Here is a 57671-nt window from a genome sequence, read left to right as displayed (position 1 = left end):
CATAGGCACAAAGAACTGCCCAGCTGGCACTTTTAAGACAGCCTGATCAATCAATTTAATTTCTGCAGGTCCAGCCTGCATGACTTTCTTCGCTTCATCAAAAGCCGCTTTCATTTCAGCTTCAGTCGCGGCATTTTGCGCATAAGCAAAATGGCTAAAGACTGCGAAAAAAAAGGCTGATACCCACTTTAAAAACTGCTTGGCGATCATTTTCATTCCCTGTGAATTTATATTTTTGATGTGCAATATGCCTTTGAGACATTTGCTGATCATTTATTGAGTAACTCGAATTTATGGATTTTGTGTATTTACACACACTTAGTTTCCATAAAGTTAAGCATGATGCCTTGAAAACTGCACTAAATCAAATCCATGCTTTGCTGTTAGAAGTTAAAATAGTGGCCTCAGCTAAAGCTCTCACCGTAAATAAACTGCCTGCATCTATTGATGTGACAGGCGCAGGCAAAATCATGACCATCCCCATCGTTAATCCAGCTACAAATCCAGAAAAACCTATGGAGATATTGCCTGCGGCAACCGTTGCAATAGCAGCACAGCATTTGCGCGACATCCTGCAACTGGCCTTTGAACATACTGATCAACATCAGGCTGTAGTCGTGTATGACCAGCGCTGCCCACTGGCAGTGGCGCTGACCAGCGCCTATCGCGCCTGCCTGCCCAATGCACGCTTTATCGATTTTGATGCAGAAACACCAGAACTGATTTTATCGACCTTGAATGCCTTGCAGGCGTCTGATCTGGCGGTATTGATACAATCCACCAATTTTCGCCTCGAAGCATACAGGCTGCGGGTGGAGTTATTCAAACGTGGTTTGAAGGTCATAGAACATCCCCACCTCGCACGCATGGAAGGTGATGAAAACCTGTATTACATAGAGTCACTGGCCTATGATGCCAACTACTATCGCGGTACCGGCAATGCGCTCAAACAAAAAATCGATAGCGCCAGCGGTGGTGTCGTCGATAGTGGCGGCGCTGAACTGGTCTTCAATGGTCGCTTTGAACCGGCCAAGCTCAATGTCGGCGACTATCGCCAGATGAATAATGTCGGCGGTCAATTCCCTATCGGTGAAGTGTTCACCGAATCAGTGGCGCTGGAAGATGTGTATGGCCAAATCCGCATCTTTGCCTTTGGCGACACGACATTTACCGTCAACCGCCCGGAACAGCCGATTACCCTGATCGTGGAAAAAGGTCAGGTCGTTGATACCATCAATTCCACGCCTGAATTTGATCAGGTACTGACCAATATTCGTGCTGACGACAGCGTAGTCTGGGTGCGCGAACTGGGTTTTGGAATGAACAAGGCCTTTTCCAAAGATAAGACGGTACGTGACATAGGCACTTATGAGCGCATGTGCGGTGTCCATTTATCCCTAGGTGCCAAGCATGGCAGCTATGCCAAGCCGCATATCAAGCGCGGTGAAGGCCGCCATCATGTCGATGTCTTCGCTGTTACCGAAGCGGTAAAGCTTGATGATGAAGTTGTCTACAGGAACGGTGCCTGGGTAGTTTGAGCCGCATTCATTGGCAAAATAACACAAAAACTCCCTTACTATCCCCCAGGATCAGGGCATAGCGGCTGCAATTTATGCATTCGCTGTTAGAATAATGCTCTTGTCCGTTCATAAAAAGTGCATCAACCATGACCCGTAAGCTGTTTGTTACCACTGCCCTGCCGTACGCTAATGCGCCCTTCCACCTTGGTCATATCATGGAATATATCCAGGCTGACATCTGGGTAAGGCATCAGCGAATGTCTGGTCACGAGGTACATTTCGTCGGCGCGGATGATGCACACGGTGCACCTATCATGATTGCGGCTGAAAAAGCCAATATCACTCCACAAGAATTTGTGGCGAAGATCGCTGCCGGACGCAAACAATACCTCGACGGCTTTCATATCAAATTTGATAACTGGCATTCAACCGATGGCGAAGAAAATCATCAGTTGTCTCAGGACATCTATCGCAAACTGAAATCTGCCGGTTTTATCACCAGCAAAACCATAGAACAGTTCTTTGACCCGGTCAAAAACATGTTCTTGCCTGACCGTTACATCAAGGGCGAATGTCCTAAATGCGGTGCCAAGGACCAGTATGGCGATTCCTGCGAAGTCTGCAGCGCCGTGTATGCACCGACAGAATTGAAGAATCCTTACTCTGTCCTGACCGGTGCGACACCGATCATGAAATCGTCTGAGCATTTCTTCTTCAAACTGTCGGATGAAAAGTGCGTAGAATTCTTGCGTGGCTGGGCTTTGAAAGACAACCGCCTGCAATCTGAAGTAGCGAATAAATGCAAAGAATGGCTGGAAGGCGAAGGCGGTCTTGGTGACTGGGACATCAGCCGCGATGCGCCTTATTTTGGTATCGAGATTCCTGATCAACCGGGCAAGTATTTTTATGTCTGGCTGGATGCGCCTGTGGGTTACCTCGCTTCGCTGAAAAATTACTTCGGTAAAATCGGCCGTGATTACGATGCATTCATGGCTGATCCGACGACTGAACAAATCCATTTCATCGGCAAGGACATCACTTATTTCCATACCCTGTTCTGGCCAGCGATGCTGAAGTTTTCTGGCTATAAAACACCGGATAATGTTTATGCGCATGGCTTTGTGAATATATCTGGCGAAAAAATGTCCAAGTCGCGCGGTACTGGCATTTCACCACTGCGCTATCTTGAGCTGGGCATGAATCCAGAATGGCTACGTTATTACTTCGCCGCCAAACTGAATGCCAAGGTTGAAGATCTGGACATGAATCCAGAAGATTTCGCATTACGTGTCAATTCTGACCTGATTGGCAAATACATCAATATCGCCAGTCGTGCTGCCGGCTTCATCACCAAGCGCTTCGACGGCGTGGTGGCGACTGACTGGGCAACAGCAGATGACGCTTTCCTCAATAATTTGCGCAATGTTGCGCCAGAAATTCAGGCCTTGTTTGAAGCACGTGAATACGGCAAAGCCTTGCGTGCAGCGATGGAACAGGCTGACCTGGTGAATGCCTATGTCGATTCCAACAAGCCCTGGGAACTGGCAAAAAAGGCCGAGAACGATGCAAAATTGCAGGAAGTCTGTAGCCGCTTGCTGGAAGCTTTCCGTATTTTGACTATCTTCCTGAAACCAGTCTTGCCGCAACTGGCAACACAGGTAGAAACGCAATTGAATATCGACCCACTGCAATGGGCAGATGTAGCGACACCATTACCACATCTGCATAAAATCAATCCTTACGCACATCTGATGCAAAGAATCGATGTGAAAATTTTTGATGAATTATTTGAAAAGCCAGATCAGGGTGTAGCGGCTGCTACTGAAACTGCATCCAGTGATATCGAACCACTGGCCGAAGAAATCAAGATCGACGACTTTGCCAAAGTCGATCTGCGCATCGCAAAGATCGTTAATTGCGAACATGTAGAGGGTTCAGACAAACTCTTGCGCCTGACGCTGGATGTGGGCGAAGGCCGCACCCGCAATGTGTTCTCAGGCATCAAGTCTGCTTACCAGCCAGAGCAGTTGATAGGCAAATTCACTGTCATGGTGGCTAACCTGGCACCACGCAAGATGAAGTTTGGCATGTCAGAAGGCATGATATTGGCAGCATCTGCTGCTGATGAAAAGGCTAACCCAGGTTTGTACATACTGGAAGCCTGGCCTGGTGCCCAACCTGGCATGCGTGTACGTTAATATCTTTTGTGCGTAGATACATTACCAGCGTATGAATATTGTTGTCCGTGAAGCGGCTATCGAAGATGCGCAACTCATCGCGCATCTGACGCGCACTTGCTGGACTGACAAGGTGGCCGCTACCTCCAGCGGCCACCATGAAAGCAGTGAGCGTGTCTGCAATGATTTGATGCAGGGTGGTGGTTTTGTCCTGTTGCTGGATGATGAACCGGTAGGTTCGGTGCGCTGGCTGCCGCTGGATACAGAAAATAATTGCTGGGAAATGCTGCGCATGGGGGTCTTGCCCGCTTTTCGGGGTGAGGCCCTGTCCCAGCATTTACTGGAAGCCGTCATTCATGCAGCGCAGACATCCGGCATAGAAGAATTACGCCTCGGTGTACGCAGTGACCAGCCCCGTCTGCTGGACTTGTATGCCGCCTTTGAATTTGAACTCGCGCCTGAGCTTGAATATTCCCACGCCAATCCTAATGAGCCTGCGCCCCATGTCATGCGGCGATTCTTAAGAAATTAAAGAAATCGGCATATCTGCTCTTATCTAATATATTTTAGGTATACTATTCTCAAGCTTTGTTAATCCAGACGAGTGATGATGTTTAAGCAATGACTTAAGTAATAACTTACGAAATAACTTAAGCCATACCGTCAAACTCGACCTGTATTTACGTCATCTTCGTATTAAACTTAGCCTCAATCCTGTCTATCCTGCTTTGGAAATCCATCCATGAACAGCCCTGTTAGCCCTTCTGCCATCACCTCTCCTATCCCTGCCCGCCTGGTGCAATTACGCGCTGCCATGCAGGTGCAAGGTCTGGATGCCTATATCGTGCCGTCCTCCGATCCGCATCTGTCTGAATATCTGCCTGACCGCTGGCAAGGGCGCAGCTATTTCTCGGGCTTTACCGGCTCGGTAGGCACGCTAATTGTTACAGCGGATTTTGCAGGTCTGTGGGTAGATAGCCGCTACTGGAGTTCGGCAGAAACAGAACTGGCACCAACTGGCATCAAGATGATGAAAATCGCATCTGCTGCAGCCACACTTTACATAGACTGGCTGGCCAGCAATTTGCAGCCCGGACAAACGGTGGGTGTAGATGGCGCAGTATTGGGTCTGGCAACTGCCAGGGCGCTGGAACATGCCTTACAAAGCAAGGACATCAGATTCGATACCCGCCATGATCTTTTGGATAAAGTGTGGGACGAGCGCCCCAGCCTGCCACAGGCTGCGATCTATGAACATGCAGCTCCGTATGCGGTAGTCGCCCGCGCCGATAAGCTGGCGATGTTACGCGAACAGATGCGTAGCCAAAACGCTGACTGGCATTTTATTTCTACTGTCGATGACCTGGCCTGGATTTTCAATTTGCGTGGCGCTGATGTCAGCTATAACCCTGTCTTTGTTGGTCATGCGCTGATCAGCCAGACTGAGGCGAAATTGTTTGTTTCAGCAGGCAAAGTTCCGACAGAATTGGCTGTGGTACTGGCCAAAGATGGCGTCAGCCTGGCAGACTATAGCGAAGCAGCCACTGCACTGGCGACTCTGCCAACAGATAGCAGCATCTTGATAGACCCGCGCAGAATCACTTATGGTTTCCGCCAAAGTATTCCAGGCGGAGTGAAAGTCATCGAAGCCATCAACCCTTCTGTCTTTGCCAAATCCCGCAAGACTGCAGAAGAAGCTCAATTCGTGCGCGAAGCCATGGAGCAGGATGGCGCAGCACTGTGTGAATTCTTCACCTGGCTGGAAGGTGCATTCGGCAAGCAGCGCATCACTGAGCTGACCATTGATGAAGAAATCTGCGCCGCACGTGCACGCCAGCCTCATTTTGTCTCACCGAGTTTTAATACCATCGCCGGCTTCAATGCCAACGGTGCCATGCCGCATTATCGTGCGACCAAGGAATCACACTCCGTCATTGAAGGTGATGGCCTGCTGCTCATCGACTCCGGTGGACAATACCTGAATGGTACGACGGACATCACCCGCGTTGTTCCTGTAGGCCAGGTATCAGAAGCGCAAAAACGTGACTTTACCCTGGTCTTGAAAGGCATGATCAATCTCTCGCAAATGCGCTACCCACGCGGAACCCTGTCACCCATGCTTGACACTGTAGCCCGCGCGCCTATCTGGGCTGACGGCGTTAACTATGGTCATGGCACTGGTCACGGCGTAGGCTATTTCCTGAATGTGCATGAAGGTCCGCAAAGCATTTCCCCTGCGATCGCAGAGGCACATATGGCGATGGAACCTGGCATGATCACCTCGAATGAGCCTGGGATCTATCGTCCAGGCAAATGGGGTGTGCGTATAGAAAATCTGTTGCTGAATGTGCCTGCCCTACAAACTGAATTTGGCGAGTACCTGGAATTTGAAACACTGACGCTCTGTCCCATAGATACACGCTGCATCACTGTAGACTTATTGCGTGAAGACGAAATCAAATGGCTCAATGATTACCATGCTACAGTCTTGCAACGCCTGTCGCCACGCGTCAGCGGTGCAGCACTGGAATGGCTGAAGGAAAGAACCCAGCCCCTGCCGCGTTCAGCTAACTAATCGGACTGGCGATATTCTTATTTGCCCACTACGCCGGCAGTGGGTAATCACCAAATTTAATGTGAAGAGACATCTAATGGAAGACAGCAAACTTTTGCAAGGCAGGGATTTTCATCGTATGGATTTGGCTGACTCAAATTTTAATGAAATAAATTTACGGGCCAGCAAATTTTTTAGCGTTGATCTGGAAGCATGCCGCTTCGCAAACTGTTCATTTAAAAACATCACTATAGAAAGCAGTGATGTTACCGGCATGAAGATTAATGATATTCCAGTCTCAGAGTTACTTCGCATCTTTCACGAAAACAAGAAATAAAAAAGCCGCTGATGCGGCTTTTTTTATCTTGAAAGATAGCTTTTATACGCTGACTGCCGAACACGGAAACTGCACGCAGAATTTACTACCCACATCCGGCGTAGATTCAATCAACAAATTCGCCTTGTGCCTGAGCAGCACATGCTTGACGATCGCCAGCCCCAAACCCGTGCCCTGGGTCTCGCGCGAACGACTTTTATCGACTCGGTAAAAACGTTCGGTCAGACGCGAGATATGTTCTGCACTAATTCCTATACCATCGTCCAGCACCGCAAATTTAGGGCCATTTGCAGTATCTATCCAGCTGATTTTGATGTGACCGTTCTCTGGCGTATAGCGGATCGCATTCGTGACCAGATTGGTCAACGCACTGCGAATTTCATCATTACTGCCGCGAATGTCGGGGCCAGTACATTCCAGCGTGATTTTATGTTTGCCGGCAGACAGGGCATGCGCCTCTTGCAATATCTGCTCCAGCAAACCAAGCATGCTGATACGCTCTGGTCGTGGCGGGTAATCAACAGACTCTAGCCTGGTCAGGGTCAGCATGTCTTCTACCAGACGCTGCATGCGCTCACCCTGCTCTGTCATCAGTTTCAGATGCATATTGCGGGTGTGGTTATCTAGGTCGTCCTGCATGGAAGCGATCTCCAGGAAGCCATTGATGACCGTTAATGGAGTACGCAATTCATGCGAGGCATTGGCGATGAAGTCACGCCGCATCATGTCTATGCGTTCTGATTCAGTCACATCATGCGTCACCAGAATCTGGCGGCGGTTTTCAAACGGAATGATGTGGGCGATCAACTTGCGGTCGCGGAATGACAGTGTCAACGGTGTCTCGTAGCGCCCGAGGATAATGTAATCCATGAACTCAGGGCTGCGCACCAGGTTGGTCACCCGCATGCCCTTGTCCTGCGCATGGCTCAGGCCCAGATGGCTTTCTGCTGCCGGGTTGCACCATTCCAGAAACAGCACGTCATCCATGATGACCACACCATCTGGCAGCAAGGTCATGGCCTGGCGAAAGCGCGCCAGCCATTCTGCCAGCTCAGCCTGGTTTTTTTCATCATCACGACGCAGCTTGTACAAGCGAGAAAATATATCAGTCCAGGCACCCCAGCCATCGGGCAAACGTGAACTATTCGGATTATCCAGCCAATCTGCCAGGCGCTGCAAATAAAATAGCTGTACGCAAAACAGGGTCACCATACCGATCAGGCCTAACACCAAACCTGTTACCGGGCCCCATATATACATAGCAGATGCGGCTCCCATGAGAACCAGGACGATGCGTACAAATGCAGAAATCCAGAAAATAAGGCGTGGAGACATAGTGGGTCCTGCGGGTTCTCAGTAATTGCTTGAAATGTAATACACAAATGTAATGATATAGGTTTTACTGATATCAGTGAGCAATGTTTGCAAGCTATTCCCAAACAGGAATGGCGCTGCCACACTGCATATAGCTTATGCAGTGTGCGATGCCGTAAATAGCATGGCTGGTGCCAGTTTATTTTTCAGACAGCATGTAGCCAACGCTACGCACGGTCTTGATCAGAGATTCTGCATTCTTCAAGACTTTGCGCAGACGCAGAACATGGACATCTACCGTCCGCTCTTCGATGACGACATGGTCGCCCCAGACTTTGTCAAGCAACTGGCTGCGTGAAAATACGCGTTCCGGATGCGCCATGAAGAATTTCAGCAGCTTGTATTCAGCATGGCCAATATCGACCTTATTGTCTTCTATCTTGACCGTGCAGCTGACAGGGTCAAGTACTACAGAGCCTGCCGTCAGGGCGGTCTGGGCATGCTCAGGGCTCTTGCGACGCAGCAGGGCCTTGATTCTGGCAGTCAGTTCACGTGGCGAAAAAGGCTTGGTGACATAATCGTCAGCACCATGGTCAAGACCAGCAATCTTGTCTTCTTCCATGCTCTTTGCGGTCAGCATGATGACGGGGATTTCATTGAACTGACGGTCTGAGCGTATCTTGGACAACAGACGCAAACCGCTCTGATCAGGCAACATCCAGTCCAGCAAAATCAATTGAGGTGTACGGCGCTGCAAATATTCCCAGGCTTCTGCTGTCGTGTTGACAGCAAAAGTGTTCCAGCCTGCAGCGCGCAGGGAAAAACTGACCAGTTCTACGATTGCCGGTTCATCTTCTACGATGAGTATTGTTGTGTCTGTAGCCATTATCAATAATTAGTTCTGTTGTTCCTGCTTGCTAGCCACATAATCTGAATGACGGATATCCTTGCCTTCAACGATATAAATCGTATGTTCAGCAATATTTTTTGCATGATCGCCGATACGTTCTATCGCCTTGGCTACCCACAATGCATCCAGGGACGATGATATCGTACTTGGATCTTCCATCATGAAAGTAATCAGGTTACGCATGATGGAACGGAAATCATTGTCAATCAGTGCATCCTGAGCAATCAATTGTACAGCCTTGCCACCGTCAAGACGGGCAAAGGCATCGAGAGACTGATGCAACATGTCTGCCACACTGCTGGCCAGTACACGCACGGTTTCATAGCCGCTGAACATCGGTACGCCACGTTTGCCAGTTGCTGCATCTCTGGAGATACGGGCAATTTTAGTTGATTCATCACCGATGCGTTCAAGATCAGTAATGACCTTGCCGGTTGCCATGACAGTGCGCAAGTCATTTGCTGCTGGCTGGCGTTTGACGATGAGGTGACTGCACATATCGTCTAGTGCCACTTCGAGGCGATTAACTTCGAGGTCAGACTGAATCACGGCTTCTGCCTGTACCGCATTACCGGTACGGAAGCAGGACATCGCATCATGAAAATGGCTTTCCACCAAGCCGCCCATCAGCAAGACCTTGGAGCGTATAGTCTCCAGATCCATATCGTATTGTTTTGAAGAGTGTTCGCCTGTCACAGGTTTCTCCTGAATTCGCAATTGCAAAATATAAACGCCAGCTCGCGCAATATAATCTATCCGTGCTCCCACGGATAAATCTGCGCAAGCATGGTACGTCTGTTAGCCGAAACGGCCAGTAATATAGTCTTGAGTTTCTTTCTTCACTGGGTTCATGAAGATATGATCAGTCTCACCGAACTCGACCAGTTCACCAAGATACATATAGGCAGTGTAATCAGAACAACGGGCTGCCTGCTGCATATTATGGGTGACGATGGCGATGGTATATTCCTCTTTCAGTTCATTGATCAGTTCTTCGATCTTGACTGTAGAGATAGGATCCAGCGCTGAGGTTGGCTCGTCCAGCAACAAGACTTCCGGTTTCACGGATACGCCACGCGCGATGCACAGACGTTGTTGCTGGCCACCTGACAAACTCAGACCACTCTTGTTGAGTTTGTCTTTAACCTCGGTCCAGATCGCGGCTTTTTTCAAGGCCCATTCAACGCGCTCATCCATCTCGCCCTTGGACAGGTTTTCATACAGACGCACACCGAAAGCGATGTTGTCATATACCGACATAGGGAAAGGTGTAGGTTTCTGGAACACCATGCCGACGCGGGCGCGCAGCAAGTTAATGTCCTGATCCGCATCCAGGATATTTTTGCCGTTATAGATGATATTGCCTTCAGCACGCTGGCCAGGATACAGGTCATACATGCGGTTCAGGGTACGCAACAAAGTCGATTTGCCGCAACCTGATGGACCGATGAAGGCAGTGACTTTTTTGTCGTAGATATTCAGATTGATATCGCGCAGGCTGCGTGTCGCACCATAAAAGAAATTCAGCCCGCCGATTTCGATTGCTTTTTTCTGTTGGTTGTCTTGAGTAGTAGTCATATCGAGGCCAGTATTAATGCTGTGTTTTTTGGTTAAACAAAGTACGCGACAAAATATTCAAACCGAGGACGCTGAAGGTGATCAACAATGCACCACCCCAGGCCAGCTCACGCCAGTTGTCGTAGGGACTCATCGCAAACTGATAAATCACCATCGGCAAGTTGGCCATAGGCTTGTTCATGTCGGCATTGAAGAACTGATTGCTCAGGGCGGTGTACAGCAAAGGTGCAGTCTCACCGGAGATACGTGCCACTGCCAGCAAAATACCTGTTACGACGCCTGCTTTGACGGCGCGCAAACGTATCAGCAAAGCCACTTTCCAGCGAGGTGCGCCCAGCGCAAATGCAGCTTCACGCAAACTCGTCGGCACCAGACCCAGCATATTATCGGTAGTACGGACAACCACTGGAATGGCAATCAGTGAAATGGCGATACTGCCAGCCCAGCCAGAGAAATGCTTGACGTGCGCAACATAGATTGCATACACGAACAAGCCTATCACGATGGACGGTGCAGAGAGCATGATGTCGGTCACAAAACGTGTGACGAAGCCAAACCAGCTTTTATCACCATACTCTGCCAGATAAATACCAGCCAGAATACCGATAGGTGTTGAGATCAGGGCGGCACTGACGACCATCACAAAGCTACCAAAGATCGCATTCATCAAACCGCCGCCATCACTGCCTGGGGCAGGCGTTGACTCTGTGAACATGGCTACATTGACGGCACTCAGTCCTTTTGTCATGAGGGTAAACAATATCCACATCAGGAAAAATATACCCAGTGCCATCGCAAATGACGACAAACCTATGCCCAGTTTATGCATCAGCAAACGGCGGCGATACACCGGGTTGCTGGCAGATTGCATTGTTAAGTTTTCCATTATTTGGCTCCTTCTTTTCTGGACAAGCCCAGCAACATCAGTTTGGCAGCCGACAAAACAATGAACGTGATGACAAACAGAATCAGGCCAAGCAAGAACAAGGAAGATGTGTGCAAGACTGTTTCTGCCTCTGCAAATTCATTTGCCAAAGTGGAAGCGATACTATTACCGGCGGCAAACAACGACCAGGACAGGTGATGCGAATTACCGATCATGAAGGTAATTGCCATGGTTTCGCCAAGTGCACGACCCAGACCCAGCATGACACCACCCACTACACCTATCTTTGTGTATGGCAGCACAATCTTACGGACTACTTCCCACTTGGTGCAACCCAGGCCATAAGCGGATTCCTTGAGTACCGGCGGCACCACTTCAAACACGTCACGCATGACTGAAGAAATGAAAGGGATAATCATGATTGCCAGGACGATACCGGCTGACAGCATGCCCATGCCTATCATGGGGCCGGAGAACAAAATACCTATCACCGGCAATTTACCCAGCGTTGCAGCCAGGGCCGGTTGCACATATTGCGAAAACAAGGGCGCAAATACAAACAAACCCCACATGCCATAAATAATACTTGGTACACCAGCCAGCAATTCAATTGCCGTACCCAGTGGACGCTTGAGCCAGTTAGGACAAATCTCGGTCAGGAACAGGGCAATACCAAAACTGACAGGAAAGGCAATCAACAGGGCGATGACCGATGTCACCAGTGTGCCGACGATGGCGATCATGCCGCCAAACTTGTCATTGACCGGGTCCCATTCTATGGTCCAGATGAATGACAGGCCAAATTCCTTCATCGCCGGAATCGAGCGCAGGAACAGAGAAATAATAATACCGACCAGCACCACCATCACAAGGGCGGCGAAAGTAAAGGTCAGTTTATGAAAAAAGAAATCTTGCCAACGCTGGCGGCGCATTACTGCAGCCATTTTCGCAAGGTCGATCTGACCGGCCTGCGGTAGTGCGTTATTAGCGGGTGGGATTGCAGTTGGTGCAGTCATGTTGACGGAGGACATTTGGGTAGTCATGGGTGTCTTTTCCACCGGAAGGCAATCCGGACAGTTCCGGATTGCCTCGATTTGTTTAGTTCAATGTCTGAACAGGGTCAAACTTTTTATTACCAGAGCGCTTTACCGGAAGCATCTTTGACTTTTGCTTTCCAGTTGTCTTCGATCAGTTTGACAACCGGTGCTGGCAAGGAAACATATTCCAGTTCAGCAGCCATTGCGCCACCGTTTTTGAATGCCCAGTCAAAGAATTTCAATACTTCTTTGCCTTTTTCAGCATCAGCCTGCGCTTTGTGCAACAGGATGAAAGAAGCACCAGTGATAGGCCAGGTGATTTTGCCAGGCTGGTTAGTCAATACCAGGTACATGCCTGGAGCTTTGCTCCAGTCAGCGCCAGCAGCAGCGGATTTGAAGTTTTCATCATCTGGTTCAGCGAACTGACCATCAGCATTTTTCAACAAGGTGTAAGTCATCTTGTTTTTCTTCACATAAGCGTATTCAACATAGCCGATGGAATTTCTGATTTGCTTGACACTGGACGCGACGCCTTCGTTACCTTTGCCACCTACACCGACTGGCCATTTAACGGCTGTGGAAGAACCAACAGCAGTTTTGAACTCAGGGCTGACTTTGGTCAGGTAATCTGTCCACAGGAAAGTAGTACCAGAGCCGTCAGAGCGGTGTACGACAGTGATATCTTCAGCAGGCAATTTCAAACCGGCATTGATGGCTGCGATTTCTGGTGCATTCCATTTAGTGATTTTGCCCATGTAGATGGCGGCCAGTACTTCACCTGTCATCTTCATTTTGCCTGGAGCGATACCGTCCAGATTAACTACAGGAACTACACCGCCGATGATGGCCGGGAATTGCACCAGGCCTTCAGTTTCCAGCTCTTCTGCCTTCAAAGGCATGTCGGATGCACCGAAATCGACAGTTTTTGCCTTGATTTGTTTGATACCACCACCGGAACCGATGGATTGATAGTTCAGACCGTTGCCACTGGCTTTTTTATAAGCTTCTGCCCATTTTGCATAAATTGGATATGGGAAAGTCGCGCCAGCGCCTGTAATGTCGGCAGCATGAGCAGCGCCAAATGTGACAGCGACGCCAATTGCAGCGATGAGAGTTTTGACAACACGTTTGATTTGCATGTTCACCTCAGAGTTAAATAACAGTATTCAGTACTACGAGGCGCACTGTACAAGCCAAATATGACAAGATTATGACGTGAAGCAAAGCCTGTGAAATAATTGCACTTGTTATCACTTTTTTGTCATAAACTTGTCATTTAAGACGTCTAGAATGCTTACGTATATATATGACGTCCTTTATGACATGCAAAAAACTATGCCAAATCAGGAAACACCCTCTTCAGCAACTGCGCCGGAAGACATGAAACAAGTTCCTGACACTGAAATCAAGGCACTTGCCAAGCAAGTCAAGCCGGTGGCGGTACCAGAATTGTCACGTTCGGTGATTTTCCTGGACCGGGAGATGTCACAAATTGCCTTCAACTGGCGTGTGCTGGCTCAGGCTGAGGACCGCAGCATCCCCTTGCTCGAACGTTTGAAATATTTATGCATCGTCGGCAGCAATCTCGATGAGTTCTTTGAAGTCAGGGTTGCCAGCCTGCTGGCGCAAAACACAATCGATGGTGAACTGGTACAACATCCTACCTTTCAGGCCATGCTCAAGCGCGTCAGCGATGAGTGCCATCAGCTAGCAAAAAGGCAATACGAATTACTGAATCAGGAGATTTTGCCCCAGCTCTCCAAAAAAGGCATACATTTGCTGCGCCATTCCGAGCGCAATGAAGCCCAGCGTGCCTGGGTGAAATCCTATTTTGAGCGTGAAGTCCGCCCCCTGCTGACACCAATCGGCCTGGACCCTGCCCATCCCTTCCCCCAGGTAGTCAACAAGAGTTTGAATTTCATTGTCTCGCTGGCGGGCAAGGATGCTTTTGGCCGCGGCACAGGGATTGCGATCGTCAAGGCACCGCGCGTTTTGCCACGCATCATCCGCCTGCCGGATGAATTATCGAACGATGGCATGGCGTTTTGCCTGCTGTCTTCAGTCATACACTCTCACATAGAAGACTTGTTCAATGGCCGCGAGGTGATCAATTATTCACAGTTCCGCGTCACCCGTGACAGCGACCTGTGGGTGGATGAAGAAGAAGTCAAGAATCTGCGACAGGCATTACAGGGTGAATTGCAAACCCGCCAGTTCGGTGCCGCAGTACGCCTGGAAGTGGCAAAGAACTGCCCCGAGGACTTGTCACGCTTCCTGCTCGAACAATTCAATCTCGACAGCGACCGTCTGTATCCGGTGGATGGCCCGGTCAACATGGTCAGGCTCGGTGAACTGGTCGATCATGTCAAGCAACCTAATCTGCGCTTCCCGCCGTTCTCGGCGAAGGCCATAGGCAAGTATGCGCATGCTGATATTTTCACTTTGCTGCGCAAGCAAGACATACTCTTGCATCACCCTTTCCAGCCTTTCCAGACCGTCATTGACTTCATACGCTCGGCGTCACAAGACCCCAGCGTAGTTGCGATCAAGCAGACTATCTATCGCACCGGTATGAATTCGGATTTGATGGAATCCCTGATCACGGCTGCAAGACTGGGCAAGGAAGTTACCGTCATCGTTGAATTGATGGCACGCTTTGATGAAGAAGCGAATATCAACTGGGCCGACAAATTGCAGCGCGCCGGTGCCCAGGTTGTGTACGGCGTGGTTGGCCTGAAGACCCATGCCAAACTGGCGCTGGTGATACGCCGCGAAGAAGGCGGCAATTTGCGCCATTATGCCCATCTGGGTACTGGCAATTACCATCCATCGACTACGCGTTTTTATACAGACTTTGGCTTGCTGACAGCCCACCCTGAGATGGCAGCAGAAGTCAATGAAGTGTTTATCCACCTGACTGGTTTGACCAAACCTAAAAAACTTGATTATCTGTGGCTGGCACCATTTGCCCTGCAACCGCAAATCATCAAAGCCATCCGCAATGAAGCACGCATAGCCCGTGAAGGCCGCCCTGCCCGCATCATCGCCAAGATGAATGCATTGCTGGATGAATCTGTCATCCGTGCACTATATGCTGCGTCGGCAGATGGCGTAAAAATTGACCTGATCATACGCGGCGCCTGCGCCTTGCGCCCGGGCGTACCTGGCTTGTCTGAAAATATCAAGGTGCGCTCCATCATAGGCCGCTTCCTCGAACATAGCCGTATCTATTACTTCCGTAATGATCTGGCGCATGATGTGTATCTTGCCAGTGCCGACTGGATGAACCGCAATCTGTTCCGTCGTATAGAAGTGGCCTTCCCTGTACTGGAAAAATCATTGAAAAAACGCGTTATTTCTGAAGGCCTGGAACCCTATCTGAAAGACAATGTGAATGCCTGGACACTGGATTCAGACGGACATTACGACCGCAAGAAATCCAGAGCCAAGCAAGTGCGTTTCTGTGCCCAGCAACATCTGATGCAAACTCTGGGCACCCTGGCTGATACGGATAATCAATAATGGAACTCATCCTCTGGCGTCATGCAGAAGCAGAACCAGCGACAGCTGAACTGACTGATGAATTCAGAAAACTGACAGGCAAGGGCAACAAGCAGGCAAGCAAAATTGCTTACTGGCTGGACAGTACTTTGCCTGAAACCTGCAGGATACTGGCCAGCCCCACCATACGCACCAGAGATACGGCCGAGGCCCTGATCGCCTGCGGCAGGAAATATAAAATCGTTCCCGAATTGGGGCCGGCAGCCACGGTTAGCGATGTACTGACCGCAGCCAATTGGCCAAACAGCCGTGAACCTGTACTCATCATCGGCCACCAACCTTATCTGGGGCAGGTCGCCGCTGAATTGTTGGGTCACCCTTTGCAAGAGTACAGCGTACGCAAAGGCAATGTCTGGTGGATCACGCAAAAGCAGCGCGAAAACGAGATTATGCAAACCTATCTGAAAGCCATCATGTCGCCTGACCTGGTGGTTAAATAAGCGTTCCTGAAATCCATTTAGCCACAGGTAAAAATACTGGCTCTCTGCAGCAAATGCCGCTTGCTGTTAGTATGTAGGGCCGTCTTTACCCATAAAGCACGATGAAACCCACGCACATCCTTGCCGCCCTGATTGCAGTCATCACCTGGGGCATCAATTTCGTAGTCATCAAAATCGGTTTGCAAGGATTGCCGCCTGTGCTGTTCACCGCATCGCGCTTTATCTTCTCTGCCCTGCCCCTGGTATTTTTTGTGTCATTTCCAAAGACATCGTGGAAATGGGTGGCTGCCTACGGCATGTTCCAGTTTGCTTTCCAGTTCACGCTTTTGTTTTGCGGTATCAAGCTCGGCTTCCCGGCGGGGCTGGCATCTCTGGTCATGCAATTGCAAGCATTCATCACCATGGGTCTGGCCGTTGTCATCATGGGTGAGAAACCGCAATTCGTGCAGGTACTGGGTGCATTGATTGCCTTGTCTGGCATGGCGCTGGTTGCCATGCATCTGGAAGCGCAGGCAACCATCATAGGATTCTTGCTGGTGGTCGCTGGTGCGGTGTGCTGGAGTATCGCCAATATCGTCACCAAGAAGATAGGTGTCGTCAATCCGCTGGCGATGGTGGTGTGGGGTTCGGCCATTGCCAGCCCGCCCCTGCTGCTCGCTTCTTACATGATGGAAGGTATGGATGCCTGGCAAGCCGCCTATGCGCAACTGAACTGGACATCTATCGGTGCAATTGCTTACCAGTCTTATCCGAATACCATAGTCGGTTTTGGCATCTGGTCATGGCTGATGCGTAAATACCCTGCCGCGACCATTGCACCATTTACTCTGCTGGTGCCAGTAGTCGGCATGCTGACCGCTTCTATCGTATTGAACGAGACTTTATTCTGGTGGAAAATCTGCGCTGGTCTGCTGGTGCTAGGTGGTCTGGCTTGCAACCAGTTTGGTTTGCGCATCTGGTCCTGGTTCAAACCGGCTGCAAGCACCTGAACTTAGCCAGCGACTGTTTCCAGTTCGGTCTCGTCCACATCAATATCTGCCGCAGCATCTGCCACATGCTCAGGGTGGCAGATGTCATGCCAGGTCACCAACCTGAGTTCGCCCTTGGCGTCTTCCACCAGGGCTGACAGGCTTTCTACCCAGTCGCCATCATTGCAGTACAAGATGCCGCCTATGTCGCGTATTTCTGGCTTGTGGATATGGCCGCAGATGATGCCATCCAGGCCTTTGCGGCGGGCCTCGTCTGCCAGTGCATCTTCAAACTGCGTGATATAGCTGACCGCGTTCTTAACCTTTTGCTTCAGATATTGTGACAGCGACCAATAAGGCATGCCAGCACGGGCGCGCCAGTTATTGAATATCTGGTTAAATTTCAGGATGACGGTATACAAGCTGTCACCTACATAGGCCAGCCATTTGGCGCAAGCGATGACGCCATCAAACCGGTCACCATGCAAGACCAGCATGCGCTTGCCTGCGGCCGTGGTGTGCACCAGCTCATCCCTGATTTTAATGCCGCCAAAATCAAGGTCAATGAACTGGCGTATCGACTCGTCATGGTTGCCAGGCACGAAGATGACATTCGTGCCTTTCTTGGCTTTTTTGAGTACAGTCTGCACCACATTATTATGGGTCTGGTCCCAGTACCAGCGGCGCTTGAGTTGCCAGCCGTCGATGATGTCACCGACCAGATACAGGGTATCTGAATCGGTGGCACGCAAGAATTGCAGCAACTTGGTCGCCTGGCAGCCGCTCGTTCCCAGATGCAAATCTGAAATCCAGATAGTGCGGAAACGCTGGGTTTCTTTCTTACCGGTTTTATACAATTTGCTATTCAGGAACTGATCGGCTGGTTTCATATTTATTGCTCCCCTGTGCCGTAATGGCGTGCGTAACGGTCATCCAGATTCGCCAGTGGCAACATGACGAATAAATCAGCGCTATGGAAATCAGGGTCCCAGGCAGGATCACCGCAAACCCAGGCACCGGCACGCAGATAGCCCTTCAGCAGTGGCGGAATACGTGCCTCAGTCGTGCTGCTGTCGATTTCATCGAGCGGGAAAGGTGTGTGTGGCGTGACGCGGTATTCGAGCGGAGAGAAATCTGCCGCAGACAGACCACGGTAAATCGCCGCAGCATTCTGGCCACCGTCGGTCAGGCTGATACTCGCGCAACCAATGAGGTGCGAGCAACGCTCACGGCGCATGTATGCAGCCAGGCCAGCCCACAGCAGCATGATGACGGCACCACTGCGGTAATCAGGGTGTATGCAGGCACGGCCAGCTTCTGCCACGCTATTGCGTATATGTTGCAGGCGGGATAGGTCAAATTCTGTTTCGGAATAATAGCGACCGAGCTGACGGGCAGCATTTGGCCCCAGTATGCGGTAAGTACCGACCACTTTCAGGGTTTTGGAGTCGCGCACGATCAGGTGATCGCAGTACTCATCAAACTCATCCTTATCCAGGCCATCAGGGTTGGACAAAGCAGACAGGCCCATGCTTTCTATAAAGACCTTATAGCGCAATCGCTGTACTTCTTTGACTTCTTTTGCCGTGGTAGCAAGGCTCAGATTGAGTTTGGAAAAACTGGGATTAGCATCGGCGGGTATCGTGAGTAATCGCATTCATCGTCCTTGTCATGTTGTTCGTTGATCCGACGAACGAAGAATAATCAAGGATTACTTCAGCAAGATGACAGCAAGATGTCGGTTTTATGACAAGTCTGAAAAACAACAATCCCCGTTTTGGCTGATCTCGAACAGATACCAGAACGGGGATAGTCTTGAAAAACTGCATGCCAGCAGAACAAAAGCGCATACCTAATACATAAAAGATACATACCGGGCGTATGCCCGGCATCATGTCCTGCTATTCACGCATTCCTGCAGCTGAATTATTTTTCTTTCTTTGGCCTGCCAGCCTTCAGCGGTGCCAGGCCAGCGATCAGTTTTTTGAGTGCTGGCACGTCGGTCTTGCTCAGCAAGGCAACGCCAATACGCAGTAACTGGCTCTTTTTAACTTCAACGCCAGCTTTCAGGCAGGCTTTCTTGACTGCACCAAGCGCCGCATATTCGCTTTCCGGCATGGTGAAACTGTCGCGCACCAGCTTGGCTTTTTTAACTTTTTCGACGACCACGTCGGCCACAGGTTTGGCTTCAGGCAGTCTGGCCGCCGGCTTGGCGCGCACAGCGGCTTTTACAGGCGCTTTTGCAGCGACTTTCACCTCGGCAGCAGGTTTGCTGACGACTTTCTTCCCGGCAGCCACAACAGCAGGCTTAACAGGCGTTTTTTTAAGGGCTACGACTTTTTTCTCTGCACCTGCGACTACAGTACTTACTTTTTTCGTTGCTGCGGTTACCATTCCAGCCTCCAGATTAGAAAACATGTAAACAATATAAACAATTTATTGTTGATATGCAAGGAAGAAGCATAGCCACTAGAAATGACAGGTTCATTACGGAAAATACCGCTTTAGGGAGGAATTTTCAGGCTCGTGAGATAATCCGCGCCAATTCGTTTCCAGTTTCCCGGCTTTTAAGCTTTATTTTTTATCATGAATACACGCAACTCCCTGCTCTTCCCCCTAGTTTTACTGCTTTCCCCTCTTGCCAGCCTTCCTGCCCATGCAGACATTCAGGGTTCAGGTTCTTCTGCAGCGGCTCCCCTTTACCAGAAATGGGCAGATGCTTATAGCAAAAACGCTGGTATTACTGTCACTTACCAGGCCAGCGGCTCGTCTGCCGGCATCAAGAAAATCAAAGAAAACAGTGTGGAATTTGGCGCCAGCGATGCCGCCATGAGCCAGGCTGACCTGAAAAAGGACAAACTCATACAGTTTCCCTCAGCTATTTCAGGCGTGGTACCGGTGATCAACCTGCCAGGCATCAAAAACGCCGAACTGCGCCTGACCGGCGAAGTCCTTGCGAATATTTTTTCCGGCGAAATTACGAACTGGAATGATGCCGCTATCACAGCGCTCAATCCGGGCTTGCGCTTGCCAAACAAGAATATCGAAGTCATCGTGCGCCAGGATGGTTCAGGCACGACTTACAATTTTTCTGATTACCTGGGCAAGGTCAGCAAAAACTGGCAGGCCAAGTATGGCAGGAATTTCACCATTCCCTGGAATAGCCGTTTGATACAAGTCAAGGGCAGCAGTAATATTGCCAGTACACTCAAAAAAACGGCATATGCCATCAGTTACATCGACTTCAATTATGTAACGCAAGAAAAACTCGACTACGCCCTGTTGCAAAATCGCGATGGCAAATTCATCGCCCCTTCTGCCGAAGCATTTTCTGCAGCCCTGTCAAACAGCAGTTGGAAAACCGATGCCAATTTTGAAGAAATGCTGACTGACAAACCAGGGCAAAAAACCTGGCCTATCAGCATGGGTACTTTTATCATCATGCAACAGCGTGCCAGGGATGCGCAGCAAACCACCGCCACCATGAAATTCTTTACCTGGGCCTTCATGCGCGGTGACCGCTTTGTCAACAGCGTCGATTTCGTGCGCCTGCCCGATAGTTTGCAAGCCAGGATATTCAAGGAAATGACGACCGTCACAGACAAGAACGGCAATATCCTGAACTGGAATCTGAGCACTGATCCTGGTTCAAAAAACTAAGAACCCTGGGAATATTTCAGTCCTTGCGCAACTTCTCTACCGCCTTTAATTCCGTTGCACGATCAACTGTCTGATTGGCATTGGCAAACATGCTGTTGGCGGGCAGCTTGATTTCTATGTCTGAAACTGCCCCAACCTTGATCGTGCCCTGACTAAGGCTGAGTGCCAGAACATGGCCACCTGCCTTGCGGTCATCAGAAAGATAATGCCAGTGATAACCCGGCACATTAAAGCCCTTGGCAAAACCGGGGCTGCGGAATGCAACCAGGGTGCCCCTGGTATTGCTGAAGTTAAACAGTGTCTGGGTCTTAGTCACTTCTGCCAACGGTTTATAAGGCTTGTCCTGCGGAGAGATGGCACGTGTAGTCAACTGTTTAAACTCTCCATCTACCCTGATTGCATAAAAAAGATTCTTATTGACCAGTCGTTCATCGAGCATGTCTTCCAGCTCTTTCATGCTGGTTTCTTTGCTGACTTCAAAGCGATTGTCTGCTTTGAAAGTGGTGACTACGGCAAAGGGGGTCAACTGCCCGCCACTGGCTTTGACGACACTGCCATCTGCCTTGAACTGGAACACATCGCCGTCAAGCACAATCATTTCACCATCAACGCGGTTGAAGGTACCTATGCCAAAATCGCCTTTTCGTTTCAGTTCGTCAACCGTCAGTTCACCTTCGTAAGCACCTGCGAGCAGTGCATCTATCGTGGCGTAATGAAATACTGTCCCCTGTTTTGGTACCTGGGTACAAGCCGACAGGGTAGCGACGACAAACAGGACTGCCAGTTTTTGAATTTTCATGATTCTCTACGCATTTAAGTTGATGAGGGTGATGTAGTAAAAGGCATATTGCCACTGATTGAGTATTAACTGCTTACTCCAGTGCTTCTGGTCTTGCTCTGGCCCTGGCGATCAGTAAAGCGGCAATCGTCAGCAGTATGGCAAAGCAAGTCGTTGCGCATAGCGCGAAACGAAACAGAAACGCCTCTTTTGCTGCGCTCGCGCTCCTCATGCCAGATGCGGCAAATGCAAGTGGCAAAGCGAGCAATAATGCAGTCAGGGCAGTGCTGGCAATTAAAATATACCGCCACTGATCACTCTCCCTGGGTTCGAGTATGACGATGTGCGGGAGTTTTCTCAGCCATTGCCAGTAACAATAAGCCAGTCCACCTACACCAATCAAGGTACTCAGATGCTGTACCAGATGAAAGACGCGGGTATGAAAACCGGCGATATCTACCGGTTCACGCAAGACGTCGAAGTAAGCGACCGCAAAACCACTGGCGTGGGTGAATGCATCCCAGACTATATGCGTCATCGCCCCCAGCAGTAAAGACAAGGATATCCAGATCACTTGCGACACATTCAAATTGCGCGACGGGGACAAATGCGCCTGCAATGCCTGCCTTTGCATCTGTGGCAGCAGATAAATAAAATGTGTTTGCATCAAACGCAAGAACATGAATACAGCCCAGCCTAAGGGCAGGCACACCAGCAGCAAACCCGGCCACTGGTGCGCCAGTGTCGCCAGGTCGAAAGCAAACACATAGTAGCCAAGATCTGGCGCAATACTGCCTATGACCAGGGCCATCAGATTGAAACGCTGCGGTGCCAGGCGGCGCAGGGGCAATATGGCGAGTGGATGGGCAAAGGTCCAGGGCATATTCAGCTAAAGTAAGTTCAGGTCATCCGGTCGTGCGTTTTAAAATCAAGCAGTGTTTTTTTTGCAGGGCAAATCAAAATCAACATGATAATGCTCATCATGCCTGATCCAGGCTTTTCCCTTCATGAATTTCAGGTGTTTTTGCAGATAAGGCCCACGCTTCGTGGCAAATAATTTTGCCTGATAAGGCGGGTCAATAATCACCAGTGCAAGTCCCCTGCCCTTGGCTTTTGCTGCAAGATCAAGCTGGTATAAATGCTCGGCCAGGGCGGCAAAGTCGATGCGGTAGTCACCAAAGCGCCCTTGTGTATCAAAATCAATATCGTAGCCATAGTTGTTATTCATATTCCCAGGCAAGGGCCGGGATATGCCTTGGACATCAAGCACGGGCACCATGAAATCGACAGACAGACCATTTTTATGGGTACGGTGAGGCCTCATGCGCCCACCTGTTTTCCAGCCGGTTTCACCATAGACAAAGACTTTGTCGCTGGCAGTTTGCTCAAGTTCTTGATAGGCCAGAGAAATAATTTCTGCAACGGTGGAATGTACATACGTGCGCCCCAGGCTGACGCCCAGGGCACTATACGCAGAAAAATTATTGCCTTTTTCTGGCAAACTGACGCCAGCTTCCAGCCTGCCATTGGCGACCGTTCCATAGCAGGTACTTTCTTTGGTCTGCACTTTTTCTTGTGCTTTTGCCTGCCCTGCTGTCAGTCCGGCACAAGACCATGCCAATACCAGGCCCAGGCCCAGCAGATGGCGACGGAGATGTGCGAAGGATTCCACCTTGATGCAGATACTTATTTTGGCTCAGTCGTCTGCGCAGGTGGCGTTGCGCTCACTGCAGGGGCCGGAACATTCACTACCGGCATTGCATTTCGCCAGTTTTCTGGCGTGCACATTTCCCATTTTGTATTGGTCACATAAAATAATGCTGCCTGCTTGTGTGACAGGACATGGAAGGATGGCTGCTGTATCGCCTTCACCGCACCATCAGCAATAAAATACTCGATAGAGAATCGTGGGTAAGCCATGACCAGGCCACCGACTGCGAATGAAACATCTTCAGGCTTGATGATCTCTGCTACTTTGCCTTCACTGGTGCCGGTGGTTACCTCCATCAGGCGCAGCCTGGTTTTTTCAAACAATTCACGCTCCGCCATGGACTCGCGCGCATTATTGAGTTTGCGCAAAATACCCAGGGGATTGGTACCTATATCGACCAGCGAGCCGATCTGGGAAAGCGAAGGATTATTGACAACTTCAACAATACTGCGCCAGCTCGACTTACCAGAGAATTGCAAAGTGATTGTGGAAGTCGGCTGGCTGGCGGCCAGCAAACCCTCTATCCAGGCATTGGCGTCTTTAGCCCAATGATATTTGGTGGCAGAAGCATAGCCACGGCAGCTATAGAAAGCCAGCGCATCCTGTTTGGAAACCGCACCCGTGAGTTTGTTATCAACAAACACCAGGCCACCAACATCACCATCTGTCATGGCAACATAGGCAATATTGCGCCCCTGAGCATCTTTCATCTCAAAGCGTTCCATGGCCGACTCTTGCGGCACGGTAGTAATTACATAACGTGCATCTGATTTTTGATCGACTGCCAGGCTCTTGATAGGTCCCGCAGTTTTAGTGGGTTGATCTACATTATTGGCGGCAAGGGCAGGATAAGAGATGCTGAAAGCAAGTGCTGGCAGCAGAGTGATGATTCTGAATCGCATATGATGAAAAAGATTTATAAAGAAGCAATCTTAACTGAAATTGCTGATCTATAACACTTTTCATGGGCAGGCGGATGGAGTCATTCGAGTATGTCGGCAGTATGGCAACGATTGCAGCCAATGCTAAAAGGCTACGGCTGCGGCTGCTGCCATACTCTACTTCGTGGTGGTGTCACTTCCAGTGCGACAAGTGATAGCTACAGGGGCGTCGGATAACACCGTGTCTGCCACTACCGGGCCAGAAAAATTCCAGCCCTTTCACTGACCTCACTACATCAGCGTTCACACCAGTGCTCGAGACACCACCACACGCCGCCAACATAACTGTAATAACAGGTCGCCAAGCGGGTGGCAGATTTCAAATCCATCTGCAAACAATGTCAATTAACACAAGTGTAAAAGCGGATGAAGCGCAAGAATGTTTAAAAATGTATGTGAATTGTCATCAAATTGTAATTTTCCACTCTATTCCATTGCAGCAGTACGGTAGCGATTAACTTCTGCTGGAGTAACTGGCTCGGCTTTATTGCCCCAGGCATTGCGCACATAGCTGAGTACCAGGGCGACTTCGCTGTCAGTGAGGGTATGGGCAAAAGGCGGCATGCCGTAAGGACGCGGATTATCTTTCGTGACTGGCGGGAAGCCACCAGACAAGACCATGCGTACCGGATTCGACAAGGCATGGCTGAGCACACCGGGATTAGATTTCAGTGCCGGATAAATATTGCTGACACCTTCTCCCTGCGCTCCATGGCAATCCATGCAATGGGTTTTATAAAGTGCTCCCCCTTGTTTCATGACTGCTTCCATGCGCTCCGCACTCAGCTCAGAACCTGCCATGAACTTGTCCAGGACATCCTTCTCAGCCACCTGCACGGTAGGTATGGCCTGCAGATAAGTGGCCATGGATTTGATATCAGCATCTGACAGATGCTGGGTACTACCGGCGACCACCTCAGCCATGGGGCCAGAGACGGCAGTATGCTGATTGACACCTGATTTCAGCAAGGCGATCAATTCTTGTGGTGACCATTTAGCCAGATTGACTTCTTTGCTATTGGTCAGTGCTGGTGCGTACCAACTAGTCAATTCGCCACCAGACAAATCTTTGACACCGGCATTCGCGCCCAGGCTGTTGCGGCTGCTATGGCAGGCGCTGCAATGCCCCAAGCCATTGACCAGGTAGGCACCGCGGTTCCATTCAGCAGACTTGCCCTTTTCTTCCTGATAGCTGGCGGGCCTGAAATAAGCAGCACGCCAGAAAGCCAGCAAAGCCCGTTGATCATAAGGGAAGCGCAGTTCATGCGCCTGGTTTTGCTTTTCCACCTTGGGCAAGGACATCAGATAGACATACATGGCGTCAGCATCTGCACGTGAGACCTGGGTGTAATTGGTATAGGGGAAGGATGGATATAACAGGCTGCCATCCCTGGATTTGCCATTGTGCAGGGCTTGCCAGAAATCATTTGCAGTCCAGCTGCCTATGCCGGTCTTTACATCAGGCGTGATATTCGGCGTCCTGAAGTTGCCAAAGTCAGTTTGCAACATGCGTCCACCGGCAAAGGCGGCTTCGCCACGTGTAGTGTGGCAGCCCATGCAATTACCAGCCTTGACCAGATATTCCCCCCTGAGCAGTTGATCTGCCGTATTTGTTTTGTCAGCAGCCGTGTTTGCAGTACTTTTGTCATCGACCAGATAATAGCCAAAGCCCGCTACCGCAACAATGCAGACCAGCAAGAACAGCAGGACGGACATGAGAATTTTTTTCATGATTTTTATGGAGATGATTGAGTCAAGCTGCCGCATTTCATCGGCAATAGTCCGTATTCTGTCGATTTCAATATGGGAGCAAGACTATCGCCAGGCACAGTCTGTGCTGCCAGCCAGCTTGATACCGCTGCAATATCCTCAGGCTTGAGTTTGCTGGCCACTTGTTGCATGCAGTCCGGCGCATGTGCTTTGCGACTACCGGTTTGCCATGCGCCCAATTGTGCAATCAGGTAATCACGCGGCAAGCCAACCAGGCCGGGTATGAAAGGTGCCAGACCTGTCATGCTCTTGCCATGACAAGAGACACAGGCCGGTAAATTGCGGGCTTTGTCACCCAGCATCACAAGCTGCCTGCCCTGTTCCAGCAGAACAGCATTTGCATCAGTGGCCTGTGGTGCGGCATAAGGCGGATGCTGGCTGGCAAAATAGTCTGCGATTTCTTTGAGGTAAGCGTCAGACATATGGGCCACCATATAGCGCATGGCGGGATAAGCACGCTTGCCTTCCCTGAAATTCAATAACTGGTTATACAAATAACCCGCCGGCTTGCCAGCGATACGCGGATAAAAGCCGTCAGTAGCTGCCCTGCCCTCAGCACCATGACAGGAAGTACAGGCTTTCAGCCTCTGCTCGAGAGTGTCAGGCACCATCAAAGTAGATTGGGCAGGCTGAACGGCTTGCGCCGCAGCGCTCAGTGGCAAGCCCAGCCACATGCAAAACAGGCTGGCTTTCAGGCGAAAAGTAAAGTGCATGGCGATAAAAACAAATAATGACACAAAGACGCTAGCTTAACAGTTTGTCCAACTTCTTTAAGAGCAAGCGCAAGAACATATGATCTACATCAAACATTGCCAAGCTATTCACTACTTGAAACCTCAAGCAAAAGTGCTGTAACAAGGGGCAAAGCCTGTAGATATCAGGCCCTTGGCCACTTGCCTGCTTACCGGCGCGGGCGAGGGATAAATTTTTCTGCAAAAGAAAGCAAAGTCTTGCTTGTCAAGAATGCCTAAGCCGAGGATAATTCTGCCCTTTCGTCTCTTTTGAGGCCCAGATTCAGCAAGATGACCTGGCCCGCTTTTACCAGCGGGCTTTTTTATCCGCGCCACGCCTGCCGTTGATCCTGTAGATGATGATCGCCAGCAGCTTTTTCGCCCTTGCTATTGCCTAACACCATTGACAAGCATTTGTTGTCGTATTCGAATTTGTTACATGAAAAACAGCTTAACTGACTCAAACACTTCTCCTACAACAAAAACAGGCTCAACGCTGACATTAGGTAAAAAACCGCAACTGCAACTGAACCGCCCCGCGCTCAGCGTAGCGCGCACGGCCACGGTGCAAACTGTACAGGTGGTAGTACCGGTGTCGAATCCAGAAGATTCGATAGAAGAAACACCGACACTGGTCTCAACACCGGTGACAGTGATTACCAAACGTCGTTCCAGATTACAGGCTGCGGTGGCCGATGGCAGCGATGCGCCTGAAGAAGTAGCAAACGCATCTACAGAAATGGATGCAATGACGGTTGATAGCGACGACAGTGGCAGCACAGCCCTGCCGGTAGCATTAGCTGACACAAATACTGAAACTGCTGCCGATGCTACGGAAAGTATCCATAAAACCGATGCAGCAAAAGATGCAACAGATACAGAAGCCGCCAAGCCGCGCGTAGTTGTGATCCGCAAGAGCGGCCCCAAGCTGGCAAAAAAATTGCTGCTGGCTGACCAGCCTGCGGCTGCCGCGCCGGTTGTCATTAAACGCGAAGCACGCATAGGCTCAGGCAAACTGGCACCACCTGCACCGGTAGTCACGCTCAAGCCTGTGGCGAATGCCAGTTCTGCTACGTCATTTACGCCTGCGGCCTCCACACCCTCTGCAACAACTGTTAAGGCGGCTATTACAGCTGCAGTGGCAGCGTCTGTTGTCTCTGCACCCGCTGCACCCGCTACTGCCGTCACCAGCATCAAGGACATCGACACATCGGCCTATGTCTTGCCAGCGATGCGCGAGCCTGCCAAGCGTGGCCGCAAGTCTTCTGAATTTCATTTTGAGAATGATGAAATCCAGGCATTGAATGCAGCAGAATCAGCAGAGATGAAGCGCGCAGCACGTGTCAAGGCCAAAAAGCCAACGCCTGCCAATGCAGCAAGCCAGGAAGCACAACTGGAACAATACCGCAAGCAACTGACCAAGCTGATCAACCTGGGCAAGGACCGTAGTTACCTGACCCACGCCGAGATCAATGATCACCTGCCTGACGACGTTGCCGACGCTGAAATGATACAAGGCGTTATCAGCACCCTCAATGACATGGGCATTGCCGTCTATGACGCCGCACCTGATGCTGCGATGATGCTGCTGACCGATAACGTCGCCAACAATGTCACTGAAGATGAGGCAGAAGCTGCGGCAGCCGCCGCACTGGCGACCGTTGATTCAGACTTTGGTCGTACCACTGACCCGGTACGCATGTATATGCGTGAAATGGGTGGCGTGGAATTGTTGACACGTTCGGGCGAAATCGAAATCGCCAAGCGCATAGAAGATGGCTTGAAAGACATGGTACAGGCGATTTCTGCCTGCCCTGGCACGATACAAGAGATGCTGGCGATTGCCGACAAAATCTCCAAAGATGAAATCCGTGTGGATGACATCATCGATGGCCTGCTGGACCCTGATGCATCTGACGCACCTGCCATAGAACTCAGCGACAATGATGATCTTGATGATCTGGATGACGACGATGATGCAGTAGCAGAAAATGCGAGCGGCATCAGTGACGAGCAATTGCAGCATATGAAAAATGTGGTCTTGCAAAAGTTCGCGATTGTTGGCATGCGCTTTGAGCAAATGCAGGTGGCCCGCGCTGCCGATGGTTATAAATCTCCGGCTTATCAGCAGGCACAGCTTGCCATCACACGTGAGCTGCAAGGCATGCGTTTCAGCGTCAAGACCGCAGAAAAACTGTGCGACTCTCTGCGCAAGCAAATGAAGACGCTGCGCCAGACTGAAAAGCAGATGCTGGAATTGATGGTCAATAAATGCGGCATGCCACGTACTTATTTTGTTGAGCATTTCCGCCAGAATGCGACTAATCCAGAATGGCTGAACAAAGAAATGAATGGCACATCCAGCTATGCCGCCATCCTGGGCCGCAATATTCATGCTGCCCGTGAATTGCAACAAAAGCTGATCGACCTGGAACACAATGTCAGCCTGCCTTTGTTTGACCTGCGTGAAATCAACAAGCAGATGGTAGCTGGTGAAAAACGTTCCAGCGAAGCCAAGGCAGCGATGACCGAGGCCAACTTGCGCCTGGTCATTTCCATCGCCAAGAAATATGTGAACCGTGGCCTGCAATTCCTGGACCTGATCCAGGAAGGCAATATCGGTTTGCTTAAGGCTGTGGATAAATTTGAATACCGTCGCGGCTACAAATTCTCTACCTATGCGACATGGTGGATCAGGCAGGCGATTGCCCGTGCGATTGCGGATCAGGCACGCACTATCCGTGTACCTGTGCACATGATAGAAACCATCAACAAGATGAACCGCGTACGTCGCCAGCTCTTGCAAACCACTGGCCTGGAGCCAGAGCCGGTAGCGATTGCTGAAAAAATGGGCCTGCCAGAAGGCAAGGTTAGGGAAATCCTGAAGATCGCCAAAGAACCAGTCTCGCTTGACGTACCTATTGGTGATGATGGCGATTCACAACTCGGTGACTTCATTGAAGACAGCATGACCTTGTCGCCGATGGCAGCAGCGATGCAGGCGTCAGTCCAAGAGAAGCTGAAAGAGGCACTGGATTCTTTAAGCCCACGTGAAGCCAAAGTCTTGCGCATGCGTTTTGGCCTGGAAACCAGTACCGAATTCACGCTGGAAGAAGTAGGTAAACAATTTGAAGTAACGCGCGAACGTATACGCCAGATTGAATCCAAGGCCATGAAAAAACTGCGCCACCCTGCCCGCGCTGATCACTTGAAGAGCCTGATGGAAAGTAATTAAGCCATCATCGCAACAAATCGAAAAAGCACTGCTTCCACAAGGTTGCAGTGCTTTTTTTATGGATTAGCTCAACAGGAAAGATAAAGCGAACTGCACTTGTTCGAGTCTGGAATGGTTACTTCCCTCAACCAGCAAGAAAGGGATTTCCCTCTCATCCAGCACATCCAATACTTCCTGATGTACGCGGTCACGCACATAGGCAGATTCACGCTGCAAGCCATCTGGCTGCCAGGGAAAATCTGGTGCAGTGACTATGCAAAAATCATATTGATGCGATAGTTCCAGTTCAGCCAGTTCAGCATCCGGCTCGCCAAAATAATGGCGGCTATAAATAGCTGTCATGATGGGGCCAGTGTCGCAGAACAGCCATTGCTTAGCCTGCTTCAATAGCTCTGCTTCGCGTTGCACCTGTGTCCTGGCGATGAGGATTTGCTCTTCTGCCTTAGGAACACGCTGATTCTGCTCAACGAATTCACGCAAATACTCGGGCACCCACAAGGTCTGGTAATGCGCGGCCAAAGCCTCGGCCAGTATGGATTTACCTGAGGACTCGGCCCCCAATATGACGACACGGTTTACTGAGGACATGTTTTACTCCAGGCACGCAGGCCCATGATGGCCATGATAACGAAAATTGCATACAGCAGCGCCGTCAGCATCAGGCCCTTATAGACATACAGGCCAACATACAGCACATCGACGAAGATCCAGACATGCCAGTTTTCCAGTTTTTTACGGCTGAGCAAAATCTGCCCCAGCAAGCTGCCTGCAGTCAAAAAACCGTCTGCATAAGGTACATCAGTATCGGTATAAGTCTTGAGAAACCAGGCCAGCACAACAAAAGCCAGCAAAGTCGCGCCCAAAGAACGCCATCTGCCTTGCATATTCAAGCGCGTGACTTGCAAACGCTCATGACTATTATCGCCACGCAGCCAGTTGAACCAACCCCAGACCGATACCAGGATAAAGACAAACTGCAAACCCATGTCTCCGTACAATCTGGTGTTAAAAAACACGGCTGCATACATGCCAGAGGACAGGATGGAAAACAGCCAGGCCCAGTGTATCTGCCGTATATTCAGGGCGACCGTAATGACGGACAAGGCAAAAGAAAGCAGCTCCAGCAAGGTGGTGGTGAAGCCGAATATAGGGATAGGATCATTCATGATGCAAAAGATAATTGGTTTGCCCGCATTATCAACGATAGGGCTACTTGTGTCATAGCTTATTGCACCAACAGGCGTCGCCAGCTGCTGCAGAAGTACATTCTCTTGATATTTAGATTGTGATAAGCAAGGCTTATCCGCTATATTCCTAAAAACTCAACATTCAACAAAAATCAGCTTTATGAAAAAACACTCAGGATTCACCTTACTGGAAATGATGATAGTCATCGGCGTCATTGCCATTCTGGCCGCCATGGCTGTTCCATCCTATATGTTCAAGGTCGTCAGGGAGCAATTGGAAGTCGGCATACAGTTTGCCGATATCGCGAAAAAGCCGGTCGCCGCCACCTGGCAAACTGAAAAGAAGTTTCCGACAGACAATATTGCAGCTGGCCTGCCAGTCGCCGATAAAATTGTCAGCAACCTCATCAGCTCAGTGGAGGTGCAAGACGGCGTGGTCAATATCACTTTTGGCAATAATGCCCACGGTGTACTAAAAGGCAAGGTACTGAGCCTGCGCCCGGCAGTGGTTGAAGATGCGCCCATCGTGCCAGTGGCATGGGTATGCGCCACAGGTACACCGCCAGAAAAAATGACGGTCAAAGGCATAGACAAGACCACAGTACCGCCAGCCAACCTGCCTTCATATTGCAGACCAAAGCAAGAGAGCAAGAAATAAGCAGTGTTGGCTGCTTGGCTTAAATACCAAGCCTCTGCATATAGACAAAGGGCACTTCATTACTGAAGTGCCCTTCTTGTTTTAATGCTGATGATGTCAGAACTTGTGTTCGAACATGACGCGGGCAGTCACGGTGGTAGGGGTAACATTGGTTTGTATTAAACCGTTATTGCCTGTAAAGCTGCCAATATTGATGTTGTCCTGATGCAGAAGATTACCCAGCGATACGCGCAGATTTGTCTTGGGATCAAACTTCCACAATGCATACACATCAAGTACGCGCTTGGGTACCGAATACGAACTCTGAGTATCAGAAATTTTCACCGGTCCACCGTCCTGGAAGCTGGCATTGCCACCTAAGGTTAAAGGTATCTTGTCCAGCTTGTAATCTATACCCAGATTAGCGCTGATAGGTGTTTGTGAATCCAACCGGTTGTTCGGCCCAGTCACACTACTGAGAGTGGACCAGTTGAAAGAGACATTCGCCCTGAAATCGATAGCCGGTGCACCTTCAACCATCGCACGCAAAGGGAATTTAGCCTCCAGCTCTATGCCCTTGGTCGTTGCCTGTCCATCATTGACAGGCATACTGACCCACCTGCCACTAACATCCTGAGACAAATCAGTGCGTGTAATATCATTGATCCTGCGGAAAAATACGCTGGCACTGAGCATGCCACCGCCAGGCAGATAATGTTCATAAGCCATATCGAGACCCCAGGCCAGTTCTGGCTTGAGATTAGGATTTCCCTGAGAATCTGGGCTGCCTTGAGTATTTTCGTTGGAGATAAAACGGCGCGGTATCAGGCGACCGGTGTCGGGTGCCTTGTAAGTGCGGGTGATACCCAGCCTGATCTGGTCATTCTTGCTGTCTGGCAGCTTGTACAAGGTTTGCAGTATCGGGCTCCAGACGCTGAATCTGTTATGTATGCTGTAAGGCGTATTATTCTTGTCCGTGTTATTAGCCTTGAAGTCACCACTACTGCGGGTGTCAATACCTTCCCAGCGCAAACCTCCATACACGGACCATTGCTTGGTGACATTCCATTCATCCTGAGCGAATACCGCCATGCGGGTCACATCGGCATTGAAGTTTTCGTCAAGATTGATCAACGGCAAAGTGTTACTGATATCAACTTGCGAACGTGTTTCACCACGCTTGCTATACGCGCCATCCCAGCCAAATACAAACGAGTGATCCTGAACAAATGGCGCACTGTATTTGCCGCTCATGGTCAAGCCCTTGTCAGTCGCTCCAGAAATGCTCTTGCGATCAAGTATTTGCGCGTTATCTTTGTTATAACCTGCAAACCCGACATCTGAACTGCGCTTGTTATAGTTCACACCCAGCTTGACATCCAGCTTGGCACTATCCGCCAACTTGTGTATCCAGTTCAGATTAGTGCGCAACATGGCAAAATCAGAGTGTATTTTTTGGAAATCACTCGCATACAATGGCAATACATCTTTTTCTTCGAGTGGTTTTGGCAAGATGCCAATAACAGTCGCTGCCCTCGCATCGCTGGAGTACCCATCAAAACGGTTCGCATTGACAAAGCTTTGCGTTGTCAACGTATCACCATTTTCAAAATTCCAATTTACCCTGGGTGAAAATCCCACGTTATTGAAAGTGCCCCAGCCCAGGTTGTAAGTATGTGTTTTTACATATGGATTGCCATTTGCATCTATACGAACCTCGTCCGAATACGAAGGGCGCTCATACTTCCCATGATTCAGATTACCGGAGATGGAATAAGACATGCGGCCAGCCTTGTCGGAGACTTGGTAATTGATGTTCTCACCAAACTTGCCGCCATCTTCAAACAAACCCAGCTTGAGTTCTTTTTGTGCTGTCTGCACAGACTTTTTCAAGACGATATTGATTGAACCCGCAATTGATGCGGTGCTGAGGTCGGCTGTCGCTGCGCGTATGACTTCTATGCGCTCTATCAGGTCAGGGGAGAGAGAATCCAGCGAAAAGCCAGGTGGGCTGGGTTCGCCATTGAGCATGATCTGGGTATAACCTGCGCCGAGGCCACGCATGCGGATATCGCCACCACGGCCCTGAACACCGCCGACAGTCACGCCTGGCAGGCGCTTAAGTACTTCGCTGACATTAGTATCGCCATAGCGCAGGATCTCTTCCTGAGTGACAACGATCTTGGTGGCAGTATCCTGACGACGTTCGTCATAGACGCGGTTACCCTGCACTTCTACTTTTTGTATCTTGGGTTCAAGGGCCTTGGAATCTGCTTTTTCAGCAGTTTCGGCTTTGGCAGGCGTCACCGGCGCATTAGTTTGCGCATAGGAAGACTGGCTGAAGGCGGCCATGATGGCCAGGGACAAAATAGTTGGGCGTAGGGCTAAACTGTGGGTTTGCATATAGATGTTATTGTGGCAATAGTCGTTAGAGAACAAACCTAAGACCATACCACACGGCGTCAAGTTCCGCGACGCAACAAATGTTTGCTCAAGTTATTGCTCATTAAAGTTTTTAAATAAGCAATACTCTTATCAATTCTTACAAATTATTTTTTGAAACATCAGCAACAGAGTCTTACACTTGAATTGTCAACGCAAACGCCCTGTCAAGCATTACAACTGGAGTACTAACAGGAGTACATCATGCGAAGAAACATTATTGGACTGGCTATCATACTTACAGGCGCGCTGGGTTTGTCTGGCTGTGTAGTAGCACCGGCACAACCCTATGGGTATGGATATGGTTATGGGCCACGGGTCTATGTCAGCCCTCCGCCCGTTGTGATACAAAGTGGCCCTTACTGGGGTGGCGGTGGCGGCAGGCACTGGCGTCGCTGGTAGGACGCAAGCTCTATTAATGAATTAATTAGTATTAATTCATTCAAAGACTGGTGCAATTGCCACAGGTGGCTGTTGCGCCAGTAACTGCCCTTTTTCTGGCGCGTCGGCAAAGCGTAAGGTCACGGTTTTATAGGCCTTGTTGTTTTCGTCAGGGAAGGCACTATTCTCTTGCCATGTCATTGCATGCACAGACATGTCCGCACCCCTGAGCCTGATACTTGCCTGAGCGGTATTCTTCAAGTAAGAAAATCTCACGCCGACACAGGATTTGCTCGCGGTTTTGGCATCACCCATATTTTTCAGATAAGTCAATGCCTGCTCGCACGCGAGACGCAATTCGGCAACTTCATAAATACCATCAGCCCTGGCAATAATTGATATCCGGCTTTGAAAACTGACCTGCCCGGAAGCCTGGTTCAATACCAGCTCGGCATTTTCATCATAGGCAGACTTCAACAAGGGAAAACTGGCGCGGCCAACTGCATCCAGTGGCAGACTCAAGCGCATGTTTTTACTGACGAGATGCAATTGCAAGGTATCTGGCAAAGGATTGCCATTTTTTGCGCTGACCTGGAAGTGGCTTTGGATCAGGTTCTTGGGTTTGCCATACTTCTCAAACTGTATCATCAGGCGGTAAGCGCTGCGATAGCTGATCCATTCAGTCTCGCCCTGGCTTTCTGCTACCTGTGCAGCCACAGGCTTCGTAACAGGTGTTGCGCTATTGGTTTGCGCAAAAGCCTGTACTGAAGCTAACTGCATCAGGACAAAAATGGAGGCGTACTTATTGATCATGCTTTAGTAAAATTAAAATCGAATTAAAATCGATATGCAAGGCCAGAATACACGGTGACGTAATTCTTCTTGCCTAGCCACAAACTGTCACTGTCGATATCAAACTGATGTACTCCGGTCACATGCGAAGTGATTATCCAGGATGAACTCAACTCCCAGTTCCAGTTCGCACCCAGATAAAAATTCCTGACATTGGCATTGGTGTGCACGATGTCCTTGCCTGATTTTGCGATCAATATCTGGCCGCCCGTACCGACAAAATTGTTTCCATCGCCGTTGACAAAGACAGGGTAACCATCTGCAAAATTAGGGTCAAACCTTGAGTTGGCGCCATCAAAATAGCGCCTGCTCCAGGCCAGGCCAGAAGAGAAAGCCAGCCCATGATGGGATGCTATCTTGTAATAAGTGCGTGCTTCTACATTCAGGTAAGTAGTCTTCTTGCCTGCGCCGGTACCGAATAATAATTTGGACCCAAGACGCAAATTGCTCATAGGGCGGAAGTTAAAAAAACCACCAACTTGAAAACTGCCATCTACATCACCAAACCCGGCCAACTTGCGCGCAGCTGAGGCACTGCAACCTCTTTGATATGACAGCAAAGGACCATACTCATAGCCGCTGGAGCGACTCAAATGCATGCCGAGATTGGTGTTACGCAAGAACACACCATTACTCCATTGCATTTGTACATTAGGCATGATGCGCGTGGTCTGTTCACCACCTACCTCACAACTGGGCTCTGAAACTACCCCAAGGCCGACATACATATCCGAACTACCGTCTGGCAACATGCTAGCTGCCGGGGTCTGGGCACAAGCAAGATTGGCGATGCAAAAAAGGGAGGCAAATAGTATAGATTTCATGCTGATCAATTGTAGTCGTGTGTATACCCGGTTTATCGCCAATATCTTCAATATCATCAAAATAGCGAAGCGGCATTACGGGCATAAGGGCGGAAGAAATCCGCATCATAGACACCTCTTTCCAATTTCGCAACATCAACGCCCATGCTCAAGGTTCTCTCGTATTTCCTGATATGACATCCACATACAGACGCACATAGTTTCTTGCCATCATCTCAGAAGTGAATATGGTCTGGTAGCGCTTTTGCGCCAATTGCCCCATCTGCGCTGCCAGCGCCGGCTTGTCCCATAAATCCGTCATGGCGGCCCTTAAGGCCAGCGCATCTTCAGGTGGCACCACCACTCCGGTTTCACCTGCAATATTGACATAACTGGTGCCCGTTCCTATCTCGCTAGATATCATGGGCTTGGCATACATTGCCCCTTCCAGCAGCGAAATGCCAAAAGCTTCTGAACGCAAGTGGGAGGGAAACACCACCCCATAGCAGAGACTGAGCAAAGCGACTTTATCTTCTTCTGGCAAAGCACCCAGGAAATGCACATTGTCTAATTTCAAATCCCTGGCTTGCTGCTTCAACGCAGCTTCTTCAGGCCCGTTACCAACAATCAGCACAGGCATATCGGTATCGGCGACTGCCTCCAGCAGAATATGCAAGCCCTTGTAATAGCGCAGCATGCCTACGAACAGGAAGAAGCGGCCAGCAAAACGCTGCTGCCATTTGGCTATCAATTCTGGCGATGGCTGCGGATAGATATCCTTGTCCAGTCCATAAGTAATCACCTCAGTCTTGTCGCGGTAGCGGTTCAGCACCGGGCTACTGGACAGGTAATTGGGCGAAGTGGCAACGATCCTGTCCACATCATTCAAAAACCAGTGGCGCAAAGGCTGATACACTTTTTCCAGGAATTTTTGTCTCACAATATCTGAATGATAGGTCACGATAGTTGGCTTTCTGATTCCGCAAAACAGATGCATCAAATCCATAAAAGGCCAGGGGAAGTGATAGTGAATAATGTCCGCACTATTCGCCAGTTCCCTGAATCGAGAAAGTGCCCGCCAGGAAAACCCGGTGGATGCAATTTCAAAACTCTGTATTACCCTGTGTACTTTATGCCCTTCCAGCTCCAGTTCCAGATCGCCGTGTTTGCGTGTCAGCGTCAGCACCTCAGCATCCACACCGAGACGGGCTGTTCCCACCGCCAGTTGCCGTATTACTTGCTCTATTCCCCCAAACGTATCGGGGTGATAAGTGCGGTAAAAATGCAATACTTTCATGGCGGGCCTTGGTCAGGGCAAAACAGAACGCAAACAATTCTGCGACATTGAGTAATGATAGAGAGCGGCAAGGTGCAAGTCTTCCCCAACTTGTCTGGCAAATGTCATCAATTTGTAAGCCCGGAATTTGAAGGATTTACTGGTGCAAGATGCTGCAAAACAGGTAAGGAAATAACAAATCTGGCGCCACCATATTGCCCTTCTTGCACCACTATTTTTCCGCCATGAGCAGCGATGGCTTTTTTGGCAATGGCCAGCCCCAGGCCAAAACCACCAGTGTTACGGTCACGGCTGCGGTCCAGCCTGAAAAAGGCTTCAAAAATACGCTCCCTTTCCTCCACAGGTATGCCGGGGCCATCATCTTCAAGCATGATTTCAAGACTGCCATCTGCATTCCTGCTGGCATGCAGCCAGATACGTGCAGTGGCGTATTTGGCTGCATTACGCAAGAGATTGCTGATTGCCCGCTTCAGCAAACGCTGGTCACCACAGTAGGTGCCCAGATCGACAGAGAAATCTGTATCGACCGTATGAACGTTCAGCACATGCTGCAAGCTGGCGACGCAACTGGAAAGACTAGCAGCGATATCGAATTCACTCCTGTTCAGGCTGGCATCGTGGTCCAGTTTGCCCAGGTCCAGCAACTCACTGACCAGCGCATTGAGCTCACTGATATCGGCTTCCATGGCTTGCATACGTGGTTCAAGCTGGGGATTCTTGGCGGCGTTTCTCAATAGTTCCAGTGCAAATTCCAGCCTGGCGATGGGTGTGCGCAATTCATGCGAGACTGAATGCAAGAGATTTTTTTGCGCATCCAGCAGGCTCTCTATACGGGCCGCCATCTGGTTCATGCGCTGTGCCAGCGGATGTATGCTGTCGCGCTCTTTGGTCTGTGCCCTGACCTTCAAATGACCCGCACCAAATTCATCGGCCACTTTTTCCAGCGCCTGCAAACCCCGCCAGTGTGAGCTGGACCAGACCGCAATCGGGATCAGCAGGCAGAGTGCCACGATGATGTAGCGCAGCGCCTCGGTCTTGAGAACGGGCGCAACATCAATCGGTAAATTCTGCGCATGGATGACTTCTTCATCACTGCCGACGTAACGCTCACCCTTCAGATCAACGCGGCGGTAAAAGGATTTGCTGGCGACATCAATCACTACTTCACCGCGCATCAGTTGCGCCTGCCTTGCCTGGGGTAACTTTGCCAGTACCGGCTGCAGAGGAATCAAATCCATCTGAGTGTGGGCAATTTCCCTTATTTTATTGAGGCGTGTCAGCCATTCATTCTGGCCGGCCTGATCGACATACCCGGTCAATAATAAAATCTGTCCTGATGCCTGCTGCTGCGCGACTTCTTCCAGCGGATCACCAAAGAAAATGGTGATGGACACATAGATGGCTATCGTAGCGACGCTGATGGACAGCATCACCAAAGCAAAAAAACGCAGGAACAGGCGATTCATCTGCTAGTCCCAGGCAGACGGACTGAACAAATAGCCCTCTCCCCAGACTGTCTTGATCTTGTCGGCATGCGGGTCATCGAACTTGCGCCGCAGACGGGAGATTTTATTATCGATACTGCGGTCCAGGCCATCAAACTCTATGCCACGCATCTGTATCAGAATATCGTTGCGTGACAAAACCTTGCCTGCAGCCTCGGCCAGCACCAGCAACAATTTATATTCTGCGCTGTTAAGCGTGACAGTTTCGTCGCGCCAGAATACCGTGCGGTCACTGCGGCAGACACGAAAGGCACCAAAAACCAGGTCAGCGTTTTCATCTTCAGGCTCATCCTTGACGCGCCTCAACAAGGCGCGCAGGCGAGCCAGCAATATCCTTGGCTGCACAGGTTTGTTGACATAGTCGTCAGCCCCCTGCTCCAGGCCAGAGACTTCATCAAAGGCATCTTCACGCGCTGTCAAAATCAGGATAGGCACGGCACTGATGGCCCGCAACTGACGACAAACCACCATGCCATCCAGGCCAGGCAACATCAGGTCAAGCACCACAATATCTGGCGATGTTTGTTGAAAATGGCTAAGCGCAGCATCGCCACGGCTGACGATGTCTATCGTAAATTCGTATTCTCTGAGGTACTCGGCAACCAGCGCTGCCAGCTTGGCGTCATCTTCCACCAGCATTACACGAAACATATTCTTCTCTCCTTTTTGCATTGCCCTCATTTGCCGCATTTGCCGCATTTGCCGCTTTGTAAAGCGGGCAGCGCGCGATTCTACGCAAATTGCCCATGCTTGCGACGCCACTTACAATTTTCAGACAATTTCAAGCCAGTCAAGATTTACAAATTAAAGACAATTATCTGACATTTTCAAGAACGACTTTATCCCTGCCGCCCGTTATTCTCTGTCGCCATACCATCCCCAACAGGCAACTCTCTTTTAATCTTGATTATGAAAACATTCACGCATTTTTTCGCAGCGACTGTCGTCACTACCCTGCTGGCTGCCTGTGGCGGCACTACCAATTATATTCCCAAGCCAGTGCCAGTCCAGATCAATACCGATTTCAGCAGCGAGCCACCTGGCTGGGCCTTTGGCACCTCTGACTTCAGCAGCGAGACAAAACCAACCGACGTCGTCACCGAATACCGCACCCTGCCCCTGCCTTTTAGTGGTAAGGGACTGTATACCTTTGGCACCAACCGCAGTGATGACCTGTTTATCTACATCAAAAAGAAATACTCGGGCTTTGCCCCGAATACAGAATACGCCCTGAGCTTTCAGGCCACCATCGTAAGCAATGTGGCCACAGGCTGCTTTGGCGTAGGCGGCTCGCCAGGTGACAGCGTCTGGTTTTTTGGCGGCGCATCACCAACAGAGCCTTTGACAGTACAAAAGGGTGATGAGTTCGTCATGAACATAGACCGTGGCGGCCAGTCGGGCTCAGGCAAATTTGCCCAGGTGCTGGGTACCATAGGCAATGCCAGCACCGATTGTGGCAAAGCGCCGTATATGGAGAAAAAATTGAGCAACATGACACCCTTGAACGTCAAGACAGAAGCCGATGGCAGCCTGTGGATCTTGTTCGGCCTTGATTCCGGCTTTGAATCGACCAGCCATATCTATTACAAGAGCATCGTCGTGAATGCTACGCCAGTCGCAAAATAAACGGCAAACTTGCCGTTTGCCTGTACGCAGGGCAAACGGCACAGTAAAATCATCTCTCGTGAAAACCTCAGATGAATCAGCCATGTCACCAGCTTCACCATCGTCATCCACTCCGGCACCATCCGCATTGTCCGCATCGTCCGGTATCGCCGCCCAGATACAGGCATGCGCCCAACAGGCAGGCATTGCCCAGCGCCTTGCCGATCTCAGGCTGGGAGGCGGGCCCGCTTTTTTAAAACCGCAAAAAATCACCGGCCATAAACTGATCATGCGTAATGCCACCGTGGCAGACGCCAGCTACATCGTCGCCTTGCGTACGGATGAACAAAAGTCACGTTTTATCTCCAGCACCTCAGCCGATATCAAACCGCAAGAGCAATGGCTGGAAAAATATGCGCTCGATGACAGACAAATCTACTTCATCATACAAAACATGCAGGGTGAGAATAGAGGTACGGTGCGTCTGTATGATCAGCAGGCAGATTCATTTTGCTGGGGTTCCTGGATCATACAAGCAGGCGCTGCCAGCAGCAGCTCGATAGAATCTGCCCTGATGGTATATCACTATGGACTGGCGCTGGGTTTCCAGAGCGCGCATTTTGATGTAAGAAAAGGCAATGAGTCAGTCTGGAAATTCCATGAACGCTTTGGTGCAATCAAGACTGGCGAAAGTACTGAGGATTTTTATTACCGCATTGCGGCCAGCGATATCAGTAATTCCCTGAGCAGGTATGCCAAATTCCTGCCCACGGGAATACAGATAGCGTTCTGAAGCAAAAGTACTACTCTCAGCCATCCTGATTGATACGGCTCGTCAGAGTCGCCAATACCTGTTCAGCCTGTTCATTGGCGACCTGGCAGGTACCCGCATTTTCATGACCACCGCCACCAAATTCCAGCATCAATGGCCCTATATTGGTTTTGGAACTACGGTTCAGGATGGACTTGCCGGTGGCAAAAACGGTGTTTTGGTTTTTCAAACCCCAGAGCACATGGATGGAAATATTGGTCTCAGGGAACAAAGCATAGATCAGAAAGCGGTTACCCGCGAAGATGGTTTCTTCATTGCGCAAATCAAGCACCACCAGGTTTTTATGCACGGTTGCGCAACGCAGGATTTGCTCCTTGCATTTCTCTTCATGCTCGAAATACAGATCCACCCTTTCTTTCACATCCGGGTCTTGCATGATGTCGGCGATACTCTGGGTTTTGCACAGGTCTATGAGCTTCATCATCAGGTTATAGTTCGATATCCTGAAGTCACGAAAGCGCCCGAGGCCAGTACGGGCATCCATGAGAAAATTGAGCAAATCCCAGTCTTGTGGGTGCAAAACTTCCTGGCGATTGAATTGTGCCGAATCTCCCTTATCGACAGCTGCCATCATGCTGTCCCAGGATGCCGGGAATACCTTGAGGCCGCCATAATAGTCATACACAACCCTGGCTGCGGAAGGTGCCTCAGGTGCAATCACATGATTTTTCCTGTCACCACCATCTGCATTACGCAGGGTTTCTGACAAATGATGGTCGAAAGCCATGTGTATGCCTTCGACATAAGGCAGATTGGTACTGATGTCAGCATCACTGACAGTGATCTTGCCGTCCTGCATGTCTTTGGGATGCACAAACAGGATGTCATCAATCAGATCAAGATGCTTGAGCAAGACAGCACAAACCAGGCCATCAAAGTCGCTGCGCGTAATCAAACGAAATTTTTTGCTATCTGCAGACATGAATACTCCCCCATAAATGGTTTATAAGTGGTTTATTCCTGATTCAACAAGCACGGCAAGCACAACAAGCCGCTATCCTGAAGATTTGAAGACTACTACTCTACCCTCGCCATTGCTTAATGTAATCACTTTCACTGCACTTGTACATGAAATGAATACTGGCTTCTCTGCCGGGGAAATTCTTTCCACCTGCCTGCACGCATGCCATCCAGTACGGTAGCCTGATTGGCTTTGAGACGGTGTAACTGTGCAGTCAGGGCAGGAATAAGGTCGGCATTGTTTTTGTGCAGGTAATGTGTACCTGCATGCTATACATCTCATGCGAACGAAAATCAGATTCATGGAACTGGTTCGCAAGGATAGCGTCTCTGATCACCTCATAAGCGCTGCCCGCAAGACTGACCAGCTGACAAAACTCACGCCGACACCGATTGTTGCATACGCTATTTCAAGAGTAAGCCTGGCAATGTCTGGCGACGCGCCTGACAGATATCTTGCACTCAAAACAATTATAGTCGCCATGAATACTAACAAATATCTGTGACTTTGGAAGAAATACATAAAAAAGAGACACTATTCCCATCCACGGCCCTGCGCTTGCGCCCTTCAACTTTCTGACATGTGCAGCAACAGGCTGATTCAGTCCAGCCCGGTCTTGCCAGTAGCCCAATAAGCCTTGGACTGCCGCTTTGAAGCGGCAACACCGTGATGCTTTAACAAGCGCTGCATGCACTGGATAGTAGCAGCTTTGCCTGTCAGCACTATGTCAGCGCCCGGGTGTTCTTGCAGCAAGGCTGCCATGCGCTCTTCCAGTGCGGTGAAATGCGCATCGCTGCCAAGACGGGCGACAAGCTGGGCTCCGCCCATATTTAGCCGATCAATAACGGCCATCGCATCGGCGGGTACAGACACTTCGAACAGCATCTGCATGGCCGGAGCAGAGACCTGACTGGATAATGCCACCGCCAATCCCAATGATGTTTCATCCCCAAAAAACAGGACACCTGCTTGTGGATGCGCCAACCTGACCGACTTGCGTGGTCCAAAGAAAACACATTCATCACCCGGGCGTGCGGCACGCGCCCATTGCACGCCTGGGCTGTCAGAATGCAGATAGACCAGGATGCGGGTGCAGCCAGACTTGGCATCCCAGTTCATAGGCGTATAGGTGCGCTGCACCCATCCACCAAACTGTATCTGTATCTTGTCACCGGGCGTCCAGGCAAGATCGCGCAAGGCATCACCAGCAAGAGTAATGATGCGAAAGGCCGGACCAAGTTCTTCTACCTCCATGATCTTTGCGCTGTGCGTGAACATCTTGAGCATCATCGACTCAAACATGCCTGCAGATTTTTTTGTTGTAGATATAGTCGTGTCACTCATTTTACAAACCCTGCATAGTCATTGAGATTGAAGGGCTGCACCAATTGCCCAAAGTCTGGTGGAGCGCTGGAAATTCCAGCTTCGTCTGTTTCGCCTGGCTCCACAGATTCGCCAGATATCGTATCCATCTCAATATTGGTTTCGCGCGCCACCTCCTGATTGCGTAGTACATAATCGCGCAATTGCTGTTCATAGGCTGCCAGGCCCGCAATCAGTGCATCTTTATGCACGGCAAGCTCACCTGCGAGCACATAGGCACCCACCATCGCCACAGTTGTGCCCTGCCCCGATGCCAGGGCAATGCTATAAGCTGCATCGCCAACCAATACGACACGCCCGTTTGACCAGCTGTCCATGCAAATCTGGCTGGTGGAATCAAAGTGAAAATCTTCTGCGCGCATCATATGGTCCACAATCTGGGGCAGTACCCATCCGGCACCAGCAACACGCTCAGCCACTATTTGCTTTTGTGTCGCGATGTCACGGTAATCATAATCAAGCGGCTCGGCAGAACTGAAGCCCACATATGCTCTTACATCAGCATCCTTGCGCAAACCCATTAGCATGGCACCGACACCAGCAGCCTCATCGTTAAAAAATACTTCCCAATGCTCAAGGCCAAGAAAATTGGGCATGCCAAAGGTGGCGACATACCAGTCACCAAGGCGATGGATGAAATCTTCTTCAGGACCAAATGCGAGTTTCCTTACTCCTGAATGCAAGCCATCTGCACCGATCAGCAAATCAAAGTGGCGCGGCGCAGCATTGGCGAAGGCAACATCGACCCCACTTTCATCCTGGGCAATGGAGATGATCCTGTCATCAAACAAAAATTCGACCTTTTCATCCACCGCCTCATACAATATTTTGCAGAGGTCATCGCGCAGGATTTCAATATCAGGGCTGTCAAAGCGGCCACCTGTGAGCGTGCGTTCAGTGTTGCGGTAAATTTCCTGTCCCGCCGCATCTACCGACGACATCCCGGTCAGTCTGGTACGGTGTTCCTGCAGGGCTTCCAGTATCCCCATGCGATCGGCAACTTCCAGTGCCGGCCCGCGTACATCAAGTGCCTGGCCGCCCGGACGCAAATAAGGAGCACGCTCCACCACAGTCAGCTTGAAGCCATAACGTGCGAGCCAGTAAGCACTGCAGAGCCCGGCCACGCTGGCGCCAGAAATGAGAATATGAATTTCTTTGTCATTGTTCACCATGGGTATTGCGCTTTCTTAAATCCGCTGTATTGAAATCTGCCGGTCAAGCCCTGTAATTACATATGCAAGGCATATTGCTATTGACGGATGACAAAACCAAATATTGTGAAAGACTGCCAAAAGAAAAATCAGCTTATGAGCAAGGAGGCAAGCTTTTTCACCAGCCCAATCACATCCAGGGCTCGCAGCGTCTTGATACAAGCTGGCGAAATCGATCTTGATTTATACAGTCAGACTGTATATAATTTTTTTACCCCATCACCTGTAACAGGAGAATTTATGACAGGCACAGTATCCGGCGGTGTACGCACTGTCCTTCGCCTGGAAGGCGTATGCGTACTTTTGAGCAGTCTGATTGCTTACTCAGAATTTGGTGCAGGCTGGGGCGTGTTTGCCCTGTTCTTCCTGGCGCCCGACTTATCGCTACTTGCTTACCTGGCTGGCCCCAGAGCAGGCGCACTCATGTACAACACTGCACATTCATACGCTGGCACCACGTTGATGCTGGCGTCCGGGATTTTCTTTTCTGCGCCGCTGGCAATCACTGCCGGCTTGATATGGATATCGCATATAGGTTTTGACCGGGCCCTGGGTTACGGCTTGAAGTATTCAATCGGTTTCCGCTTTACCCATCTGGGAGTCATTGGACGAGACCCGGACAACTCTCAGATAAAGACGAAATGAAGATTACTGATAGTAGAAAACGGCTTTTTTCCAAACGTATTTCATACAAGAGTAAATAATGCAAAGACGTGCATTCATAAGGTACTTCACGACTTTTCTTGTTGTCCCGAATTGCATGCTGATGGTCAAAGCAGCAGCCGCCAGCAAAACCTCGCCACCCCACACACAAAATATAAACATCAACTATTCACCATCAGATCACATGGATAATCATGCCCGCAAGGAAGTCGTAAAACGCTTCAACAAGGAAGTCATAGAAGAAGGAAACCGTGCGTCTTTCGAAGCGCTCATGGATACCCGCTTCATCAATCATTCAGCCCCACCCGGCACCGCAAATAACGCCGAGGGCATGTGGAACACCTTCCAGCACATACTCAGACCTGCACTGAGCGACTTGCAGGTGCAGATACATGACCAATTGTGCGAAGGTGAAAAAGTCACCACAAGAAAAAGCATTACTGGAAAACACACTGGAAGCCTGCTGGGTATTGCTGCCACTGGCAAATCCATTTCCATAGACGTCATCGACATCGTCCATATCCAAGATGGCCGCTACCTTGAGCACTGGGGCATCAATACACTGAGCGCAGTACTCGCACAGTTACGCGCAGACTAATCAACCCTACATGAGCAGCAATGATGCCGCTTGTTCGCACCCTGTGAAACTTGGCGAAACCAGCAATATGCGCCATCATCGCACCAGGAGGAAACCAGCTTTGAAAAGAACAATCGTCACTGACAGCAACCATGAGAACGATCATGAAAGCGTGCAAGCCCTGGCAGAAAATTTGCGCGACACCATAGGCAAATTCGTCCGCGCCGTCCGCAGCCAGACGGGAACGCCGACTACTGCCCAGGGAGAAACACTGGCCTTCCTGGAGCGCAATGGGCCTGCCAGCATTGCCACCCTGGCAGAAAACCGGGGCGTCAAACATCAAAGCATGCGCCTGGTCATTGCCAAGCTCGAAGAAAACAGCCTGATTACTCAGACTCCCGATCCCAAAGATGGCCGCAGCCAACTCATCACCCTGACTAGAAAAGGCCAGGCAGAAAATGCCGCTGCCCGCAAGGCCCGCACACTCTGGCTAAGCGAGGTATTATCTACACGCATCAGTGCCCGTGAACGGGCGCTTCTGGGCGAAGCACTGCCCATATTGCAAAAGATCACGAGACTCGATTAAGCTCTATTTCCATTGCCTGCGCCGGGACGGTTTTGATGTTCAATCTTTACTGGTGATACTCAAACTTTCCATGCGCCCTGCAATCGACATCAACAGATTTTGCATCAGTCTGTTGGATCAACGATTGCAAATATCGACATACATTGATGCTTACCAGCGACGCAGCACTTTGAATATGCCATGTTCCACATCCACAGCGAGTAATTGCCCGCCACGGCTGCCGTGGTGTTGGCCAGAGTGAAAACTTATTACGCCAAATTCAGGAATAGTAAAATCTCTGAGCTGGTTCAGTTGTTGCAGCAGTTCTGCGTGACCAAGCTGGCGACCACTGCGTTTAAGTGTCTCTATCAATACCATAGCTGCTGCACTGGCCGCATCGCTATAGGCAGCAGGCAGGTCAAACACCGGGCTGCTGGTACGCCATGGTAACAACAGACGCAGGCGGGCTGCTTGTGCGGGTGGTAGTTGCAGGCTGGCGGGACCTGTGTGAATGGCACTCGCATATACCAGGCCTTCACCAGTGGCGGCAAGTACTTCACGCAAGTTGGCCGGGCTACCCAGGTAAATCACTGCTTCACCGGGCTGGCGGGCCTTGGCAGACCATATTTGCTCACGTAGTGACTGGTGATTGTCTCGCGCTTGCTGTCGCAACTCTTTGAGCAATACATGCAAGGCGGGATCATTGCCCTGATCATAGATCAGGGTCAGTTGTTGTGTCGCTCTATTGTTGCTAGCTACGTCACGAGCATCCAGTGCAGCCTGTACCAGCAAGGCGCTGACTTGTTCACGTACTGGCGGCAAGAGATGGAAGCTGTTTACTGTAAGCGTGTCAGAAAAACTGGCAAGACCTGGTGCCGGCAAAGGGCCGATGACTGACAGCAGGTTCACTTCAATCCTGGAACTGGACGCTGCCTGCACGCCGCTTTGCAAGCTGGCGACTTCGACAAACACCTGGTCAGGTGCTGGATTGACAAGCAGTTCCAGTTTGCGCCCATATACGCCATTGGCGACCTGATCAAAAGCCTTGTTCAAACCTGCCTGTATGGCGGCACCATAGACATTATCAGGCAAAGAGACACCGACACGTAGTACGGTGTCAGTAAGGCCGGGCGTGTCCTTGCCGATGACACTAAGGTACGCGAGCAAATCATCGAGGCCTGCGGCATCGATGTGATAGCGGGGCATGAGTGGATGCAAGAGTTGGCCATTGCTGCCCACGCCGTCAAGCAAGGCGCGTTGCAGGTGCTGACGGTCTGGCTTGCCTGCCAAGGGCGGGGCTTGCAAGCCACCCTCTTCTTTGCCCTGGCCCTGGTTGCCATGACAGCGCACGCAAGCGGCCTGACCGTTCCACCCCTTGTGGTACATGACCTGGCCGCGTTGCCAGGCCTGATCGTCAGCCCTGGCAAGGTCTGTGCAGAACAGGCAGAGCAAAGCAGCAAGTGCAACCCAAAGCCTTGCCATCATCGTACAGGCAACAGCTTTCCTACGGCTAGGGCAATATCTTCTGGCCTGGCAGTCGCATAGATTTTTTTCCAGTCACCGGTCTGTACATTGCCAGCCAATAAAATGCCGCTGTGGGCATCTTTGTCTTCGCCACTGCCACCGAGTTTTTTAGCGACCGCGCTGATATTCTCTGCGCTGCCGGTCAAGAATAACCAACCGGGGCGCACTTTGAATTTGCTGGCAAAATCCTTCAATACCTGTGGGGTATCCGTGTCAGGATCGACGGTGATGCTGACCATTTGCACGCGTGGGTCCAGCAAGGGCTGTACCTTTGCCAGATTGGCGGTCATGGGTGAACAGATGCCTGGGCAGGTCGTGAAGATGAAATTGATGAGTACGACCTTGTCTTTCATGACATCATCAAAAAAGTGCACGGTTTTGCCATCTTGCGTTTGCAGGGGCAAATTGGGGAAGTAGCGGCTATTGGCTGACTGCATGGCAGGGTCAGGCCCGGCTACCTGTTCTATCGTAGTCTGGATCAGTTTGGCCTCGGGCATGCTGGCGAGTTGTTGCCAGGTCTGTTTTTTTTCATTGATGACCAGCACCAAGCCGCTGTGATTACTGATGTCGCCGACACCGGCATTGAGGGAGCGTAATAATTTATCGACGACGGATTTATTACCCGTCAAAAACTGCCAGCCAGGGCCGGCCTCAAATTGTCTGGCAAAGGCTTTCAGACGTGGCGGCTGGTCGGTATTCGGGTCTATGCTGATGGAGATGAAAACCACATCGCGCCCTACCCGCGTGCCCAGGTCACGCTGCACCTGGCGCAAGGTGGCGGTCTGGGTGGGGCAGATCATGGTGCAGGAAGTAAAGATAAAATTGACGACCGCTGTCTTGCCTTGCACCAGGTCACGATAGAAGGCGACGTTCTTGCCATCCTGATTTACCAGTTGGGCTTCAGGTATGGGACGCATGGCGGCTTGCGCAGATGGCATTGCCACGAACAGGCACATCATGAATAGCAGCGCTTTGTTTGACATCTTCGACAACTTCAACATCTTCAACACCTGTTTGATGACTTGCTTCATATTAAATCCCACAGTAAGTCTTTATTTCACCGTCAGCACCAGTCGTGCCGACTGATTCCAGCTCATGCCCAGCGACGCTGCCTGAAAATAGACATAGTAATGTCCGCTGACGGGCGGCGCAAAGCTAATGGCATAGTCACCGTTTTTTTGTTCATGCGCGTCGACTTGCAGTTGTGTTCCCGTCGTATTGAAAAGCAGTACCTGCAAATCAGGAATGCCTGTCTGGGTCTGGCCGCTGATTGCATCGCGGATAGCGAATTGCAAATTCTGGTTTTCACCTTTGCTCAAGGTGGGCGTGGTGCCAGCCAGTGTCACGGCATAACGCGTTGCAGGTGGTTTGGACGGATCAGCCTGCACCGTGATCGGAAAACAATGCAGCATCCTGGGTGAGTCAAGATAAAACACGACCTGGTAATTGCCAGCCTTGGGCAAACGGGCGCTGGCCTGGTACAGACCGGGCTGGCGTTCTTGCAAGCTGTGGTCCAGCACCAGCACGGCACGTGGTTCATGTCCGTAATTGCGGAAGCTGCCTGCGGGTGCACTCATGCCTTCCTGATAGTAATAGATGGTACGGTCAGCCGGGTTGGCCAGCAAAGCAGCTGCGCCATTTGGCACCATGACCGTGGTGTCTGCCAGACTACCTGTGCTGCGCCCCAGGTCCGGGGCTTTTTGACCATAGCTGACAGATGCCAGCGCCAGTGGCTGCCCGGCCTGTATATTATGTGCGATGGCATCCAGCGGCACGAGTTGCATGATTTCGCTGTGACGTCGCCTTATGTAGGCCATGCGATCAGAAAACGTGACCTGGTCTGGCCCGTGCGCAATGTCTGCACCCTGCACGATCTGGTTGGTGGCAGTATCGAGCAAATCGAGTTTGTTTTTTTGCGGATTGAGGATAAAGCCATAGCGGCCATCAGGCGTAAAACGGATAGTCGAGATACCCGGCAAAGCCTTGATGCTGGCTATCTGCCTGCCTGTCGTATCAAGGGCAATCACCTGGCCATCAGCTTCATGTACGACATACAGCAGTTGCGCCTTGGATGACCATGCCATGGCGACAGGTTTGCTGCCGCTGGCGATATCAGTAGTTTTTTTAAGGCTGCCTGCATCAATGAGGCTGATGTTGTTGTCTGCGGCATTGCTGACGAATGCACTCTTGCCATCGTCACTGAAGGCGATGGCGTGACTGCCCTGCCCTGTCTTGATGTTTGCCAGCAGTTGCCCACTTGAGGCGGACAATACCGTCACACCATCATCCGTTAATACCCACACTTGCTGCGCACCGGGGCGCAAAGCCATCTGGCCGGGATGACCGGGCACGGGCACATGGGTTCTGACTTGCCAGTTGCGGGTATCGACCAGCGCCACTTCATGCACCTGTGGCTGGCTGACCCAGAGATTTTGCTCAGGCGTCAGCAACCAATCCTGCCCTACGCCTTTCAGTATCACCATGGTCAGCAGTTTGGAACCACCAAAGCCGGTCTGTGGATTGATGACGGAGATGGAATTATCTTCATTCAGTGCCAGCACATAATAGGCATTTAAACTGAGCGCTGGCGCATGCAGCAAATCGCCACCAATAAAGGTGGCGACCTTGCGGCGGCAGGCTTGCTCGCTGTTTTCGTCTGCCTTGTTTTGCGCATCTACCCAGGCAATAGGCCGTGCATTACGGATGGGATTGGCACTGGCGGCATCGCGCAGGCTCAGGGTGAAGCGTGCTTCTGCACCTTCCTGCATGGACTGCGACATGTCCAGTTGCAAGGAGACGCCATCCTTGATTACCTGATTTGGCGTTGTGCTAATTTCTGGTACCGGTGCGGCAATGGCGCTGCCTGCAAAAACAGCTACATGCGCGCTCGCCAGCGTAGTCGCCAGCACCAGCCCAAGAAGGGCTTGATGCCAGCGATTGCGTGCACAGACAGGTTTGTCAAATATCGCGTACACCATCAACGCTTCCGTCGTTCAAATTTTTGCAGTGGTATTGCAGGTGGTACGGCTTGTTTGTCTATCGACTCTATCGCATTATTGCTCGCTGTCAGGGTAGCTGCTGCCGGTCTGTGTTGTGCCAGTCCACCAAAAGAAGAACGCACTTCCAGCAGGGTCGGCGCTACTGCATTGGCATTGGTCTTGAATTGCCAGCGGCCTGACTGGTCAACTACGGCCTTGCCCAGTTCTTTGCCGTCCGCCACGATAGTCACAGAGTCAGCCTGCTCCCATTGCACACTGCCGGGGCGCACAGTGACACTGCCTGTCACTTCCAAAATACCCTCAATGGACACAACCTGGTCAATGACGACGACATCGGCAAACACTTCCTGCACTGTCGTTACTGCCTTTGCAGTCGCACCAGCTACAGCAGGGCTGACGCGGAAAACGCCCCAGCCACCGGTGCTATATTGACCATTGGGCCAACTGCGGTACAGGTAATCGCCAGGCACTGCAAATGCACCACCGGCTTTATCGACGACCACATCAAAATGCGATGTCGTGCCATAGCCTGACTGCGTACCCGTAGCTAAGGATGCAGGGTTACTACCTATCCTCGTCGAGTTATCGGTATAGGGTTCAAACTGCCATTGATGCCCGGTCAGCTCAAACACATTCTGGTTATCCGCCAGCCCCAGCGGGCCAAACAGGCGGAAGCGCACTGGCGTGCCTGCATTGGCGCGGAAGACCGGTGTTTGCGGGTCACCATTGACCTGGGTATTCGATACCTCAGCCGTAGTGTCGATGGCAGAAAGATTGGGGTTGACCTCGGTACCATAGCGATAAAAGAAAGGCTCGGTACGGTAGTTGACCGCCATCAACGGCGATTTAAGCTGATACAGAGAATTGCCCTTATATTGCATGGCGATATCAGTTTGCATGAAGACCGCAAAATCACGGAAAGGCTTACCCACCGCAGGCGACACCGTGCTGGAAACATGCGTGCCTGGATCATCTTGCCATTTCGCGCCCAAAGGCTCGATGATCATGCCACCAAACAGGCCATGGTAAGCCTGCATCAGCGGGTCGGCCGGTGCCAGGTTGATTGCACCAAATTCTACTGGTGTGGCGCGGGTGACGCCATTGTCGTTTTGCAGCGTACCGGCATACCAGGTGTAGATGATGGATGGCGGCGTACCTATGCAAGGTGCGGGGTTGCAGGCAGCCACGGTTTGTACCGGGTTGATACCGACGTTCATGCCATCTGCATTGCTGACATCCATCGCCAGCAATTGCGGGTGCAAGCCTGCCTGGGTCGAAGGCAGCAACTTGATGTTGGCATAGGCATCAGTAAATCCCAGCGTTGGTCTTGAGGCAGATTCAGGCGTGGTAAATACTGCTGCCCTGGCATTGACGCGGTTGGTCAGTTGCAGTCGGATGACATCACCAGCAGCAGCACGCAGGGCCAGCGGTTCGATATTGAGTCCAGCCTTCAGGGTGCCATTCTGGTTAAGGTCCTGGTCTTGCACATACACAATGGCATTGAGGTCGTTCAGGGTGTCACTGGAGAATCTGCCATGCGTCAGCCTGGCACCGCGGCTGTTGTACAGCAGCGGGCTATTGGTACCCAGCAGTTGTTGTATCGTCGTTGCCGATACCTTGAACTGGCGCACACATGGCCCGCGCGCTGTGCAATCAGTGGGCAGGTTGGGCATGGTGGTGGCCACCGGCCTGATACTGGAATTGCCAGGCAAAGGTGAGAGCCATGACACCTGGTTGTTATAACTGCGCATCAGGCTCCAGGCACCACTGACATTGCCATCATAGGCATTGCTGGCGTTGAACAGATAATCCAGCGACTGCGCCCTGCCGGTTTGCGGAATGGTGAACAAGCTTTCAAAATGCTCAGACAAGCCCATGGTCTGGCTGCCGCGATAGCCAGAGTTGGCGTTGAAGGGTTCGAACAGCCATTTGTTGCCATTCACGGTGACGGTATGGTTACCTACCAATGCACCATCAATGAGACGCAATTGCACGGGGTCATTTTCATAGACATGCAAGATAGGCGTGAAAGGATCAGTGCCACCCATCTGCGCACTGAGAGGCTGCCTTGGGAAGCTAAAGCAATTATTCGTAGCAGTTTTTACGCAACGCGGATTGATGTTGCTACCGCCCGCAGGCTGCACGTTCAGTTGTGCATCATTACGCAGTGTCGATGAATAAGCGCGCGCCAGGTCAGTGCCGGAATTAACGGCACTATTAGCGGATGCCACCCGCAAAGCCAGCGATTCATTACGGTAATTGAGTACCGATACACCGACACCAAAACCACCAATGATACTGGGCGTGGTCGATGGTGGAATTGGTGGATTGGTTGGATTGCTGAGTGCAACTGGCAAGCAGCCAACGCAGTTGATGCCATTGAGCGGATCTGCCCAGCCAGTGTAAGTACCATTCACACTGCGCTTGCAACCGCTATATATCGGGTCTTGACCCGGATAGCAATCAAAGCTGGTGCGGCTGGCTGGCAGATAGGCAAATTGGGAGTCTGCCACTGCCAGACCAAATTCACGGTAGGCCTTGCCCTGGCGCGGCAGGATGTTTGCCGCATAGCTGGTAGGGCCGCCATCGCTGCGGTTGCCAAAAAAGGTTTTGCCATCTGCCGAAGTCCAGCGCGAGTCTGTCGGTTCTACCACCAGCCCTGCATACAGGCCCACCATCTGGTGGGTGGAAGGTCCAAAATGGTCATGCGTGAAAACAGTCAGCAAAGTGCGGTCGGCCTTTTGTTTGTCCATCACCGGATCTACCCACCAGCGCTGCACTGTGGCCTGCGCGCCCACCCATTGCATGCTGCCGGGTGTAGGGCCATTGCCAAAGGTGGCGATGGCTTTGGGGGTCAGCCTGACTTGTTTGCCATTCACGGCGATACCGCCAGCCTGGTTAATGCCATTGATGCGGGCGCGCACTTCGTCCGGGCTGAAGGTGCCGTCTTCATAATTGAAACCGTTGGCTGCACCGTCAGAGGCAAGCACATCAAACTTCACGAGGTGGATATGCTGGCCTATGATGTCGGTCGGTGTGCGCACCTGGAAATCATCGAGCTCATAATAACTGGGCACAAGATTGGTGTGCCAGTACTCCACCACGTCATTGCTGTTGGCGCGGAAGAACAGGGGTTCTGGCGGTTTGTCACCATTCAGTATCGGTTTCACATCCTGCCACAAGGCAAGTATGCGTTGCTGCGGGAAGTGCCAGCCTTTTTTATTGAGCACAACGTCAGTCTGCATCGCAGCGCCCTTGTAAATGCGCACTGGCGGCGTGACGCTGGCACCTCTGGCAGGGTTGGCAAATGGAGCACCGGGTGCACGCTGCAAGCCATTCATGGCGAATTGCGCGGGGCTGCCATCTGGCAGCCTGGTTGCAACTGATTTTTGTTCATGCATGCTCATTGCCGCCTGTTCGGTGGCAGTGCCCTGCTCTGGCAATTCTATGGCGTTGATGCGGCCCATTTCTTTGGTAAAGTCAGTCTGTGTATATTTATCGACAGAAATCGTGCCACCGGTAATCAGATGGCGAGGCAAGCCGCCATTCAGGGCCACTCCATTTTCCACCGCAAAATCATTTGGTGGATGTGGCGCACGGTGACCTGCGACACCCGGTACAAAGAAGGGATATCCAGGGTTACCAGCGCCAGTCACCCTGACCTGGCCTTTATCAATATGCACTGCCGCTGGCAAGGGTGCCATGGCGCGGGTTGGCAAGGGTACCAGGCCGGGGATGGGTGTGCCAGCCAGTATTTCGGCATCCGGCAACGCCCGCGAACCGGCCCTGGGCTTGCCATCGCTACCTAGCGGCGTGCCCAGTTCCAGCACATCATGCACACGGAAAAGTGCCCACATGCCGCTGGCAAAATGCGGATAGAAATGGCAATGGAAGATGGAGTCACCCGGCGTCAGGTTGCGGTTGCCGCTACCCTCATACACCAGGTCCATGGTATAGGATGAACCCGGGCCTATGGTCTGACTATCAAGATAACTGCTGCTATCACTGTCCGGTGAATACAGCCACTGGTGGGCATGGTGGTGATGCACATGGAAGATACCCTGCCCCGCATGCAAGACACGAAAGCGGGCACGGTCACCCTGATAGGTATGATACACATTTGACGGATCATCCGGATAGAAAGCCTTGGTCGCCTTGGGCGGTGTGCAAGGCTGGGGCGAGCAGGTCAGGTTGGCAGGATTATCCACCACCATGGCGGGATCACCACCAGCCCAGGAGCTCAGGAAAAATTCTTCAAATTTACACTCAGGGCAATCAGCAGTCGGCCCGACCTTGAGCCTGTTCGCGAGAATTTCTGCAGAAATACCTGCCGAACCGTAGTTGATGGAAAACGCATCACTGGCACCACTGAGTACATTAGTTTGATCGGCCAGTTGTGGAAATGCCTGCACCAGCGTGAACGACTCATGGTACATCACAGTCACTTCGCGGTAAGGAGATTCCGGATTCGGATAAGATGGATTACGTGTGCCGCTGAATGTGAAGGAGCCATGGTTAGGCCCGGTGATGATGGCCGTCAGGTCACTGTGAACGATGTTATTCCTGGCATCCAGCATCTTCAACACTGGCTTGCTGCTGCCGGGTATCAGCGCATCATAATTGATCACAGGGTAGCCAGTCGCACTGGTACCCGATGCCTGCTGCATCTCCGCCTGCGTAACCTGGCTGCGATACCATTCCGAGCCGCGTGGCTGCACATTGACAGAACCAAACAAGCCATACGTCAGTTGCTCCTGCCCTGCCATGCTGTACAGCAAAAAGCTGCCCTCTTGCGCCGCATACAAACGATAGCTCATGGCCCTGCCCGGGGCGATGATGCCACTGTCATTACCTGAGGGCGAAACCGCGTTATTGCCAACAAAGCTGCCATCATCCTTGATGGATGAGACAGCCTCCATACCCGCCACATGGACAGACGCGTTTTTTGTCACCGGATTGGGATTGACACTGGCGGGTTTAAGCCAGTTCTGGAAATTGACCACCAGGCAGTCACCCACATTTGCCCGCAAAACCATGGGCCGCGGCCGCTTGCCTGACCGCAATTGCGCATTGCCCGGCCCCGGCACGCTACCGCTGATTGCAACCACATCCCCCCGCAGCGCATACACCATGCCACCAGGTTGCGACGTGCCCAGGCGATTGATCATCATAGCCTGGTCTATCACCACAACATCCGCCGTGACGACGCGTTCACAACGCCCAGCAGCCAGATTATCCGGCGCAGTCTGGGCTTGAGCCTGAGCGGCAAGCATGAGTAATATGGGGGCGAGACTACCGCCTATCATAGAAAGGAATTTCATCTCGGTTCCATTTCAAGAAAGTTGGGGTGCGATAAACCTGGAAGCAGTCTGGCAGAGCCGCCAGCTGTTTATATTTTTAATTGTTTTTTTTACAATTTCAACTTCACTATACTCTAATTTCTTAAGTTTTTAACAATCAGTGGAAATATTTTAATTGCGGCTGGATTGTCGTTGTGTTTTTAATACAAATCCATCGGTGCGCAATGTCAAACCAGGCTGAAAGCTGGTCACGAATGTGCACGCCCGAAATGCCATATGGCAAAACCACGTCAGCGAGTTCTGGCCTTACTCAACAAGCAACTCAGGATTGCGCACCAAACGAGAGTCGCAATGGATATAAGTCATATAGCAAAGCGAAACAAACTTAAGAGCAAATCGACGATATATGTGTCATTCTGCAGGAAGATACCAAGCGTGATTTCATTCCGTTTGAAACCCATCAGACTTAACCAGGAATGGCGTATTGGATGGCATGTGGAGGGATCAAAAAAAGAAAAAGCCCCTGGTTACCCAGAGGCTTTTTCAGTATTGCTGGCGGAGACGGTGGAATACAGGATCATTGTAAATACAGGCCATTTTTGAATTTACCTACTTACTTACCCACAAAACATTTTTTTGTATTTTGTCAGGTAAATGGCACAAATTTGGTTGCTGACGCTTTTTTGCAGAGCTATTATTATTTTACCGACAACAATTAAATTACCTCCGGCAAAGCCGGAGGTTTATTGCTGGGGCGCCTCAAAGGCGCTGGTAACCCTTGAGCCGCCTAAAGGCGGCTACAGTCCCAATTTCATTTGGTCGTAACGCTCATCTTCCTG

Annotated in this window: 49 protein-coding genes (1 of these 49 running past the window's edge); 17 read left to right on the top strand and 32 right to left on the bottom strand. The window is 50.8% G+C overall.

The genetic code is table 11. From position 1 onward, the window contains the following. Positions 1-210, bottom strand: the start of a protein-coding gene (locus ACO0LI_RS20135; protein ID WP_423034826.1) for a DUF2167 domain-containing protein. The gene continues 672 nt to the left of window position 1, outside the view; 210 of the gene's 882 nt are visible here — the first part of the coding sequence; it begins with the start codon at positions 208-210; the stop codon falls past the left edge of the window. Between the two features lie 260 nt (positions 211-470). On the opposite strand from ACO0LI_RS20135, the gene ACO0LI_RS20130 reads away from it, so the two are divergent. The 5 genes from ACO0LI_RS20130 (at position 471) to ACO0LI_RS20110 (ending at position 6588) form a co-directional block, all read left to right on the top strand. Further along, a complete protein-coding gene (locus ACO0LI_RS20130; protein ID WP_423034824.1) occupies positions 471-1538 on the top strand; it encodes a hypothetical protein in 1068 nt (355 codons plus the stop codon). A 128-nt stretch (positions 1539-1666) separates the two neighbouring features. Further along, complete coding sequence (gene metG, locus ACO0LI_RS20125) at positions 1667-3718, top strand: methionine--tRNA ligase (RefSeq protein WP_423034822.1); 2052 nt, start codon at positions 1667-1669, stop codon at positions 3716-3718. Positions 3719-3749: 31 nt separating this feature from the next. Beyond that, entirely contained in the window at positions 3750-4229 is a 480-nt protein-coding gene (locus ACO0LI_RS20120) for a GNAT family N-acetyltransferase (RefSeq protein ID WP_162041885.1), read from the top strand. A gap of 210 nt (positions 4230-4439) precedes the next feature. Beyond that, on the top strand, positions 4440-6272 hold the full coding sequence (locus tag ACO0LI_RS20115) for an aminopeptidase P family protein (protein WP_423034819.1): 1833 nt from the start codon (positions 4440-4442) through the stop codon (positions 6270-6272). A 76-nt stretch (positions 6273-6348) separates the two neighbouring features. Continuing rightward, positions 6349-6588 (top strand): hypothetical protein, encoded by a 240-nt coding sequence (locus ACO0LI_RS20110; RefSeq protein ID WP_423034817.1) that lies wholly within the window; start codon positions 6349-6351, stop codon positions 6586-6588. Between the two features lie 42 nt (positions 6589-6630). Here the strand turns inward: ACO0LI_RS20110 and phoR are convergent, their stop codons facing one another. From phoR to pstS (ACO0LI_RS20075), 7 genes are all read right to left on the bottom strand, one after another. Beyond that, positions 6631-7923, bottom strand: coding sequence for a phosphate regulon sensor histidine kinase PhoR (gene phoR / locus ACO0LI_RS20105; RefSeq protein ID WP_423034815.1), 1293 nt, complete (start codon positions 7921-7923; stop codon positions 6631-6633). A 178-nt stretch (positions 7924-8101) separates the two neighbouring features. Next, positions 8102-8788 carry a phosphate regulon transcriptional regulator PhoB gene (gene phoB / locus ACO0LI_RS20100; protein ID WP_162041889.1) on the bottom strand — a complete coding sequence of 229 codons (687 nt, stop codon included), beginning with the start codon at positions 8786-8788 and terminating at the stop codon, positions 8102-8104. Between the two features lie 9 nt (positions 8789-8797). After that, positions 8798-9508: a phosphate signaling complex protein PhoU gene (gene phoU, locus ACO0LI_RS20095; protein ID WP_423034813.1), complete on the bottom strand. Its 711-nt coding sequence runs from the start codon at positions 9506-9508 to the stop codon at positions 8798-8800. A 102-nt stretch (positions 9509-9610) separates the two neighbouring features. Next, a complete protein-coding gene (gene pstB / locus ACO0LI_RS20090) occupies positions 9611-10390 on the bottom strand; it encodes a phosphate ABC transporter ATP-binding protein PstB (RefSeq protein ID WP_422950470.1) in 780 nt (259 codons plus the stop codon). Positions 10391-10403: 13 nt separating this feature from the next. Further along, the gene (pstA, locus tag ACO0LI_RS20085) at positions 10404-11276 is read right to left on the bottom strand and encodes a phosphate ABC transporter permease PstA (protein WP_423034811.1); all 873 of its coding nucleotides are present in this window, start codon (positions 11274-11276) and stop codon (positions 10404-10406) included. After that, complete coding sequence (gene pstC, locus ACO0LI_RS20080) at positions 11276-12220, bottom strand: phosphate ABC transporter permease subunit PstC (protein ID WP_422950647.1); 945 nt, start codon at positions 12218-12220, stop codon at positions 11276-11278. Before pstC ends, pstA begins: the two co-directional genes overlap by 1 nt. A gap of 188 nt (positions 12221-12408) precedes the next feature. Further along, positions 12409-13452: a phosphate ABC transporter substrate-binding protein PstS gene (gene pstS / locus ACO0LI_RS20075; protein WP_422950472.1), complete on the bottom strand. Its 1044-nt coding sequence runs from the start codon at positions 13450-13452 to the stop codon at positions 12409-12411. A 241-nt stretch (positions 13453-13693) separates the two neighbouring features. Here pstS (ACO0LI_RS20075) and ppk1 point away from each other — a divergent pair, with 241 nt between their 5' ends. The 3 genes from ppk1 to ACO0LI_RS20060 all read left to right on the top strand — a co-directional run bounded on the left by ppk1 (position 13694) and on the right by ACO0LI_RS20060 (position 17303). Next, the gene (ppk1, locus tag ACO0LI_RS20070) at positions 13694-15835 is read left to right on the top strand and encodes a polyphosphate kinase 1 (protein ID WP_423034947.1); all 2142 of its coding nucleotides are present in this window, start codon (positions 13694-13696) and stop codon (positions 15833-15835) included. After that, complete coding sequence (gene sixA, locus ACO0LI_RS20065) at positions 15835-16314, top strand: phosphohistidine phosphatase SixA (protein ID WP_423034809.1); 480 nt, start codon at positions 15835-15837, stop codon at positions 16312-16314. Before ppk1 ends, sixA begins: the two co-directional genes overlap by 1 nt. A 101-nt stretch (positions 16315-16415) precedes the next feature. Then, entirely contained in the window at positions 16416-17303 is an 888-nt protein-coding gene (locus ACO0LI_RS20060) for an EamA family transporter (protein ID WP_423034807.1), read from the top strand. A gap of 2 nt (positions 17304-17305) precedes the next feature. Here the strand turns inward: ACO0LI_RS20060 and ACO0LI_RS20055 are convergent, their stop codons facing one another. From ACO0LI_RS20055 to ACO0LI_RS20045, 3 genes are all read right to left on the bottom strand, one after another. Further along, on the bottom strand, positions 17306-18172 hold the full coding sequence (locus tag ACO0LI_RS20055) for a UDP-2,3-diacylglucosamine diphosphatase (RefSeq protein ID WP_423034805.1): 867 nt from the start codon (positions 18170-18172) through the stop codon (positions 17306-17308). A gap of 2 nt (positions 18173-18174) precedes the next feature. Next, the gene (locus tag ACO0LI_RS20050) at positions 18175-18939 is read right to left on the bottom strand and encodes a GNAT family N-acetyltransferase (protein ID WP_422950476.1); all 765 of its coding nucleotides are present in this window, start codon (positions 18937-18939) and stop codon (positions 18175-18177) included. Positions 18940-19208: 269 nt separating this feature from the next. After that, entirely contained in the window at positions 19209-19676 is a 468-nt protein-coding gene (locus tag ACO0LI_RS20045; protein ID WP_423034803.1) for a hypothetical protein, read from the bottom strand. A 192-nt stretch (positions 19677-19868) separates the two neighbouring features. Here ACO0LI_RS20045 and pstS (ACO0LI_RS20040) point away from each other — a divergent pair, with 192 nt between their 5' ends. Next, entirely contained in the window at positions 19869-20942 is a 1074-nt protein-coding gene (gene pstS, locus ACO0LI_RS20040) for a phosphate ABC transporter substrate-binding protein PstS (protein WP_423034801.1), read from the top strand. 16 nt (positions 20943-20958) lie between these two features. Here the strand turns inward: pstS (ACO0LI_RS20040) and budA are convergent, their stop codons facing one another. The 6 genes from budA to ACO0LI_RS20010 form a co-directional block, all read right to left on the bottom strand. Next, positions 20959-21741, bottom strand: a complete 783-nt coding sequence (gene budA, locus ACO0LI_RS20035; RefSeq protein WP_423034799.1) for an acetolactate decarboxylase — start codon at positions 21739-21741, stop codon at positions 20959-20961. A 73-nt stretch (positions 21742-21814) separates the two neighbouring features. Further along, a complete protein-coding gene (locus tag ACO0LI_RS20030; protein WP_423034797.1) occupies positions 21815-22603 on the bottom strand; it encodes a DUF4184 family protein in 789 nt (262 codons plus the stop codon). A 45-nt stretch (positions 22604-22648) separates the two neighbouring features. After that, positions 22649-23392 (bottom strand): penicillin-insensitive murein endopeptidase, encoded by a 744-nt coding sequence (locus ACO0LI_RS20025; RefSeq protein ID WP_422950481.1) that lies wholly within the window; start codon positions 23390-23392, stop codon positions 22649-22651. A gap of 14 nt (positions 23393-23406) precedes the next feature. Beyond that, a complete protein-coding gene (locus ACO0LI_RS20020; protein WP_422950482.1) occupies positions 23407-24333 on the bottom strand; it encodes a hypothetical protein in 927 nt (308 codons plus the stop codon). Positions 24334-24798: 465 nt separating this feature from the next. Then, positions 24799-26103, bottom strand: coding sequence for a c-type cytochrome (locus ACO0LI_RS20015; protein ID WP_423034795.1), 1305 nt, complete (start codon positions 26101-26103; stop codon positions 24799-24801). Between the two features lie 5 nt (positions 26104-26108). Further along, on the bottom strand, positions 26109-26855 hold the full coding sequence (locus ACO0LI_RS20010; RefSeq protein WP_423034793.1) for a c-type cytochrome: 747 nt from the start codon (positions 26853-26855) through the stop codon (positions 26109-26111). 457 nt (positions 26856-27312) lie between these two features. Between ACO0LI_RS20010 and rpoD the strand changes: the two genes are divergently transcribed. Continuing rightward, a complete protein-coding gene (gene rpoD, locus ACO0LI_RS20005) occupies positions 27313-30108 on the top strand; it encodes an RNA polymerase sigma factor RpoD (RefSeq protein WP_423034791.1) in 2796 nt (931 codons plus the stop codon). A 63-nt stretch (positions 30109-30171) separates the two neighbouring features. Here the strand turns inward: rpoD and ACO0LI_RS20000 are convergent, their stop codons facing one another. Then, positions 30172-30696: an AAA family ATPase gene (locus ACO0LI_RS20000; RefSeq protein ID WP_423034789.1), complete on the bottom strand. Its 525-nt coding sequence runs from the start codon at positions 30694-30696 to the stop codon at positions 30172-30174. Beyond that, on the bottom strand, positions 30684-31274 hold the full coding sequence (gene pnuC, locus ACO0LI_RS19995; protein WP_423034787.1) for a nicotinamide riboside transporter PnuC: 591 nt from the start codon (positions 31272-31274) through the stop codon (positions 30684-30686). Before pnuC ends, ACO0LI_RS20000 begins: the two co-directional genes overlap by 13 nt. A gap of 181 nt (positions 31275-31455) precedes the next feature. On the opposite strand from pnuC, the gene ACO0LI_RS19990 reads away from it, so the two are divergent. Beyond that, positions 31456-31953, top strand: a complete 498-nt coding sequence (locus ACO0LI_RS19990; protein ID WP_423034785.1) for a pilin — start codon at positions 31456-31458, stop codon at positions 31951-31953. Between the two features lie 96 nt (positions 31954-32049). Here the strand turns inward: ACO0LI_RS19990 and ACO0LI_RS19985 are convergent, their stop codons facing one another. Next, the gene (locus ACO0LI_RS19985; protein ID WP_423034783.1) at positions 32050-34284 is read right to left on the bottom strand and encodes a TonB-dependent receptor plug domain-containing protein; all 2235 of its coding nucleotides are present in this window, start codon (positions 34282-34284) and stop codon (positions 32050-32052) included. Positions 34285-34578: 294 nt separating this feature from the next. Here ACO0LI_RS19985 and ACO0LI_RS19980 point away from each other — a divergent pair, with 294 nt between their 5' ends. Then, on the top strand, positions 34579-34776 hold the full coding sequence (locus ACO0LI_RS19980) for a hypothetical protein (protein ID WP_423034781.1): 198 nt from the start codon (positions 34579-34581) through the stop codon (positions 34774-34776). Between the two features lie 36 nt (positions 34777-34812). Here ACO0LI_RS19980 and ACO0LI_RS19975 read toward each other — a convergent pair whose 3' ends face one another. The 5 genes from ACO0LI_RS19975 to ACO0LI_RS19955 form a co-directional block, all read right to left on the bottom strand. Beyond that, on the bottom strand, positions 34813-35568 hold the full coding sequence (locus tag ACO0LI_RS19975; protein ID WP_423034779.1) for a hypothetical protein: 756 nt from the start codon (positions 35566-35568) through the stop codon (positions 34813-34815). A 23-nt stretch (positions 35569-35591) separates the two neighbouring features. Next, positions 35592-36431: a MipA/OmpV family protein gene (locus tag ACO0LI_RS19970; RefSeq protein ID WP_423034777.1), complete on the bottom strand. Its 840-nt coding sequence runs from the start codon at positions 36429-36431 to the stop codon at positions 35592-35594. 148 nt (positions 36432-36579) lie between these two features. Continuing rightward, positions 36580-37707 carry a glycosyltransferase family 4 protein gene (locus ACO0LI_RS19965; protein WP_423034775.1) on the bottom strand — a complete coding sequence of 376 codons (1128 nt, stop codon included), beginning with the start codon at positions 37705-37707 and terminating at the stop codon, positions 36580-36582. 107 nt (positions 37708-37814) lie between these two features. Continuing rightward, entirely contained in the window at positions 37815-39173 is a 1359-nt protein-coding gene (locus tag ACO0LI_RS19960) for an ATP-binding protein (RefSeq protein WP_423034773.1), read from the bottom strand. A gap of 3 nt (positions 39174-39176) precedes the next feature. Further along, positions 39177-39863 (bottom strand): response regulator transcription factor, encoded by a 687-nt coding sequence (locus ACO0LI_RS19955; RefSeq protein WP_304941433.1) that lies wholly within the window; start codon positions 39861-39863, stop codon positions 39177-39179. A gap of 258 nt (positions 39864-40121) precedes the next feature. On the opposite strand from ACO0LI_RS19955, the gene ACO0LI_RS19950 reads away from it, so the two are divergent. Both ACO0LI_RS19950 and ACO0LI_RS19945 read left to right on the top strand, forming a co-directional pair. Further along, a complete protein-coding gene (locus ACO0LI_RS19950; protein ID WP_423034771.1) occupies positions 40122-40838 on the top strand; it encodes a hypothetical protein in 717 nt (238 codons plus the stop codon). Positions 40839-40920: 82 nt separating this feature from the next. Beyond that, complete coding sequence (locus tag ACO0LI_RS19945; RefSeq protein ID WP_423034769.1) at positions 40921-41610, top strand: GNAT family N-acetyltransferase; 690 nt, start codon at positions 40921-40923, stop codon at positions 41608-41610. A gap of 16 nt (positions 41611-41626) precedes the next feature. On the opposite strand, the gene ACO0LI_RS19940 is transcribed toward ACO0LI_RS19945, so the two are convergent. From ACO0LI_RS19940 to ACO0LI_RS19930, 3 genes are all read right to left on the bottom strand, one after another. Next, positions 41627-42571, bottom strand: a complete 945-nt coding sequence (locus ACO0LI_RS19940) for an exopolyphosphatase (RefSeq protein WP_423034767.1) — start codon at positions 42569-42571, stop codon at positions 41627-41629. A 639-nt stretch (positions 42572-43210) separates the two neighbouring features. Beyond that, positions 43211-43954 carry a siderophore-interacting protein gene (locus tag ACO0LI_RS19935; protein WP_423034765.1) on the bottom strand — a complete coding sequence of 248 codons (744 nt, stop codon included), beginning with the start codon at positions 43952-43954 and terminating at the stop codon, positions 43211-43213. Then, the gene (locus ACO0LI_RS19930; RefSeq protein ID WP_423034763.1) at positions 43951-45165 is read right to left on the bottom strand and encodes an FAD-dependent monooxygenase; all 1215 of its coding nucleotides are present in this window, start codon (positions 45163-45165) and stop codon (positions 43951-43953) included. Before ACO0LI_RS19930 ends, ACO0LI_RS19935 begins: the two co-directional genes overlap by 4 nt. Positions 45166-45444: 279 nt before the next feature. On the opposite strand from ACO0LI_RS19930, the gene ACO0LI_RS19925 reads away from it, so the two are divergent. The 3 genes from ACO0LI_RS19925 to ACO0LI_RS19915 all read left to right on the top strand — a co-directional run bounded on the left by ACO0LI_RS19925 (position 45445) and on the right by ACO0LI_RS19915 (position 47030). Beyond that, on the top strand, positions 45445-45849 hold the full coding sequence (locus tag ACO0LI_RS19925) for a DUF4260 domain-containing protein (RefSeq protein WP_423034761.1): 405 nt from the start codon (positions 45445-45447) through the stop codon (positions 45847-45849). Between the two features lie 202 nt (positions 45850-46051). After that, the gene (locus ACO0LI_RS19920) at positions 46052-46465 is read left to right on the top strand and encodes an ester cyclase (RefSeq protein WP_423034759.1); all 414 of its coding nucleotides are present in this window, start codon (positions 46052-46054) and stop codon (positions 46463-46465) included. A gap of 100 nt (positions 46466-46565) precedes the next feature. Next, the gene (locus ACO0LI_RS19915) at positions 46566-47030 is read left to right on the top strand and encodes a MarR family winged helix-turn-helix transcriptional regulator (protein WP_423034757.1); all 465 of its coding nucleotides are present in this window, start codon (positions 46566-46568) and stop codon (positions 47028-47030) included. Positions 47031-47180: 150 nt separating this feature from the next. Here the strand turns inward: ACO0LI_RS19915 and ACO0LI_RS19910 are convergent, their stop codons facing one another. Genes ACO0LI_RS19910 through ACO0LI_RS19895 form a run of 4 tightly spaced genes read right to left on the bottom strand, consistent with a single transcriptional unit; the run spans position 47181 to position 56853 of the window. Further along, positions 47181-48491 carry a hypothetical protein gene (locus ACO0LI_RS19910; protein WP_423034755.1) on the bottom strand — a complete coding sequence of 437 codons (1311 nt, stop codon included), beginning with the start codon at positions 48489-48491 and terminating at the stop codon, positions 47181-47183. Beyond that, on the bottom strand, positions 48491-49564 hold the full coding sequence (locus tag ACO0LI_RS19905) for an SCO family protein (RefSeq protein ID WP_423034753.1): 1074 nt from the start codon (positions 49562-49564) through the stop codon (positions 48491-48493). Before ACO0LI_RS19905 ends, ACO0LI_RS19910 begins: the two co-directional genes overlap by 1 nt. Positions 49565-49585: 21 nt before the next feature. After that, on the bottom strand, positions 49586-51511 hold the full coding sequence (locus ACO0LI_RS19900; RefSeq protein WP_423034751.1) for a YncE family protein: 1926 nt from the start codon (positions 51509-51511) through the stop codon (positions 49586-49588). Then, a complete protein-coding gene (locus ACO0LI_RS19895) occupies positions 51511-56853 on the bottom strand; it encodes a hypothetical protein (protein ID WP_423034749.1) in 5343 nt (1780 codons plus the stop codon). The genes ACO0LI_RS19900 and ACO0LI_RS19895 overlap by 1 nt, the downstream gene beginning before the upstream one ends. Between the last annotated feature and the right edge of the window lie 818 nt (positions 56854-57671).

Source organism: Undibacterium sp. Tian12W, assembly GCF_049339405.1.
GTDB lineage: Bacteria > Pseudomonadota > Gammaproteobacteria > Burkholderiales > Burkholderiaceae_D > Undibacterium.
This window is presented reverse-complemented; position numbering and strand designations above follow the sequence as displayed.

Coding starts and splice junctions, on each gene's coding strand:
- ACO0LI_RS19925 (WP_423034761.1), top strand. CDS start 45,445: ATGACAGGCACAGTATCCGGCGGTGTACGCACTGTCCTTCGCCTGGAA.
- ACO0LI_RS19900 (WP_423034751.1), bottom strand. CDS start 51,511: ATGGTGTACGCGATATTTGACAAACCTGTCTGTGCACGCAATCGCTGG.
- pstC (WP_422950647.1), bottom strand. CDS start 12,220: ATGGCTGCAGTAATGCGCCGCCAGCGTTGGCAAGATTTCTTTTTTCAT.
- ACO0LI_RS19935 (WP_423034765.1), bottom strand. CDS start 43,954: ATGAGTGACACGACTATATCTACAACAAAAAAATCTGCAGGCATGTTT.
- ACO0LI_RS19910 (WP_423034755.1), bottom strand. CDS start 48,491: ATGGCAAGGCTTTGGGTTGCACTTGCTGCTTTGCTCTGCCTGTTCTGC.
- ACO0LI_RS19970 (WP_423034777.1), bottom strand. CDS start 36,431: ATGAAATCTATACTATTTGCCTCCCTTTTTTGCATCGCCAATCTTGCT.
- ACO0LI_RS19950 (WP_423034771.1), top strand. CDS start 40,122: ATGAAAACATTCACGCATTTTTTCGCAGCGACTGTCGTCACTACCCTG.
- ACO0LI_RS20110 (WP_423034817.1), top strand. CDS start 6,349: ATGGAAGACAGCAAACTTTTGCAAGGCAGGGATTTTCATCGTATGGAT.
- ACO0LI_RS20050 (WP_422950476.1), bottom strand. CDS start 18,939: ATGCGATTACTCACGATACCCGCCGATGCTAATCCCAGTTTTTCCAAA.
- phoB (WP_162041889.1), bottom strand. CDS start 8,788: ATGGCTACAGACACAACAATACTCATCGTAGAAGATGAACCGGCAATC.
- ACO0LI_RS20015 (WP_423034795.1), bottom strand. CDS start 26,103: ATGAAAAAAATTCTCATGTCCGTCCTGCTGTTCTTGCTGGTCTGCATT.
- metG (WP_423034822.1), top strand. CDS start 1,667: ATGACCCGTAAGCTGTTTGTTACCACTGCCCTGCCGTACGCTAATGCG.
- ACO0LI_RS19985 (WP_423034783.1), bottom strand. CDS start 34,284: ATGGCCGCCTTCAGCCAGTCTTCCTATGCGCAAACTAATGCGCCGGTG.
- pstS (WP_422950472.1), bottom strand. CDS start 13,452: ATGCAAATCAAACGTGTTGTCAAAACTCTCATCGCTGCAATTGGCGTC.
- ACO0LI_RS19965 (WP_423034775.1), bottom strand. CDS start 37,707: ATGAAAGTATTGCATTTTTACCGCACTTATCACCCCGATACGTTTGGG.
- pnuC (WP_423034787.1), bottom strand. CDS start 31,274: ATGAATGATCCTATCCCTATATTCGGCTTCACCACCACCTTGCTGGAG.
- ppk1 (WP_423034947.1), top strand. CDS start 13,694: ATGAAACAAGTTCCTGACACTGAAATCAAGGCACTTGCCAAGCAAGTC.
- phoR (WP_423034815.1), bottom strand. CDS start 7,923: ATGTCTCCACGCCTTATTTTCTGGATTTCTGCATTTGTACGCATCGTC.
- ACO0LI_RS20000 (WP_423034789.1), bottom strand. CDS start 30,696: ATGTCCTCAGTAAACCGTGTCGTCATATTGGGGGCCGAGTCCTCAGGT.
- ACO0LI_RS19960 (WP_423034773.1), bottom strand. CDS start 39,173: ATGAATCGCCTGTTCCTGCGTTTTTTTGCTTTGGTGATGCTGTCCATC.
- ACO0LI_RS20115 (WP_423034819.1), top strand. CDS start 4,440: ATGAACAGCCCTGTTAGCCCTTCTGCCATCACCTCTCCTATCCCTGCC.
- ACO0LI_RS19940 (WP_423034767.1), bottom strand. CDS start 42,571: ATGTCTGCAGATAGCAAAAAATTTCGTTTGATTACGCGCAGCGACTTT.
- ACO0LI_RS19945 (WP_423034769.1), top strand. CDS start 40,921: ATGTCACCAGCTTCACCATCGTCATCCACTCCGGCACCATCCGCATTG.
- ACO0LI_RS20060 (WP_423034807.1), top strand. CDS start 16,416: ATGAAACCCACGCACATCCTTGCCGCCCTGATTGCAGTCATCACCTGG.
- ACO0LI_RS20020 (WP_422950482.1), bottom strand. CDS start 24,333: ATGCGATTCAGAATCATCACTCTGCTGCCAGCACTTGCTTTCAGCATC.
- pstS (WP_423034801.1), top strand. CDS start 19,869: ATGAATACACGCAACTCCCTGCTCTTCCCCCTAGTTTTACTGCTTTCC.
- budA (WP_423034799.1), bottom strand. CDS start 21,741: ATGAAAATTCAAAAACTGGCAGTCCTGTTTGTCGTCGCTACCCTGTCG.
- ACO0LI_RS20055 (WP_423034805.1), bottom strand. CDS start 18,172: ATGAAACCAGCCGATCAGTTCCTGAATAGCAAATTGTATAAAACCGGT.
- ACO0LI_RS19905 (WP_423034753.1), bottom strand. CDS start 49,564: ATGAAGCAAGTCATCAAACAGGTGTTGAAGATGTTGAAGTTGTCGAAG.
- ACO0LI_RS19930 (WP_423034763.1), bottom strand. CDS start 45,165: ATGGTGAACAATGACAAAGAAATTCATATTCTCATTTCTGGCGCCAGC.
- ACO0LI_RS20120 (WP_162041885.1), top strand. CDS start 3,750: ATGAATATTGTTGTCCGTGAAGCGGCTATCGAAGATGCGCAACTCATC.
- pstB (WP_422950470.1), bottom strand. CDS start 10,390: ATGACTACTACTCAAGACAACCAACAGAAAAAAGCAATCGAAATCGGC.
- ACO0LI_RS19955 (WP_304941433.1), bottom strand. CDS start 39,863: ATGTTTCGTGTAATGCTGGTGGAAGATGACGCCAAGCTGGCAGCGCTG.
- pstA (WP_423034811.1), bottom strand. CDS start 11,276: ATGGAAAACTTAACAATGCAATCTGCCAGCAACCCGGTGTATCGCCGC.
- ACO0LI_RS20045 (WP_423034803.1), bottom strand. CDS start 19,676: ATGGTAACCGCAGCAACGAAAAAAGTAAGTACTGTAGTCGCAGGTGCA.
- ACO0LI_RS19975 (WP_423034779.1), bottom strand. CDS start 35,568: ATGATCAATAAGTACGCCTCCATTTTTGTCCTGATGCAGTTAGCTTCA.
- ACO0LI_RS19895 (WP_423034749.1), bottom strand. CDS start 56,853: ATGAAATTCCTTTCTATGATAGGCGGTAGTCTCGCCCCCATATTACTC.
- sixA (WP_423034809.1), top strand. CDS start 15,835: ATGGAACTCATCCTCTGGCGTCATGCAGAAGCAGAACCAGCGACAGCT.
- ACO0LI_RS19920 (WP_423034759.1), top strand. CDS start 46,052: ATGGATAATCATGCCCGCAAGGAAGTCGTAAAACGCTTCAACAAGGAA.
- rpoD (WP_423034791.1), top strand. CDS start 27,313: ATGAAAAACAGCTTAACTGACTCAAACACTTCTCCTACAACAAAAACA.
- ACO0LI_RS20130 (WP_423034824.1), top strand. CDS start 471: ATGACCATCCCCATCGTTAATCCAGCTACAAATCCAGAAAAACCTATG.
- ACO0LI_RS19990 (WP_423034785.1), top strand. CDS start 31,456: ATGAAAAAACACTCAGGATTCACCTTACTGGAAATGATGATAGTCATC.
- ACO0LI_RS19980 (WP_423034781.1), top strand. CDS start 34,579: ATGCGAAGAAACATTATTGGACTGGCTATCATACTTACAGGCGCGCTG.
- ACO0LI_RS20030 (WP_423034797.1), bottom strand. CDS start 22,603: ATGCCCTGGACCTTTGCCCATCCACTCGCCATATTGCCCCTGCGCCGC.
- ACO0LI_RS20010 (WP_423034793.1), bottom strand. CDS start 26,855: ATGCACTTTACTTTTCGCCTGAAAGCCAGCCTGTTTTGCATGTGGCTG.